We start from the raw sequence: 47760 nt of genomic DNA, 5'->3' as shown, positions 1-47760 counted from the left end.
GTCTCATTTTAATAATTTGTTATGCTCTGCGCCGGGTGCTTGGATCAATCTGGTTCAAGCATTGTGCCAATACCAGAAAGAGAAAAGCCCCGGAAAATATACTGTATATTAACCGAGGCGGACTCAAAAACACACAGTTTGATTCTGCCTCCATTTTTATCGGAACGCAAGAGGAAATGAAAAAGTCGACTTTTATTTTAGCCAATATATTAGTTAGAAACAAATTAAAAGGAATAGGTATTAAATTACCAATTATTAATATAAAGAGCTAATTATTTAACGTCATTTTTAATACTTCACTACCCGCTAATAAGTATGCTCCAGCGCCATAATCCATATTATGCTCAAACTTTACCTCTCGCGGATTAAATGCCGGAAGTTGTACCCAACCAATCATGCCATTATCATGAATACAGGATTGTAATGCTGACCACGCTCTATGTAATGCGGGAAAATATTCTTCTTTATTTAATTCACCCTGATTTATTCCCCATGCAAGTCCATAACAAAAAAGCGCGGTAGCTGAACTTTCAGGTGCAGGGAAATTATCAGGATCTAATAAACTGGTGCGCCAAAAACCATCTTCATGTTGGTAATCTAGGATAGAACGCGCTAATTGTTTAAACAGTGTTATATAACGATCGCGCTCATGATAATCATCAGGCATATATTGAAGAATGCGAGGAATAGAAGCTAAAACCCAACCAATACCGCGACTCCAAAATACTTTTTCACCATTAGCTTCACGCATTTCATTTCCCTGACCATCAGGAATATAGCGGTGATCGCGGAAAATAAGTCCAGTTTCAGCATCACGTAAATGTTCAATAGCATCCCAATAAGCGGTATGCATATAATCCAAATAACGTCGTTCGCTAATAATTTCAGCCAAAGCAGCAAAACCAGGAGGTGCCATAAAAAGTGCATCGCACCACCACCAGTCTTCACGCCCTGGTTTTGGATCATTTAGCATGATATCAAACGCTTTAATCGTCGGTTCAAGAATTTCAGATTGTTCAAACAAAGGACTTATCGCCAAATAAGCTTGAGCGCAAACATGATCATCCGCAAAACGTGCATTAGGACCTGTTCTAAATCCAGTATGTAAGGTGTAATTTAACACACCATTAAGGTACTCTTTATCTTGTGTCGCTTGCCATGCCGCACTTACACAGGTCCATAAAACACCGCGTTCCCAATCTGTATCTTTAATAAAACGAGTTTTACCACTACGGCGACGAACACTACGAACTTGATGAGCCGATTGATAACGATAAACCCGTTTCATATTTTGTAACACGAGATCTCTTTGTAAAGCCTCTGTATTAGCGTGTTCCATCCTAGTTCTCCATAAGATTATCGAGCTAACCAACCACCATCAACCGCAATGGTATATCCATTGATATAATCACTAGCTTTAGAGGCTAAAAATATGGCAGGACCTGCGACATCTTCAGGTGTTCCCCAACGCCCCGCAGGAATACGCTCTAAAATAGCAGCATTACGCGCTTCATCAGCACGAAGTGCAGCGGTGTTATCGGTTGCCATATAGCCAGGAGCAATTGCATTTACATTAATATTATATTGTGATAATTCCGTCGCTAATGCTCGTGTTAATCCCATTACCGCGGATTTACTTGCCGTATAAGAAGGAACTCGGATACCGCCTTGATAAGAAAGCATTGACGCGATGTTGATTATCTTGCCACCTTCGCCTTGTTTGACAAACTGGCGAGCCACTTTTTGCGATAAGAAAAACAGTGTCTTTTGGTTAATATTAATCACATCATCCCAATCTTTTTCACTAAATTGCAAAAGATCTTCACGGCGAATAATACCGGCATTATTCACTAAAATATCAATACGTCCCATCACCTTAACAGCCTCATCCACTAAAGCATCTAATCCATCTTGTTGGATTAAATTTTGCGTGATGTAATGAAAACGACGGCCTAACGCTTCGACTTTTTGACGCGTTTCAGGAGCATCTTGAATACCCACACCAACAATATCCGCACCGGCTTGTGCTAAACCTATTGCCATTCCTTGCCCTAAGCCTGTATTACACCCAGTAACAATGGCAACTTTGCCTGTTAAATCAAATAAATTCATGATTAAAACCTCTAGAAGTGTGGCAATAATTGCCACACTTTTTTTGTAGGAATAAAGAATAAAATGTAATTAATTATCTGTTATTTCAGATCTTTCATAGCAACATGATCCATATCGTGGAACACCTGGTTTTCACCCACCATTCCCCAAATAAAGGTATAAGATGCGCTTCCTACGCCAGAATGAATTGACCAACTAGGACTAATGACAGCTTGTTCGTTGCGTACCACTAAATGACGAGTTTCAGTTGGCTCTCCCATATAATGGAAAACCACATTGTCATCTTTCATATCGAAATAAAGATATACTTCCATACGACGTTCATGAGTATGACATGGCATTGTGTTCCACAAGCTACCCGGCTCAAGCACTGTCATCCCCATGGATAATTGACATGTTGGTAACACTGAAGGATGTAAAAACTTATAAATCGTACGAACGTTACAATTTTCTGCATTACCTAACTTTTCAGGTGAGGCCTGCTGTTGAGTAATTTTGCGAGTAGGATAGGTGTGATGTGCTGGTGCACAGTTAATATAAAAACGCGCCGGTGTCTCTACAGAATCACTGGTGAATTCAACAGATTTGGCTCCCATACCAATATAAATGGCTTCACGAGGGCCAATTTCAAATACCTCACCGTCTATAATAACTTTACCCGCACCACCAATATTAATAGCACCTAATTCACGTCTTTCTAAGAAGAAATCAACACCAAGTGCTTTACCCGCCATTAATGCTAAAGGTTGAGTTGTTGGGACAACTCCCCCAACAATAATCCGATCTATATGGCTATAAGTGAGATTCATTTCCCCTTCACAGAATAGGTTCTCAATCAGGAACTCTTTACGAAGTCCTTCTGTATCAAGCCTTTTAGCATGTTCACTATGAATTGGCTGACGAATTTCCATTATAAATACCTCATTTTTACTGATGGGAGCATAACGAAAAGGTTATGCATTATCCCCGGATACAGAGTAAATATGATTTCCTCTGATGAATGTATCGGTAAGATGAAAACACTCATCCACCACGGCAAAGCTGGCTTGTTGACCTGCTTTGATATAACCCAATTTATCCCCTATGCCGAGATACTCAGCGGGGATCGCCGATGCCATTTGAACCGCTTCCCACTCAGGAATATGTGCAAGTTGCACCATGTTTCTTAATGCACTATCAAGACTGCAAGTGCTGCCAGCTAGCGACCCATCGGCAGTTTTTGCCTGTCCATTGGTGACGGTGACCGTTTGAGCACCTAATGTGTAATCACCATCAGCTAAACCTCCCGCCCGCATACAATCTGTAATTAGGGCAATCTGTTGATACCCTTTCATGCGATATGCCAGTTGCATCATTACAGGGTGAACATGGATACCATCAGCAATAAGTTCAGCTAATACGCTGTGATATAACACTGCACCACAACATCCCGGCTCACGGTGATGAAGCCCGGTCATGCCGTTATACAGATGCACACCACAATCAGCACCGTGTGAAAAAGCTCGTGAAGCTTGTTCATAAGTTGCTGCTGTATGTGCCACACTTGGTTTAATTCCTCGGCTGACCAACCAATCAATCGCATTCATCGCACCTTCAGCTTCAGGTGCAACAGCAACACGCAATAGCGATCCCCCAGCACTGTCGAGTAATGTTTCTAATTCACAGATGGTCGGCGCTTTGAGATATTTCACAGGATGTGAACCACGATGGCGTTCTGTAAAATAAGGGCCTTCTAAAAAGCTACCGAGTAACAACGCACCTGTTGCTTGAGGTTTTGATACAAACTCACGGACTTGTAATAGCGCATGACGGATATCCTCCATCGGTGCTGTGACAGTCGTTGCAACCCAAGCCACAACCCCTGTTTTAACCAGCGCATCGGCTATAGTTTGTAGTCCTTGTTGCGTTGCATCCATCACATCAGCCCCTTCACGACCATGAATATGGATATCCACAAAACCGGGTAATAATGATTTTCCTTTTAAGCGAATAACTGGGCAATCTGTTGGTGCTTGTGTGGTGATTGATTCAATATTTTCACCATTAACATGGACATAGCAGAGATAACGGATACCTTCAGGTGTAAAGGTTCTATCTGCTAAAATGGCATATCGCTGATTCATAAGCCGTCTTCTTCTTCAACATCATGACTATCTATTTGTGCCAATTGCTCTCGAATATCTTGAATGCTGTCTTGACCAATTTCGCGTAGCGTTTGCACCAATTCCGTCGTTGAACACCCTTCCCGTTCAAATGCCGCATTAACAATCATGGGTAAATTAACCCCAGCTAACACCTCAACAGAGGGATTTTGCATCATGATTGCCATTGCGCGATTACAGGGGGTACCACCAGGTAAATCTGTTAAGAAGAGATATTGCTGGCATGACATAGCGTTAATCGCTTCACGCATTTTTTGTTCAAGCTCATCCGGAGAAATTGACTCAATAAAATCAATAAACGCGATATTTTCTTGCTCACCAGCAATCGCCTTTACAGCGGATGCCATACCTGTAGCAAAATTAAGATGTCCTGAGACAATAAGACCTATCATGAGTAACTCCTTGCGAGTAGCAGATAGTTCTACTACCCGTTTGTAGCAAGTTAATAATGTATTTCGATTAACAGTGTCGACAATTAGGGCATCTCTTTTTTATAAGAATCCTAATACATGCCCAATAACGCCAAATGCTAGGGTTGAAAAAATCAATACCGGGGGCTTACCCCAAAAACCGGTACTTTTCACCATTTTGTACATTAAGAAAACTAAGCACAGTGGCAGTAAATTCGGCATAATTTTGTCGAAGAGGGCTGTTTGTAATTCAACGACTTTTCCGCCAAGTTCCAGCGAGGCGGTGGTTTGCACTTTGATAAAGGTCGCCGAGAGCGCACCAATAACAAAGATCCCCATAATATTTGCCGCTTTCGCTAATTTTTCAGTGGCATCGCTCATATTGACCATTGCCGCAGTACCTGCGCGATAGCCCATAAACATCAGTCCGAAATACACTAAAAAATGCACAATTTGATACAAGAAGAAGAAAACGAAAGGTCCTGCAATCGAGCCTTCCATTGCAATAGAAGCACCTAATGCTAAGGTCAAAGGCATTAAGGTCATATGGTCGATAGCATCGCCAATACCCCCAGTCGGCCCCATTCCTGCCACTTTCATCACATTAACAGTCGATGGCTTTTCTTTGTTCTCTTCCATTGCCACCGCCGTTCCTAATAAAAAGGTAAACAGCTTTGGACTGGCATTAAAAAATTGCAGATGGTTTTTCAACGATGTTGCATAATCGCGTTTATTATTGCCGTGAATTTTCTTCAATGCTGGAATAATTGAGAAAGCAAATCCACCACCTTGCATACGTTCAAAGTTGAAGTTACCTTCCATAAATAAGCCACGGAATGCACACTTCCAAAGTATGCCTTTAGTAATAACTTTTCTGACAGCAGTATCTTGATACTCATCAATGCCATCAATCAAAGAACCTGTTTCTGGTTTATCCTGCGTTTTCAATGCGGTGCTGTTATCAGATACCATCTTCGAAATCCTCATTCTGCTGACTTGAATTTTTATTGTTACCACTAAAGAAGAAGTAGAGTGCGGCGGCTGATGCGCCTAAAATAGCGACGGCCATAATTGGGAGTTTGAGATAGGTTGTCATCACGAAACCAATAAAGAACACACCGGCCACTTCTTTTGACCACATAATTTTTAGAAGCATTGCAAAACCAATTGCGGGTACCATTTTCGCCCCAATACCTAATCCTTCTAATAAGACTTTTGGCGTGTTCTCATCAATCCATTGAGCAGCATGTTCACCAAAATAAACAGTAACAAAAGCGACTAAAGCATAAAGGAGTGAACGGACAATAAGTGTAATAATCAGCAAGCGAGAGATCCCCGCACCGTCAGCCTTTTCTGCATATCGATCCGCTTTACCCATGGTAAATGCAGTCATAGCAAAGAAACCAATCACCAACATCTGCATTAAAACAGCAATAGGCATACCTATTCCCATTGCAACTTCCGGTGATTGTTTTGTCATTACCGCAAAAGCAACTGCTGCAATGGTGCCTAATGTCACATCTGGTGGCTGAGCTCCGGCATTAGGTACAAGCCCTAACCATGCAAGTTCTAAGGTAGCACCTGCAATTAATCCTACTTGCATATCTCCCATAATCAGACCGACAACGGGCCCTGTAATTAATGGTCGATGGATATTTAATGCCACGTCGTACTTATCGATACCGCAAAAGAAGGCCCATAAAGCCACTAAAGAAGCTTCAAAAATCATAAATTATCCTCAAACCTGCCTATAGCAGGTTTTCTTGATCAGGAAATAATCAGGCTGATGCGAGTGTTAGTACATCAACAGGAGTTTGATCTGGTGTGTTTTGGACTGTGCAAGTAACCCCTTTTTCGATAAGACGCTTAAAAGCACTAAGATCTTTTTCATCGATAGAGACTGTTTTCGCAATTTGACGTTTACCTTCATGAAAATGCATATTGCCAACATTACAATGAGTAATAGGCACGCCACCTTCAACTAAACGGGCTACATCAGTTGGGTTATTACACAGAACAAAAATTTTCTGACGAGGAGATGCTTTGCTAATAACATCAATAGTTTTTTGAATAGAGAAAAAGCGAACCGCATATTCGCCGCCAGCAGATGCTTTCATTCCCGCCTGCATAAATGCAGCATTGGGACCTTCAGCAGCATCATCATTAGCGACTAAAATTAGGTTTGCTTCCGTATGTTTACCCCATGTAATGCGGATTTGTCCATGAAGTAAACGTTCATCAATGCGGGTCCAGACAATATTAGGTGTGTTCATAACTAGCTCTCTTATTATATTTTATTAATTTAAAGCAGACTGTGTGTCTTCTGTTTTAAGTGAGAACGGATAAATTGTGACGCCTTGTACAACTCGATTGATTTCTCCGGTTGGAGATGGATTATCAGGCGTATTCCCTAGTGCAATAGAACTGTGAAATGCAAATGATTGCGCCAACATCAAATAAGGGAACAATAGCGCCACATCTGAACAGTTCTCTAACGCTGGAATATAAACAAAACTCTCTGGTGAAAAAGTTTTATCATTTCGTGCGGTGATCGCGATCACCTTGCCTGATGCATTATCGTGAATAACCTCTCGTAATAAATCTGTCTCGTATTGACGTGTATAAGGATCATTAGAGAAGAACATCACCACAAGGGTTTCTTTATTTACGATGGATTTAGGCCCGTGTCGAAAGCCTAATGGGGTATCAAAATTGGCTACGACTTTACCCGCCGTCAGCTCTAACATTTTTAATGCGGCTTCTTGTGCTAGCCCTTGTAATCCTCCGCTACCAAGATAAATAACGCGTTTGAATTTTCCTGCGTATTGATGGCGGATAATTTTATTTGCTTTGTCAAATTGCGCTTTGTAATCACTAAAAAACGGCGCAATAGCATCAGTAAATACACTATCGCCTAAAAAGATAGTGACCGCCGCCATCATCATTGAAGAAAAACTTGATGTCATTGCTAATGAGCGATCGTTTGACTCTTCCGGCATTAATAACGCCAATGCCTTATGACTATTTTGGCAATATTGATAAAGCTGGCCCTGAGGGTTACAGGTTAAAACTAAGTGGTAACATTGCGATAAGCACTTCTTTGCAATATCTAACGCAGCCACACTTTCGGGGCTATTCCCTGAACGAGCAAAAGAAATCAGTAATGTAGGGATATCTTCGGCTAAATATTCTTGAGGATCAGCGACTAAATCCGTTGTGGCAATAGCATCAACACGACGTTTTATAGCTCCCGTCAAAATAGGTGCTAACGCTCTACCGGCAAACGCGGATGTTCCAGCTCCCGTAAGAATTATTCTGCTATTTGATGCCTCCAATGCTTTTTCTAAAAAAGACTCAATATCAGCACGTTTTTCTCGAATTGATAGCCATGTTTTTTTCCAGCACTCTGGTTGCTGGTCAATTTCTTTCGCTGTCCAAAATGCGTTTAACTGCTCAAGTTCAGCGGTTTGATAGCTTAAATATTCCATGGTTTCCCTCAATTAATGGACATTGCACGCATCGGCATAAACCGACAACACATCACGAATTTTCGCAATAACAAATGACTCAGGCGTACCCGCAATTTTCCCCTCTCTAAACTGGGTAAATTGATAAGGCAAATATTGGCTAAGTAAGGGAAGTGGAATAGGCTTAACAGATAAATTATCCATTAATGTGTCAATAGCAGTATTAATCTCGGCATCAGGCCAATAATAACGAATACGATCACTAAAACTATAAACACGAGCAAAGGCGAGTTGACGTTCATCACCGTGATAATATTTTTGCCAAAAATTAGGCTCACGGCACATCAATTGTTCCATTTTTTCACGTAATCGAGAGCACTTTTCAAGAGGAAATAATGTTTCTTCAATGGCGCAAAGAGCATATAAACCTTCACGCATAGCAAATGTTAGCGCCGGCCCAACTTTTAAAATAGCAAAGTGATCATGGACGAGTTGCTGATAAGCTTGATTGGTTTGATAATCTGTAGAGTGAGCTTCAAAAACCAGATGAGAATAGTCATTTACTACTTGGCTTAACGCTTGTGCTTTTTCAGATTGATAATCAATAATACCGGTATGATCAAATTCAACCCCAGGCTGTACAACTAAACCTATAACACGAGTCCAACACTCTCCCACACCAGCGTCATAAAATGCTTGGCGATGGCACGCTAATGTTTTACGGGCAGCATCAGGTGAAGTCACCTCAACGGTATCAAGCTCTTCAGCAGCACCACCAGGAACGGGGACTTCTGTGCCAACAACATAAACAATATCACTAAAACCAAATGTCTTTTTGGCGGTATTTTCTGCAATAACAGCAAGACGAGCTGCACGCGATGCCACGATTTCATCTGTTAAAGGAATAGGATCATCTGCACAAGACATACTGCAATCAAGATGGATTTTTTTAAATCCCGCGGCAACATAATGTGCAATAAGTACATCCGCATTTGCCATCGCTTCTTCAGCATTAAGATGCTGCCAGCGATTAGGCCCTAAATGGTCACCACCAAGGATAAGCTTTTCGACAGGAAAACCGACATTTTCCGCTTTCTCAATAACATATTGGTAGAAATCAGCGGGAGTCATACCTGTATAACCACCAAACTGATCAACCTGATTAGAGGTGGCTTCAATCAGCAGAAAGGAATCATCGTCCAGCGCTTGTAATAAAGCAGCTTCTATTACTAAAGGGTGGGCAGAACAAACAGAATAAATACCATTCTGTTTGCCTGATTTATGTTGCTGAACAATCTTTTCTAAAGGATGCATGTAAATACTAACTCCATAATCAACACCGGCGGTGTTGCTAATGGAGTTAGCAAATTACGCTGTCTTATCGTCCACGATGATAACGTCGATTTTATGATCTTTCAGTTCCTGAACATACTCATCAGGAATACCTGAATCCGTCACTAACACATCAATATCACCAAACTCTCTGATCATATGACAGCTGCGTTTACCGAATTTCGTAGAATCTGCAACCGCAATAATCGTTTCTGAGATATCACACATTAAACGGTTAAGACTGGCTTCCTGTTCATTGTGAGTAGTGATACCAACACGTAAATCAAATCCGTCAACACCAAGAAAAACCTTATCGAAACGGTAATTTCTTAGACTATTTTCAGCTTGTGAGCCAGAAAAAGACAATGCACTTTTTCGCAATACACCACCTGTCATTAAAACCTCAACACCTGTGGTATTTGCTAACTCCATTGCGACATCCAGACCGTTAGTCATGACGACTACATTTTCGCGCGACTTTAAATGTGTCGCGATTTCGCGTGTAGTTGTCCCCGAGTCAAGAATGACGGTGTCTCCATCCTTTATCAGCGTTGCGGCAGCTTTCCCGATTAATGTTTTAATGCCCGCATTTTGTCCACGTTTTTCATGGATACTCAGTTCAGCAATAAAGCCTGTATTAGGAATTGCTGCGCCATGAGAGCGAACGATATAGCCATTTTTCTCAAGAAAACTTAGATCGCTGCGGATAGTGACACTTGAGACTTTAAATAATTCAGCGAGATCTTCGACTCTGGTTTTGCCCTGTTGGTTAACCATATCGAGGATTTCCATACGCCTCTCAACTGCCGCTTTCACTTTCGTATCCTTACGAAATCAAAAGATTTACTTTCGATTGATTTCGAATGTAGTTTACTACGCCAAATTTAACCGACAACGCAAAAAAACAAAACTTTTGATCTCTTTCACAAAGTTTCGATTTCACTGTCGATTGCTTACGATTATTTTCGTGTCATGTCAATGATAGCCTTGAGGGCATCAGTTTCCAATAAATAAAATGATATAAGGTAATGTCACTCTTATGATTACACCATATATAGCTATATAAAATGCCATGAAATAGAGTTAATAGCGAAATATTTCACAAAAATCAGATTAAAAATTCAAAATGATTATTTATTTTCGAAAAATAAAAGAGTCATATCGCTCAAATAATCAAAAGAACACGAAATTATCGCCATGAGAACATCGTTAAATTGAAAATTATTGTGTTATATACTTATTAATAAACTTTCATTTACTTTCGATATTCTATATTTGTGATTTTAATCTCTTTTGTTTTGTAAAAATTTACGTAATGTAACAGGATAAAAAATAAACTCAGGAAATAAATAATGGCATTAAATCAACCTGCTTTATTTCATATGATGGCAAAGCCGACAAGCTACCACTGTAATATTAAATGTGAATATTGCTTTTATCTGGAAAAAGAAAATATTTTTCAAGATGAGACAAAAGAAACAGGCCATACAGTGATGCCTGATGGTGTACTTCGTCGTTACATTAAAGACTATATTCAGTCACACAGTGGCGATCAGGTTGATTTTGCTTGGCAAGGTGGTGAACCAACGCTTGCAGGATTAGCTTTCTTTGAGAAAGTGGTCAAATACCAAAAGCAATTTGCTAACGGCAAGACAATTACCAATAGTGTACAAACCAATGCGATTGCCATTAATCGCCAATGGGCACAATTCTTTGCTGATAACCACTTTCTATTAGGCGTTTCAATTGATGGCATTGAAGCCGTTCACGATAAATATCGTATTTCAGTCAATGGTAGCCCAACATTTGAACGCGTAAAACGCGCCATCAATTTACTAAATGAGTATGGTGTTGAATTTAATACATTAACCGTTGTAAATGATCAAAACTGGAATAAAGGAAAAGAGACTTATCAAGCTTTAAAAAATTTAGGTTCAACTTTTTTTCAATTTATTCCCATAGTCGAAGTGGATAGACGTTTCCCACACACTCATGGCGGACATTATGCTCCCGGTCCTAACGCACAATTAGCGGCTTTCTCTGTTCCCGCTGAAGGTTACGGAAAATTTATGACCGATATATTCAATGAATGGATACGCCAAGGTGATGTAGGAAAAATATACATTCGCTTATTTGATAGCTTATTAGGGACATGGATGGGATATCCTGCATCAACATGTATTCAATCTAAAACTTGTGGTCAAGCATTAATTATTGAAGCCAATGGTGATGTTTACTCTTGTGATCACTATGTTTATCCCGCTAATAATTTAGGCAACATACAACTAACAAGTCTTGCACAGCTCGCAACATCAAAAACACAGCAACGCTTTGGCCAAAATAAATACGATAAACAAACCAACCTTTGCAAACAGTGTGAAGTGCAAAGCTTATGTTATGGCGGTTGTCCTAAACATCGCATTATTGCGATAGAAGGCGAAAAATATCGCCACAATTATCTATGTCACTCTTATAAAAAAATATTTCATCACACGGCAATCGGCATGCAATTAATGCGTCAAGCGATAGCTCGTGGAGGCCTTGCCAGTGATGCACTTGGGGCGATGCAAAAAAACTATCTCAAGTGACTCTTATTTTATTTCATTTTATTTATTTTGGAGACAATCTGTGACCTTACCTTTTGTTAAAAAAAGCATACTCGCGGGGATCATTGCCACGTCATGTTTAAGCCTTCCAATATCAGCCCATGCTGGTGGCACACCTGAAAAACCGAATGTACTGTTAATCGTAATGGATGATTTAGGCACAGGACAACTTGATTTTGTACTGGATACCTTAGATGTAGATGCGTTAGCTCAGCGACCAACACCTCCTCGTTATAAAGGTGATATCAATAAAATGATAGAAGCCGCACGTATTGCGATGCCTAATGTCAGTGATATGGCAGAAAACGGTGCAAAAATGACTAATGCATTTGTAGCTCATCCCGTTTGTGGCCCTTCTCGTGCAGGTATCTTTACAGGACGCTCACCCGCCAGTTTTGGTACTTACAGCAATGATGATGCCATTTTAGGTATACCCCAAGATATCAAATTGTTACCTTCACTTTTCCAAGAAAATGGCTATGCCACTGCCAGCATTGGTAAATGGCATAATGCAAAAGTTATCCGTAAACCGAAAATAAATGAAAATAAACAAACCCGTGATTATCACGACAATATGATCTCAACCCCTGAAGCGGGTTATGCTCCTCATGAGCGGGGCTTTGATTACGCCTTTAGTTATTATGCATCAGGTGTTGCCTTATGGAATTCGCCTGCATTTTGGCGTAATGGTGTCAATGTTCCTGCTCCGGGTTACACCACCCATCTATTAACGGATGAAACACTAAAATTTATTGATGAACATAAAGATAAACCTTTTTTTATCAATCTTTCTTATAGCGTTCCACACATACCGTTAGAGCAAGCATCTCCTGCTAAGTATATGGATAAATTTGATACAGGGAATGTGGAGGCAGATAAATATTTTGCCGCCTTAAATGCAGCAGATGAAGGTATTGGACAAATCATTGCGAAATTAAAAGAAAATGGTGAGCTAGAAAATACATTAATTTTTTTCTTATCTGATAATGGTGCAGTTAATGAATCCCCCATGCCCATGAATGCCATGGATAGAGGCTTTAAGGGCCAGATGTTTAATGGTGGAGTTAGAGTACCTTTTATTGCTTATCAACCCGGAACTATTCCCGCGGGAACAAAAAGCGATGCGATGATCTCCGCACTTGATATTTTGCCAACCGCGTTACAAGTCGCTGATATTCAAATTCCTGATAGCCTGCAAGTAGAAGGTAAAAACATTATGCCATTGCTTAAAGGTGAAACAACGCGTTCGCCTCATGCTTATCTGTATTGGGCTGGCCCCGGCACTAAGCATTATAGTGAAGAAAACCAAGAGTTTTGGCATGGTTATCACCAATGGATCACCTATCAACGTCAAACGCCTCCAGTAAACCCTAACTTAGAGAAACTGTCTAAAGGTGCTTGGGCAGTGCGTGATGGTGAATGGGCGCTCTATTTTTATGATGATGGTAAAAATCAACCACAGCTTTTTAACGATAACACCGATCCTGGCGAATCAATCGATTTGGCAAAACAAAATCCACAAAAAGTGGCTGAACTAAAAAATGCGTATTACCAGTGGATCAAAGATAAACCTAAACCTGTTATTTGGGGGCAAGATCACTATCAAATACTAGTAGATTCAGCCAAACCTTAAACTCAACTTCCGTTTTGTTTCGCAAGGATGCGTCTTTTTTCTGAGATACGAAAATGGTTATTGAAATTGCATCTAAACCACGGCCTAAACTGCCTTATGAGCACCCTGATGTAAAAATTTATCAACGCTTATTTAAAGAAAACATAATCCGGCGATTAGTCAGAAAATCGGCTTATCACCGTCATGATAATGCTATTGCTGATTTTTTTAAAGATGAAACACACTCTCTTTTTTCGCTCTGTGAAAGACTTACTCAGTATATTACAGAAGCTTTTCATCACTATCAGGTTTGGGGTTATTCCCATGCCTATTACCCCGGTAGTCCTGGCCAACAAACCGTCAGAACCGATGCGCTAGAAGGGGTTAGTCGAGTACTTCCTTTACTTGCCGCATGGACAGTAAATAGCAAAAAAAGCACATTACTAGGTTTAAACCAGCAAATTTACCATTTACCCTCAATGATAAAACAAAGCTTTATTCATGGAACAGATCCTCTTCATAAAGGCTATTGGGGAAAACTTGAAAATTACGATCAACGAATTTGTGAGGCATCTGATCTCGCTCTTACTCTTTGGATCAGCCGTGAATGGGTTTGGGATACGTTATCTTCGGAGATCAAACAGCAAATAATTAACTGGTTTGAACAAGTTAATCACTGCGAAATTGTTGATAATAACTGGCATTTTTTCCCACTAACCGTCCAATTTGTTATTAAAGCACTGACAGGTAAAGATACCATTGCCCATTGGCGTTATGAAAGATTAAAAGAATTTTATGTCGGTGATGGATGGTTTCGTGATGGGGCAAAAGGTAATTATGATTACTACAATGCGTGGGGATTTTATTATTCTCTTTATTGGCTAGCGCAAATTGATCCACAATTTGATCATGATTTTATTACTCAATCCCTGAATAATTTTAATCAACACTACCTTTATTTTATCACCCCAAAAGGTATTCCTTTTTTTGGTCGTAGTGCTTGTTATCGTCTTGCTGTTTCTGCGCCATTACTCGCAGGCGTTGATTTACAATGCCCTTTTGTCAAAGTTGGAGAGGCTAAACGGGCTTTTGAAAGTAGCTTACGTTATTTTATTTCTCAAGGTGCACTCAAAAATGGCGCTCCCACTCAAGGGCTATTTAATCATGATGCTCGTTTAGTTGATAATTACAGTGGTCCAGCAAGCTCTTTTTGGTCATTACGGGCTGTCATTATCGCTCTTTATTGTGCTGATCGTATTAATTTATGGCAAACACCATCACTTCCTTTACCTATCGAAAAAAATGACTTTCGTTTCGAAATACCCGCTATCCAAGCATCAATTATCGGGGTGAAAGCAACACAAGAAGTCAGTGTTATTTTTCGAGAAGATTATACACAACAACAATCACCTTTAACTCGCCGTTTAGAAAAACAAACGCGAGTACAAAAAATCACAGAAACTGTAATTGGACAATCAAGACGCCCTAAAAACAACCTATTACGCAAAGGAGTCACCAGTTACAGTTCTAAAATGACACATTTCTTCTGACTTACTTTCATTTGCTTTCGGTGCGAAGGGAATAAAAATGTGATTTAGATCTTTTACCTTTCCATTTCTTTCGTTTATTATTAATCGTAATTAAACGAAAGATGAGAGGCAAACATGTATCTGGTTTCTACTCGTAATATGCTCAATAAAGCACAGCATGAAAACTATGCTGTGCCCGCTTTTAACATTCATAACTTGGAAACTATCCAAGTGGTAATGGAAACTGCGGCTGAAATGGCATCACCTGTGATCTTAGCAGGCACACCTAGCACGTTTGCTTATGCTGGTAGTGATTATTTAATTTCGATTTGCCAGCAAGCGGCTGAGCAATATCGCATCCCAGTAGCACTACATTTAGATCATCATGAAAATATTCCTGATATTTGCAATAAGGTGATTTCGGGGGTGCGATCAGCCATGATCGATGCTTCTCATTTTCCTTTTGAAGAAAATATTCGCCTGGTTAAAGAGGTCGTCAATTTCTGCCATTATTGGGATTGCACCGTAGAAGCTGAATTAGGTCGTCTTGGTGGGCAAGAAGATGATTTAATCGTTGATGCGAAAGATGCGCTATTTACCGATCCTGATTCAGCAGTACAATTTATCAAAGCCACGGGAATTGACTCATTAGCGGTGGCGATTGGTACAGCACATGGTATGTATAAACATGAACCACATCTTGATTTTGATCGTCTACATGCCATCCGCCAAAAAACAGAGATCCCTTTAGTACTACATGGCGCGTCAGGTATTCCTGATACTGATGTACGTCATTGTATCGACTTAGGTATTTGCAAAGTTAACGTAGCAACCGAACTTAAAATTGCTTTCTCTAACGCAATTAAGCAGTACTTTTTAGATAATCCTGATGCCAGTGATCCTCGCCATTATCTAGTGCCAGGTAAAGCGGCGATGAAAGCGGTGGTTGCAGATAAAATTCGCGTCTGTAAAAGTGATGGGAAACTGTGAAAATAAATAGAACTGTCGCCATTATTGGCGAATGTATGATAGAGCTAAGTGGCCAACCTTTTTTGCCACAACAACAGCGTTTTGGGGGCGATACATTAAATACAGCACTGTATTTAGCGCGCCTCATTCCTACATTACATCCGCAATATATAACAGGTTTAGGCACTGATAATTACAGTGCCTTAATGCAAAAAGCATGGGAAAAAGAGGGGATCAACTGCCAGTCAGTGATCACCATTCCCGAAAAACTTCCCGGTTTATATGCCATTGAAATTGATACTTGTGGTGAGCGTAGCTTCCATTATTGGCGTAGTGATGCCGCTGCACGTTATATTGCAACGGACAACCGTTTTGCAACACATCTAGATACCTTGCCCGACGATAGTGTTATCTATCTTAGTGGTATTTCACTGGCCATTTTAACGCCGAAAGGAAAAGAAGCGTTAATCACGCAATTAATCCGCCTTAAACAGCGAGGGCTCACCTTAATTGTCGATTCAAACTTTCGGCCTCGTTTATGGGATCTAATACCTCATGCGCAAGAGTGGTTCGAAAAACTATATCGACTCAGTGATATCGCTTTAGTCACCGGAGATGATGAACAAGCTCTCTGGCAACAACCCAGCCTTACTGAGCAAAAAATTGTCGAACGCCTTCATCAATGGGGCAATAAAAACGTCATTGTTAAACTAGGAGCAAAAGGGGCTTTCTGGTCTGATGGTGAAAATACCGGTTATATCTGCCCCAAACCGATACAGCATGTCATAGACACTACAGCAGCCGGGGATTCTTTTAATGCTGGTTTTATTGCTGCATGGCTACAAAACTACCCTTTGCCTACATGTTGTTTATGGGGAAATACATTAGCAGGATTAGTTATCCAACATCATGGCGCCATTATTCCCCATAACATCACTGATTCATTCTATTCACTCATCAAGGATAACCATGAGACAGTCAATTGTTGATACACTTTCAGTACTGAAAGTGATCCCCGTGATCCAAATTAATCGCGCCGAAGATGCAATTTGGCTGGGTGAAATACTAACCCAAAATCAATTACCTATTGCTGAAATTACCTTTCGTACTCCAGCAGCCGCCAAAGCAATAAAGCTGATGAGAGAACACTTTCCTGAGCTTATTCTTTGTGCGGGTACCGTATTAACAGCGCAACAAGCTGATATAGCAAAAGAAGCGGGTGCAAGCTTTGTTATTTCTCCCGGTTATAATCCAAAAACCGTCGATTATTGCCTTCATAATGGCATTGATATTGTGCCTGGAATAAATAACCCAAGCCAAATTGAAGTTGCTCTTGAGCGGGGTTTAACCTTGCTAAAATTTTTCCCAGCAGAAGCTTCTGGTGGAGTAAAAATGCTAAAAGCAATGGCGGCACCTTACTCTCAAGTTCAATTTATGCCTACTGGAGGAATTAGTCTAAACAATGTTAGTGATTACCTCGCTATCGGGCAAGTTATCGCATGTGGTGGCAGTTGGATTGCTACTACTGAGGCAATTGATAATCAAGACAAACAGACTATTGCTCGCAATATTCAAAATATCCATTCATTACTTAAGAATAAAGGATAAACAAAATGAAACAGGTTGCCGTTTTATTGGCTGATGGTTTTGAAGAAGGTGAAGCGGTTGTTTTTATTGATATCATGCGTCGCCTTGATATTCATGTAGATGTACTTTCTTGCATGGATACACTGGTGTTAAACACCTATTTTAACACTAAGATCAGTGCTGATTACCTATTAACCGAAAAATTCACACACAGTTATGACGCAGTAATGATGCCGGGTGGTCCTAAAGGTACAGATCGTCTATGTGCAAATTCACTCGTGATTGATTTTATTAAACGCCATATTGCACAAGACAAATACATTTGTGCTCTATGCTCTTCCGGTGCAAAAGTATTAGCAGCACATCATCTTCTTGAAGGTCGTTATTACAGCACTGGTGATAAACTTGCTGATAAATATGATGATGGTCATTATCTTGACCAAGATGTTGTTGTTGATGGGAAATTTATCAGTGCCAAAGGATTAGGTGTTAGCTTTGAATTTGCCTTTACGGTAGCTAAATATTTGCTCAGTGACAATGTAGAAAAAGTAGATTGGCAAGCTAATCACATTTACTTTAAACATTGGCCGTTGTCTTACCTTGACTAAATATTAAATAACTAAGCCCTCTTTTTAAACCGCCGTTAATAACAGAGCGGTTTATTAGAGGGCTTTCATTTCTTATCAAAAAAAAGAGTTAGAAACGATACAGACTAAATGGTTTGGCATCTAATACAGGTTTTTTGCCTAATAATAAATCTGCTGTAATTTCTGCTGATACAGGGCTTTCTGTCATTCCCCAACCTGTTGCAGTATTAATAACTAGACCTGGATACTCTTTAACATCAGAGATAATTGGGTTTTCATCTGGTGCAATCGCCATCGCACCACTCCACTGATCAATTAACGTTGATTCTTTAAATGCTGGGAACTCTTTTTTCAGTTTTTCCAGTGAGGCATTTAATTCTGGCAGATCAGGCAGAGCGGTCATATCACGATATTTTTCAAATGGCGACTCTTCATTAAGATCCCAATGTGTTGATTGCATAAAGGAATTAATCAACTGCTCATTTAACGAAATATGTACTGGGAAATCAGGTAAAGCCAGCAGAGGTAAATATTTATAGCCGTAAGTAAATGATTCTTTTACTACCGGAGCAACAATGACACGAGGAGAAGTTGCATACGTTCCATCCGCTTGCTCACGGAAGAAAATTCCGCCGGGTAAAGCAACGTTTCCACCTGGCGCATTTGGTGCTGCGCTAATTAATTGCTGTGATTGATAAGCAGGTAATGTTGGTACATCAACATTTAGGTTCTGCATAAATAAACGTGACCAAACACCACCGGCGACAACAACACGAGAGGTTTTAATTGGTCCTTTTTCTGTTACAACATCAGAAATAACACCAGCTTGCGTTTCTAAACCACGGGCTGCACAGTTTGTGAAAATTTTGATACCCATTTTTTTGGCATATTCTGCCATCACAAAAGTCGCAACTTCAGGATCGAAGCTTCCTGAGTCTTCTTCGAAACCAGCAATTTTCCAATCAGTGGTAGCGCCACGTAAACGCTGTTTTAACTCAGCGCCTTCAATCATTTTTGTTCTAAATGGAATGTCTGAGCCAACATCTTTGCTTTTAGCATCAATCCATTTTCTTACGTTTTCTAAATCTTCTTCATCTAAAGGAACTTCTACACGACCTTGTGTACGATAAGTGGTATCAATACCAACTTTAGCGTTCATTTCACGCCAGCGGTGCTTCCCGAGGTGATGTAATAAGAAGGTTTCATCTGGCATTTTATAGCTAATAGCTTGACCATAGAATCGAGATGATTGTTCGCCGGCAATATTTCCTTTTTCAACGATTGTGACAGATAAGCCACGCTCAGCAAGGTTAATCGCGGTCATGATACCTAAAATACCCGCACCAATTACAACAACATCATCTTGTTTCGGTAATGGACCGCCAGTTCCCTCAACAAAACCATGTCTCGGCGTACCAGGTACAAAACGCCCTTCTCGCGTTAACATAGGTGTTAAAATCCCAGCGCCTGCAGCAACAGCAACCACTGTGCCACCAAGAATAAATTTTCTTCTACTTATTGCCATTTCGAAACAATTCCTTTCATGCAGTGAATAATTATCATTATATAATCACGGCATTTTATTCTATTTGTAACGCAATAGTAAACCAGTTGTGATTATTTTTTTGGTGAATAGTATATGAATGAGCTAATATATTCAAAATGTAAGCAATTGATTCAAGATATTAATATTTAAGGCATTATTGGATTAAAATAATTTTTTTAATAAAAAATTTAATATTTTCATTAGGTTTATATAAATCAAGTTCATAATAACTGATAGAAAAATAACCATTGATACAAAATTTTTCACTAAAAAAGCTATTATCATGGCGTTTTTTATCATAGCGGTGTTAATATAATTTCATCTATTAACGCACTTTTTGATCAAAGAATATTCAGGCAGATAAATAACGTTGGAATAATGTTAATCTTTTCCTCTATTTTAGAGATGCGTATTGATGCTTATTTCAATAGTGTGTTGTTCTTTCAGACTAGATATTTATATAATTCAAATTGCTTAAAAAATAACGCCCTACCCATCATCAAAATTAATTATCTATTAAGTACTGCTATCCCATTATTTAATAACTATAAATCAATCGGTTAGCCTCAAACACGGTGAGTAAATGCAAAATCAAGTCGCACAATCAATGAAAAACAGTATCAAGGTATACTTGGTAAACTCATTTACTCGTGATCATTGCGGTGGCAACCCTGCCGGAGTCGTCCTCAATCCTCCCAAGCTAACGACAGAACAAAAAATCGCCATTGCTCAACAAGTTGGATTTTCTGAAACGGCATTTGTCTATTCGGGTGATGACACTGATTTTAAAGTAGATTTTTTTACTGCTGAAGGAGAAGTTGATTTTTGTGGGCATGCAACATTAGCGGTTTTTTTCACTCTGTCATCGCTTAAGTTACTCAAACCTGGCGATTATAGCCAAAAAACCAAGGCAGGAATTTTAACCGTTACCATTAATCACGATAATATTGTGATGGAACAAACGCTTCCTATTACCCGTAAGGGGCCTTGTGTTAACGATGTCGCAAAGGCGCTGGGCATTCTACCTGAAGTGATAGAAAAGACAGATTTACCAATAGAGATTGTCTCAACAGGATTAAACGATATTTTTGTTCCCGTACAATTTGGCTATTTAGATGCTTTACAGCCTGACTATCAAGCTATCGCTGCTTTAAGCCATAAATTTGATACTATCGGCTTTCATGTCTTTGAACTTAGTCATGATCAAAATATTACTGCCCACTGCCGAAACTTTGCACCACGCTATGGCATTAACGAAGAATCAGCCACAGGTAGCTCGAGCGGTGCTTTAGGGTGTTATCTTGTTCATCACCTTTTGCCAAACAAAAGGCAATTTTTGTTCGAACAAGGTAGAGCAATGCAATGCTCTTCTTTAATTGACGTATTTATTGATTCGACAGCAAAAAACGTCACTCGCGTTCAAGTTGGTGGAAAAGCGACATTGATTGGTACAAAAATAATTGAGATCTAAAAATACTATATTTAATAAGTGGCGTTGAACCGATGATTATTTATCATTTGGCAACGCCACTATTACGAATCAAAACAAGTTGATAGAGCAAAACGTCACAATTTAACAGGTGATAGTCACTGTGTTGCTCTTAATTAAACAGTGAAAGCCGAAGCACTAAAGCAACGAGTGTAACAATGAGCACAGGGATAGTCATGATGATCCCTGTTTTGAAATAATATCCCCATGTGATCGTCATATTTTTTTGTGATAAAACATGTAGCCACAATAATGTTGCCAAGCTACCTATTGGTGTAATTTTTGGCCCCAAATCAGCACCAATCACATTGGCATAAATCATCGCTTGTTGAATTACCCCTGTCGCGTCACTTCCTTCAATGGATAGAGCACCAATTAATACCGTTGGCATATTATTCATTATTGATGATAAAAAGGCGGTAATAAATCCCGTACCAATTGTTGCTATCCATAACCCTTTATCAGCAAGGTAATTAAGTATTTCAGAAAGATAATTAGTTAATCCTGCATTTCTTAAACCATAAACCACCAAGTACATACCTAAAGAGAAAATGACGATTTGCCACGGTGCGCTACGCAACACTTTTTTAGTATTAATCGTACGGCCTTTGGCTGCAATTACCCAAAGAATTAAAGCGCCAATTGCCGCTATTGCACTAACAGGAATGCCTAATGGCTCTAAAATAAAAAAACCAATGAGCAATAACAACAATACAAGCCAACCTGCTTTAAACGTAGTCATATCCTTAATAGCTAAAGCTGGCTCACTCAGCTTTTTAACATCATATTGGTTAGGAATATCTTTACGGAAAAACCAATGTAGCATCACAAGCGTTGCAACAATTCCCGCAATATCGACTGGCACCATAATTGATGCATATTCAGTAAATCCAATATTAAAGAAGTCCGCAGAAACGATATTCACGAGGTTCGAAACAATCAGCGGCAAGCTCGCTGTGTCTGCGATAAACCCAGCTGCCATAACAAAGGCTAATGTCGTACCTTTGTTGAAACCAAGTGCAAGTAACATCGCAATCACAATAGGTGTTAGTATCAATGCTGCACCATCATTAGCAAATAAAGCAGCAACCATTGCACCAAGTAGCACGATATAACTGAATAGTAATCTTCCTTTCCCACCACCCCACTTGGCAACATGTAATGCCGCCCATTCAAAAAAGCCACTTTCATCTAAAAGTAGGCTAATAATAATTACTGCAACAAATGTCGCTGTGGCATTCCACACAATGTTCCAAACAGTCGGAATATCTTGAAAACTGATCACACCAAAAAGGAGTGCCAATATAGCGCCGGCCGTTGCACTCCAACCAATACCCAACCCTTTCGGCTGCCAGATAACCAAGGTGATCGTTAAAACAAAAATTAATGCAGCAACAAACATAACAACCTCGTTTAAAAGGTGCATTCACACACACCTAATCATATATGTTTTTTCGAATATATTTAGTTAAATTTTTTACACAGAACAACGATGACCAGACTCTTTTTTCTCTAGGATCTTGAGTAAATCTGCAACTCTATTTTTCTCTGTGGTATAAGTTATATCAATGATACTTTTCACCCACGGCAGTAATACAGGAGATAATCGATAATGAACCCATTTGCCTTGCTTCGAATCGAGTAAAAGACCCGACTCTCTCAGCATAGCTAAGTGTCGAGATGTCTTGGGTTGCGATAAATTTAAGGCAGTATAGATATCACAAACACATAGCTCACCAGATGCTTTTAAAAGCAATACGATATCTAGTCTGGTTTGATCACCTAAAATTTTAAACAGTTGTAATGGTTTCATGTATCCCCCTTTACGATCTTTAGCTTAAAAATACCTCCATCAAACACATACGTCAAATCATATATGAGTTATACATTATTGTGGCATAATGTCGCTATCTATTATGCCTATAATAAATACTTATTATCGAGTTCTATTTAAATGAATTATTAATTTAATTAAATATTGATAGGAAGATCATAGGGTTAAAATAAGAAAATCAAAATAAGATACATTATTTATCATAATTTCACTGCCACATCCAACCTATTAAAAATAAAAAGTCAAACTTAAATTATTTAAATGAAATCTACTATTAAAATAACATCAAATTAAGAAAGTCTTAATTAGAGAAATTAGAAATATATACTTACTAATTATTAACTAAATAAATAAAAGGTGTATCATATGTATATTAGTTTGTTGTCTACTTTATAAAAAGGAATAATTATATGAAAAAAACATTACTCAGTCTTGTTATGCTGACTGTAATATCAACGCCAGTATTGGCTAAAACGCCTATCGCTAATTTGAAAATCAATGGTGATATCAAACCACCAACTTGTACTATTAATGGCGCAACACAAAGTGATGTTATTTTTAATTTAGGTAAAATTAGTCCATCGTTGATCCCTAAATCATCAAATTATATATATCCTAATAATACAACCTCGACTAACGTCACTATTGAATGCGATGCAAACACTTATCTTACATTTAAAGCCACTGATACTTATGTAAACAGTCAGCTTGATCTTGATCAAACCAGTAAAACTAAAGCTAGTGGGATATTTCACCTGGTTAATAAAGACCAGGTAGACACTTCCGTGGGGGGAATACTATTCGTTTGGTACAATGTGACTGTAGATGGAAAACCCGCATTTATTAGCCGGGCAAATGATGCAACGGTAGGTTTTTCAGATAATAAAACTGTTATAGTTAAAGAAGTCACTAATGGTTGGACGACAAAACAACAAGAAAATGTAGATAAAAATAGTTTAGATTTAATGCCAGGTCAGATTTTTTCTACCAGCATTTCAGCAGGGAAAGTATCTTCTGCATTTATTTTATCTAAAGATTCATTAAATAAAAAAGGCATAGATATTTCTAACGGATTAGATTTTATCGGCGAGGCTGTTCTCACTTTTAACTTTGGTGTCTAAACCTAAAAAACAATTGATAATCACAATATAATGAAATTAATTTTTGTATTGTGATTATCTTTTTATGTCAATATTAATAAACTATCGATTTACAGCTCTTAGGTAAAAGTGATAATAGTAACATCATTACCTAACATGTTAATTTTGATATTTTATGGGATTAGATATTGTCATGTTTAAAGATCAATTTACACCACAACAAAAAATGGATATTTGCACTTTTGAAGAAGGTGATCCGACGGAAAACCCTTGGGTTAAAGGGAAACCTGCCCAAATACACATTGAAATTGTCCCCCATAATCCTAATTGGCTTATACAATTTAATGAACAAAAATCGTTAATTCAGAATGCATTGTCAGATATAGCATTATCAATTGAGCACATAGGATCTACTGCGGTTGCAGGATTGGCTGCTAAACCAATAATCGATATCGATTTAATTATAGAAAATCCTAAAGATGAATCATCTTATATTCCTCAATTAGAAGCATTGGGCTATGAACTCATTATTCGTGAGCCTTCATGGTATCAGCACCGTATGCTTAAACTGAGTAATCCGATGGTTAACTTACATGTATTTGGAAAAAATTGTCCCGAACATTGGCGCCACCTATTATTCAAGCAATGGTTAACAACACATCCTGATGATTTAGCCAATTATGCGGCGATTAAACAGCTTGCTAAGCATAATGTAAAGACGACTCAAGATTATAACCTGAAAAAACAGAGCCTTGTACGTGCAATTTATCAGAAGATTTTTACCTCATTGATTGGCGACTAATAACCCGTTATCAGTGCACAGTGCGTTATTGATGTTCTGTATATCAATTTTTTAGACCGTCTTTATGGGTTTTCTAAGGTGTCCAAAAACTATTTTAATTCCAATGCCAACTTGTCAATGACTAACTATTTACTCATCATAATTAAGCCCCAACTCACCGTTAAAGGGCTTTAATATGATGATATATCTGTTACTTATATAGTGTGAAATATTCAGGAGTTACTAAGAATGGAACCATACCGTATTGCATTAATTGGTTTACTGACACATCTGATAATTTAAAAGTCAGTGGTTTATTGCCAAATTTAATTCTGCTTATTAATACTGGATCATTTTTAGATGTATCTCCTGTAAATGTCACGCCTAACGCAACTACCTTATCCATTTTCACGTTACCGGGCATAAGAATAATGCTGATACTAAAATCCATCTTTTGATGTGAATTTTTTTCTGCTTGCTTGATCCTTTTAATTACCCCTTCTGAAGCATAAACCCCCGCCAATATCTCTTTGTAAGAGAAGACCATTAGATCCGTATCAACAGTGTTTTGGCCGTCTTCAACCTTGCCAACACCAACAGGTATTGAGAAATGGGCGAATGAATTAAGTTTTTGCTTATAACATTCAACATATTCCGCATCTCTGAAAATCTCAGGAACTTTATTTTTTAATTCTATCAATGACTTAGACTCTTTCCTTGAGTCTTCAAAATCATTACATGAAGAGACTTCGAAATTAATATCTCCTTTAACAATATTTTGCTCACTAGACAATAAGTTATCTGTATTTATTTTCGTTTCTAAATCAACCTTACAGCCAACTAATAAGGAAGATATAACGGCAACCATAAATATTTTTTTCATCAAAAAGCCCTTATGATAATTAAACAAAAATTTACAATTCTATTTAACCATCACAAGGGCTTATAGCAAGCAAAAAATAAAGAAGAGGATTTTATTAAAGATAAGTGTTCTAAATTTTGTTAATTTAATTATATTTATATGGCAATATAAAACCATCAAAATAAGAGTATCTAATTACACGTCTTATTTAATCAATATAAAACCCACTCTTACCACATCTAAGTTAATATTCTATTTTTAATTCTTTCTTTTAAAGAATATCGGATAGTAAAATAAATTCACTTTAAGAAAGTCTTAATTAGACATATTAAAAATACATATTCTTTTAACATTAAATAAATAAACAGAAGGTGTATTATATAATATTGCTTTGTTATTTATCCTCTAAAAAGGAATAGATTTATCTAATGGTTTAGATTTTATCGGGGAGGCTGTTCTCACTTTTAACTTTGGTGTCTAATTTTTAGAATAATTGATAATCACAATATAAAGATTTATTATATTGTGATTATCTTTTTATATTAATATGAATGAATGTTATTTATGCTATCTTAGCTTTCTTCCTCTTCTTTCTGACTGCATTTTTTCCGCTTTCTGTGCTTCTTCTATCTCACGCATTTTCACGAGAATAGAACCGTCCTCTATAACTGCAGAGTCGTTCCAAATAAGTGACTGTTTATTAACGTCGAGTGGCGTTTCAATACTGTTATCAACACAGCCCAATTTAGTTGACAGAGAAAAGTAAAACTACGTTATGGAGAATGTATGCAAAGAGAAAGGAGTTTCCAAAACCACAAAAAACGAAAGGCGGTACATTTTTAGGTTGGCCTGAACATGTCTATGAAGAGTGGGTTAAAAGCGAAAAATGGTAATGCTAATTTGACCCGTTACTTGACCCGCATATCTCGCAGGTTTCTTTTAAAAATCGCATAAGGTGTTGATTTTAAATGGTACGCCCTACAGGATTCGAACCTGTGACCTACGGCTTAGAAGGCCGTTGCTCTATCCAACTGAGCTAAGGGCGCCTAGAGGGGAAATAGACGTTAGCATTTATGCTGATAACGGGTGTGAATTATACTTTCAACATTCTGAGAGTCAACGATTTTTCCACAAAATCAAACTAGATGGTTAAAATATGGTAAGTAATCAACTGACAGATTGCTTATGATCTGACAAAATAGAGCAATACCATAATTGAATAATTTGGATGTATAGATGTCAGCAAGAATTATAGATGGGAAAACGATTGCGCAGACCATCAGAAGTGAAGTGGCAGAAAAAGTAAAACAACGTATTAAGATAGGAAAACGTGCACCGGGTTTAGCGGTTATTTTAGTCGGTGATAACCCTGCATCGCAAATCTATGTTGCCAGTAAACGTAAAGCTTGTGATGAGGTAGGATTTATCTCTCGCTCTTACGATCTACCGGATACTACAAGTGAAGCAGAATTACTCAATCTCATTGATACTCTAAATGAAGATAAGACTATTGATGGTATTTTAGTGCAGCTCCCTTTACCTGCGGGAATTGATAACGTCAAAGTATTAGAACGTATTCATCCTGATAAAGATGTTGATGGCTTCCATCCTTACAATATTGGTCGATTATGCCAACGCGCACCTAAGCTACGTCCTTGCACCCCTCGTGGTATTGTCACACTCTTAGAGCGTTGCAATATTCCAATGAATGGCTTAAATGCGGTAATTATTGGTGCTTCAAATATTGTTGGTCGCCCAATGAGTTTAGAGCTACTGCTTGCAGGTTGTACAACGACTGTCACTCATCGTTTTACTAAAGACTTACGTTTTCATGTTGAACATGCTGATTTGGTGGTTGTGGCAGTTGGTAAACCTAACTTTATTCCTGGTGAATGGATAAAACCTGGCGCTATTGTCATTGATGTCGGTATTAATCGCCTTGAAAACGGTAAAGTGGTTGGTGATGTTGATTTCGCACAAGCCTCTCAACGCGCGGGGTGGATCTCCCCTGTTCCGGGTGGTGTAGGTCCAATGACTGTAGCGACTTTGATTCAAAATACGTTGCAAGCCTGCGAAGAATATCACGATCCTGATATAGGAAATAATTAATCAATGGAAACATTTCAATTAGATGGTCACCCCTATGTAGAACTGTGTGATCTATTAAAACTCCAAGGCTGGACAGAAAGCGGAGCCGCTGCAAAAAATATTATTGCTGAAGGCCTCGTTTGCGTTGATGGTGAAGTAGAAACACGTAAACGCTGTAAAATTACTGCCGGTAAAGTCGTCACACTCGGTGAGTTTGCTGTCACTGTCAGCAACTAGTTCAGCTAATCATACTCGTTACTCAAGCGTTACTCTTTAGTAACGCTTTTTTTATCTTTCTACCCTTTTTTTACTAAACACGCTATTTTTCGAGCTTTTATTTAAGCCTGTAAAATTAGTGGACTAATCCATTGATTTTAAATTGATTTAATTGCATCAATTTAAGATAATAATAGTAGGTTATTATTTTTGCTATTCATATCAGTGATAATACTTTATCTCGTTTCAGCACATTAACGCTTTGATAAAGAATAAGTTAAATATTGATTACATAACCTATTATTTTTTATATAAATAATGCTTAGTTGGCTTGTAGTAAGAATTTCAGCAACCTTTTCCGTTGGATGATTTTTACGTATTAATAATCGCTTTAATATGCTAAAACGTGATTTAGATCTAACTTTTCCTTTGTTTTATTAGGCAAAAGAACATTGTTTATACTAAATTAGACATTATAGTTTGAAACGATTCAGCCTAATAATAAAGTATGAAGCGTTATTTTTAATTTTTATGTTGTATTTGATCCTTAATCTAATAGGAGTTCTTATGTTTAACCTACCAATCCAAGGTGTCTCTCTGCTTTTCTTGCAACAGAAAAGTGATACCTATGATTTTACTACAGGTAAGGTACAAGCATGAGACGTCGAGTCGCTACCATTACATTAAATCCTGCTTATGATCTTGTGGGATTAAGTACCCCTATTGAATTGGGTGAAGTTAACCGAGTGACAACAGCGGGATTTCATGCTGCCGGTAAAGGTATCAATGTAGCCAAAGTATTAAAAAGCCTTGGTATTGATGTCACTGTTGGCGGTTTTTTAGGTAAAGAGAATCAAGATGGCTTTCAAAAAGAGTTTAGTGAAGCCGGGATTGCTAATCGCTTCCAAATGGTTGAAGGTCGCACACGTATCAATGTCAAACTCACTGAACCCAGCGGTAAAGTAACTGATTTTAACTTTTCAGGGTTTGAAATCACTAAACAAGATTGGACTCGTTTTGTAAATGACACACTCAGCTGGGCGGGTCAATTTGATATGATTTGTGTCAGTGGAAGTGTACCACCAAGTATTGATTTAAATGATTTTACTGCTTGGATGAAGCGACTACGTAGCGAATGTATGTGCCTTATTTTTGATAGTAGCAGAGAAGCATTTGTCGCGGGGTTAAAAGCGTTACCTTGGTTAGTAAAACCCAATCATCATGAACTAGAAATTTGGGCAGGTAGACCCTTACCTGAACTCTCTGACGTAGTACAAGCTGCCCATGAATTACGCCAGCAAGGTATTGCTCATGTTGTTATCTCGTTAGGTGAACAAGGCGCTATGTGGGTTAACGCCTCTGGTGCGTGGATGGCAAAACCGCCTAAATGTGATGTGGTCAGCACGGTAGGTGCCGGTGACTCTATGGTAGGTGGGTTGATTTATGGTTTGATGATGAGGCAAACCAGTGAACATACCTTACGTCTTGCTACAGCAATTTCAGCTCTTGCCGTCAGTCAAACTAATGTTGGAATAACTGATCGAGAACAATTGGCAAGAATGATGACCGAAGTTGAATTAACGCCACTAAAAATCTAAAAAAAATATCGGATAATAATTACCCGATATTTTTGACTTTATTGCTTTATCAATAGGTAGCAATATTAGCTATTACGACGCCATGTTGTACCTTGTGGGCCATCTTCTAATACAATCCCCATTGCTGTTAAAGCATCACGAGCGGCATCCGCAGCTGCCCAATCTTTATTCTTACGAGCATCATTACGTTGTTGAATTAACGCTTCAATTTTTTCTACTTCATCAGCATCGTCTGCTTGCGCACCACTTTGTAAGAAGTGTTCTGGTTGTTGCTCTAATAGGCCTAATACTTTGGCCAATTTACGCAACACCGCTGCTAAACCATTAGCCGCCTCCATATTGACGGTTTTTAAGCGATTCACTTCGCGGGCTAAATCAAATAACACAGAATAGGCTTCTGGTGTATTGAAATCATCGTTCATTGCTTCAATAAACTGCGCTTCGAACGCTTCACCACCAGCAGGTTGAGCATTTGCATCAGTGCCACGTAAAGAAGTATATAAACGCTCTAATGCGGTACGCGCCTGTTTTAAGTTCTCTTCGGTATAATTTAGTTGGCTACGATAGTGTCCTGATAATAAGAAATAACGTACCGTTTCAGCATCGTAATAGGCAAGAACATCACGAATAGTAAAAAAGTTATTCAGTGATTTAGACATTTTTTCTTTGTCTACCATCACCATACCGGAATGCATCCAATAATTAACATAAGGACCATCATGAGCGCAGGTTGATTGTGCAATTTCATTTTCATGATGCGGGAACATTAAATCTGAACCACCGCCATGAATATCAAAATGATGACCTAATTCTTTACCATTCATGGCTGAACATTCAATATGCCAGCCTGGTCGCCCTTCTCCCCATGGTGATGTCCAACTTGGTTCACCGGGTTTTGACATTTTCCAAAGCACGAAATCCATAGGATTGCGTTTTACGTTAGCGACTTCAACCCGAGCCCCTGCTTGTAGTTGCTCTAAATCTTGACGAGAAAGCAAGCCATAATCCGGATCGGTATCAATGGCAAACATCACATCACCATTTTCTGCTACATAAGCATGACCACGTTTAATTAATGTCTCGGTAAGAGCAATAATTTCTGCAATATGATGTGTGGCTCGTGGCTCTGAATCAGGGCGTAAGATATTCAATGCATCAAAATCTTTATGCATTTCCGCTAACATACGTGTCGTTAATTGTTCGCAAGTTTCATTATTTTCAATCGCACGCTTGATGATTTTATCATCCACATCGGTGACATTGCGCACATAATTCACATCATACCCTAAATAACGTAAATAGCGGGTTATGGCATCAAATGCCACAAATGTACGTCCATGACCAATATGACATAAATCATAAATAGTGATGCCACACACGTACATACCTATTTTTCCTTTATGGATAGGTTTAAATTCTTCTTTTTGTCGAGTAAGAGTATTAAAAATCTTTAGCATCAGAGGACGTTCCCATTTTTAACTGTACGTGTTGATTACGTATTTATGTATATAAAATAACGACTACAGCGATAAAAATAACCACATAACATTACCTTTATAAGGGTTTTAATGCCTAAACTCAAAGGTAATCCAATTAATAGTCTCTTATATTACTCTGCTCTGCGTTTATTTTCACTGTTCAATCGTTAACAGTAAGGCGCCAAATTGAGTTTATTGGTGAAATAATTGGCGAAAAATGTTTTCTATTACTATTTTCGCGCTTTTTAGCCTGAAAGTCGCCATGAACAAAAGATGAATACTGACTAAATAAGGTAACTGTGGTATAAAAAAACGGTCTATTGTTTCAGCCCACATCTGGGTAAAACTAAAATTATACTAGGATCTGAATATGGTTACTTTTCATACCAATTACGGCGATATCGTGATTAAAACATTTGCAGATAAAGCACCTGCAACCGTAGAAAATTTTTTAGATTACTGTAAAGAAGGGTTCTACGATAACACTATCTTCCACCGTGTTATTAATGGTTTTATGATCCAAGGTGGTGGTTTTGAACCTGGTATGAAGCAAAAAGAAACTAAAGCCCCGGTAAGAAACGAAGCAAACAACGGTCTTGCCAATAATCGTGGTACATTAGCGATGGCTCGTACCAACGATCCACATTCTGCAACAGCACAATTCTTTATCAACGTAGCAGATAACGACTTCTTAAACTTCCGTGCAGAAAATGCCAATGGTTGGGGATATTGTGTATTTGCTGAAGTTGTTGAAGGCATGGATGTTGTAGACAAAATCAAAGCCGTTTCTACTGGTCGCAGTGGTTTCCACCAAGATGTTCCTCGTGAAGATATTATCATTAACAGTGTTACTGTTAGCGAATAAGTAGCGCTTTTTATGTGCACCCTGTTTATTGCAGATCTGCATTTAAGTGAGCACGAACCGGCAATTACTGCCGGTTTTCTTCGCTTTTTACAAGAGCAAGCGATCCACGCAAATGCACTTTATATTTTGGGTGATTTTTTTGATTTTTGGATTGGTGATGATGATCCTAATCCACTACATCAGCGCATAGCCCAAGCATTAATGGCATTAAAAAATGCGGGAGTGCCCTGCTATTTTATTCATGGTAACCGCGATTTCTTAATCGGCTCTCGCTTTGCAAAAGAGAGCGGAATGACACTGCTACCACAAGAAAAAGTGCTTGAGATAGAGCAACATCGCATTTTAATCTTACATGGTGATACACTTTGCACCGATGATGAAGCCTATCAACGCTATCGTAAAAAAGTCCACAATAAGTTTATTCAACGCTTATTCCTACTCCTTCCTCTGACCATTCGATTACGTATTGCTAAAAAAATGCGCTCTCGTAGTCAAAGTAGCAACCAATACAAATCTGAAGCGATAATGGACGTTAATGCTCAAGCCGTTATCAATACCTTTAAACAATTTAATACCCAGTGGATGATCCACGGTCATACTCATCGACCGGCGATCCACACTGCCGACATTGATGGGAAACCACATTATCGAGGGGTATTAGGTGCTTGGCATACGGAAGGCTCAATGTTTAAAGTCACCTCAGATAAAATCGAACTGATCCAATTTCCATTTTAAATAGATGATACTTTTTCGGCTATTGTAGCATATTTTTCTTTACGCAAACGTTTTCCTTGACGTGTTAGCGTGATACTATCATGCTCAGTTTCTCTGGCTATATCCGTTTATGCTTACAGGAGCAGTTAAGTAATGTCTTCTCAAGTTGGTCTCAATACCTCATCCCCTCGTATCGCCATTGTGATGGGTTCGAAAAGTGACTGGGCGACAATGTGTCATGCCGCAGAAGTCCTAGACACGTTACAACTTCCTTACCATGTTGAAATTGTTTCCGCACACCGAACACCGGATAAATTATTTCGTTTCGCAGAACAGGCCAAAGAGAATGGTTTTGACGTGATTATTGCGGGTGCTGGCGGTGCTGCACATTTACCGGGGATGTTGGCAGCCAAAACCTTAGTTCCTGTATTAGGGGTTCCTGTACAAAGTGCTGCATTAAGTGGTATTGATAGCCTTTATTCTATTGTACAAATGCCGAAAGGTATTCCCGTTGGCACACTGGCTATTGGTAAAGCGGGGGCTGCTAATGCCGCGCTACTTGCCGCACAAATTTTAGCATTACACTCTGCTGATATTTTTAATGCATTAACACAATGGCGAGCAACACAAACACAAGAAGTCCTTAATCACCCTGATCCAAGGGAGGCGCTATGAAGCCGGTTTGTGTTCTTGGTAATGGACAGTTAGGTCGAATGTTACGTCAAGCGGGTGAGCCATTAGGTATTGCGGTATATCCCGTAGGGCTTGATGCTGAACCCGAAGCGGTACCTTATCAAAAGAGTATTATTACCGCAGAAATTGAACGTTGGCCGGAAACCGCATTAACCAATGAGTTAGAGCACCATGCTAACTTTATTAACCGAGATATTTTTCCATTACTCGCAGATCGCTTACCACAAAAACAACTCCTTGATGAGCTTCATTTAGCGACGGCACCTTGGCAACCATTAACTTCGGCTGAGCAATGGCCTGAGCTATTCAATCAGCTAGGGGAGTTTATTATCGTTAAACGCCGTGTTGGTGGTTACGACGGACGAGGTCAATGGCGGATACACCCAGGTGACGAACAACAATTACCAGCCGAAATATATGGTGAATGTATTGTCGAACAAGGTATTCCTTTCTCTGGAGAAGTCTCTTTAGTTGGTGCAAGAAATCGTCAGGGGGATTGTGTTTTTTATCCACTCACTCACAATCTTCATCAAGATGGCATTTTACGCATGAGTGTTGCGCTACCAAATCCTCCTGAGGCATTACAACAATTAGCAGAGGATATGCTTAGCAAGATCCTCAATAAACTAAATTATATCGGTGTAATGGCCATGGAATGCTTTATTGTCGGTGATAAATTACTGATTAATGAACTCGCACCTCGCGTCCACAACAGTGGTCACTGGACACAAAATGGTGCTTCTATTAGCCAGTTTGAACTTCACTTACGTGCTATTCTTGATTTACCGATGCCCAAACCTAATGTTTGCCAATCGGCGGTAATGGTTAATCTTATTGGAACGGAGATCGACACCAAATGGCTATCATTACCTTTAGTTCATCTACATTGGTATGAAAAAGAAGTGCGTCCAGCCCGCAAAGTAGGGCATCTCAACTTAGTACATAATCACCATCAAGCTCTGCAAAAGAGCTTAAGTGCATTAAGTCCCCTGCTCGATGAAGCCTACCAATATCCGATTAAATGGGCGCTAGAAAAATTAAGCTAGCAGTCCGACTCAGAAAGTTAGAGAATAATAGCCTTTAAATGTACTGGCCTGTGAATACAAGGCCAGTTATTCGCTATTTTTTCCTGAACATTCAGGATACTGCACCCGTTCTATGGAGTCAGGATGCCAGTCACGCAACAAAATTTTGGTCCTATCTATCAGTGGAGCATACTGATACTGCTAGGTTTAGTGTACTTTCTCGCTACCGCAACAACATTTACCTCTTTAGGTGTGGTTCTACCTAGTATGATAGCTGAACTAGAGTGGAACTGGACACAAGCTGGCCTTGGTTTTACTTTATTGGGCTTAACCTGTGGACTTGCGAGCTTTTTACCCACTTTACTTATCCGTAAATTAAACGTCCGCTTCACACTCCTCATTGGACTGATTATTTTTGTCAGTGGATTCTATTTTCTATATGAAACCAATACCATCACACGCTACTTTCTTGGTACCGCCTTACTTGGGGTAGGTTTTACGCTATTAGCAACCGTACCGGGCACTTACGTGCTATCGCGTCTATTTGAAAAACAGTCTTTTGCTTTTGGTGTCTATTTTACTATTGGTGGATTGGGAGGAGTTGCAGGCCCTTGGATCTATTTTTTAGCCACACATCTTTGGCACACATGGCGTATGCATTGGCTTATTTCAGCTATTATTCTATCAATTATTACCCTGCTGACTATTTTAGTATTACGAGAAGGCTCAGCAGAAAAAGCGCATGCGAAAAAAATCAGTCAATTACAAAGTAGTAAACGTATTTATCAAACCAAAGCGATATGGACCGCACGTCATGCTTTACGAACATGGCAATTTTATGTCATTGCTGCTACTTACACCGCTTTTCTATGGTGCGGGATCACAGTAAATAGTTTTGCAGTTGCACATATTATTGAAAATGGTTTTAGTGAAACTATTGCTGCAACGCTACTGAGCACCATGGCTTTTATCAATGCATTCTCACGATTAGCCGGTGGGGCGATTGGTGAATGGTTAGAGCCCAAAAAATTACTGATTGCCAGCTTAACGATTATTATTATCGGTCTATTAGCACTGAGTATGGCTAATAGTTGGATCTACCTAATGCTATTTACCCTTTGTGTGGGGATCGGTTATGGTATGACCTTCTTAGCCTCAAGTGTATTACTGGCTAACTATTTTGGTCGCGCACCTTATTTAGAACTATTTTCGGTGATGAACCTGATCTCAACATTGGCTTGTTTAGCCCCCTTCTTTGCTGGGGCTATTAAGGATATTTCAGGCAGCTTCACACCTGCATTTTTAATTCTCACTATCCCTGTTTTAGTTATTTTGGTGATCACACTATTTATGCGCCCACCAATTTATCCTAACTTCCAACATGCCAGTGAAAAACATAATGCGCCAAGATAAAAATAAAACCGCAAATCTAGTTTAGAAATCCAATCAATATTATAGAGAAGCGGTTTTAGCGAGGAGAGATCGAGCAGATGAATGAAGAATTAATCATGAAATACTCAATTGGTATCGGCATAGCTTTGGCGTGTTTTATCGCCTTTCTTGCCATATCTTTTTTACATGATAAACAAAAAAAACGTCGTAGAAACATAATTATTCACATCATCCAAGCTATTTTACTTTGTAGTTTAGTGGCTATTGTAAGCCAATACTGTGAAATGGCGGTGGTAGATTTTAAACTACACTTTATCTCTTTTCAGATGATTAATTTCTTTAGCTATCTTGCTATCGCATTAATCCTGATGAGAAAATTTTTCTTACTCATTAATTTATTAGAAAAATCACAAATTAAAAAAGGCAGTGATCCTACCTCAGCCCGTATTATTTCGCGTATATTTAAAATCACTCTTCTTGTCATCATGATCTTACTGTTCGGTGAGCATTTTGGCATGAGCTTATCGGGCTTAATGACATTTGGTGGCTTAGGCGGTATTGCCATTGGTATGGCAAGTAAAGACGTTATGAGTAACCTTTTTTCAGGTGTTATGCTCTATTTTGATCGCCCTTTTAACATTGGTGATTGGGTACGTTCACCCGATCGCAATATCGAAGGAACTGTTGTTGAGATTGGCTGGCGTATCACAAAGATAATGACCTTTGATCATCGCCCGTTATATATTCCAAACTCAGTATTTTCCTCCATTAGTGTTGAAAACCCCGGCAGAATGACCAATCGACGTATTGAAACAGAATTAGGGTTACGCTATGAAGATTCGGACAAAGTTGGGGTTATTGTCGAAGATATCCGCACAATGCTACAACAAAACGACAAAATCGACACCAAACAAACTTTATTGGTCTATTTTAATCAATTCGCCGATTCATCATTAAATATTATGGTGTACTGTTTTACCAAAACCACAGTATGGGCAGAATGGTTAGATGCGCAGCAAGAAGTTTATTTAAAAATGATTGATATTGTGCATCAACATGGCGCTGACTTCGCCTTCCCATCACAAACTGTATATATTGAAAAATCATCGCCTGTATCACCATAAGCATCCGATAAAAAAATGCTGATATCCGTTCAATATCAGCATTTTTAATTCAATATCACGTATTACTTCATTTAATGATAACTAGATAACTAATGGCGACTATTCCCCTTGAATACGACGATATTGGCCTTTATCTTGTAATAGCCTAACCCCTAAAATACTACCACAAAGTGAAAGTAATACGGCGGCAAGAGCGGGAACAACTATCCACATCATCCATTGTGGTTGCCATGGGAAATTAAATACCGATTTTTGCAACAACCCTAATGCAACTTCAGCCCCTATCGCTGCAGCTAAACCGGCCATTAACCCTAATAAGGCAAACTCCGCCCAAAGCGTGCGTCTTAATAGTGACTTACTCGCGCCTAATGTTCGATAAACCACCAACTCGATACGACGTTGTGTCATACCGACTTGAATTTGTGCCACTAATAGCAATGCCCCACACAGCATAACTAATCCAACCATAATTTCTAATGCTCGGCTGACTTGCTGTAAGATCTGCTGAACTTGCTGAATTAATGCACCCGTATCTAGCACACTGACCGTAGGAAATTGTCGATTTAATGCGGTGATCAAACTTCCATCACCATTGTAATAAAAACTGCTCATCCATTTTTCAGGCTGATTGCTTAGCCCTTCTTCTGCGAAAATAAAGAAGAAATTTGGTCGCATATTTTCCCAATCAACATGGCGAATGCTGGTGACAACAGATTTAAACTCGCGAGTATCACCAACAAAAGTTAGCTCATCCCCCAGCTTTATTTCTAACTTTTGTGCAACCCCCTGATCGATTGAAACGCCATTACCGACGGGAGGCCATGAGCCTTCGACAATAACATTATCTTTAGGAAGTTCACTGTGCCACGTTAAATTAAGCTCTCTTCGTACGGTATTATTCCCCGCATCCCGTGCATCTGCCCACACTTTCGCATTGTGATCATTAATCGCTGTTAAACGTGCTAACACAACCGGATAAGCATCTGTCGGTGCCACATGATAAGTGGCTAATAATGTATTAATCTGCTGTACCTGAGGCTTTGACATATTAATCAAAAAATAGTTAGGACTATCTTCAGGTAACTGCTGTTGCCATTTTTCCAATAAATCCCCTTGCAGCAAAACCAATAGCGTCAATAGCATAAAGGATAATGAAAAAGCGGCTAATTGCGTCATGGTTTGGAAAGGCTGGCGTAATAAACGTGTCACCGCTAAACGGGCACTCAATTGCTTAAATTTAAATTGCTTTAAAAGCCATAATCCAAGCCAACCAATCACGCCAAGCAAGAAAGCAATGACGACGATACCTAATAAAATAGACCACAATAAAACACCCGTTCCGGCAAACAGAGTTAAAGCGCCAACAACAATCAATGCAACGATGGGTAAATAATAACGTAGTGGCCAACTAGGTGCCGTAGTACCACTTCTCAACACGCGGGAAGGTTGCGTTGACATTAATTGATGATAAGGGCGTAACCCCGTCAATAACGCGATGAGTAGTAAAGAGCCAACCGACCATAGCCATGGCATAAAGCTCGCATCAGGTAAACTTTTTGGTAATACCGGTGCTAAAATCTGCAACAATACTAATTCAAAGCCCCAACCGACCAGTGAGCCGACCACGATAGCCGCAACAATAATCACACCCCACTGCCCTATAATCCATTTACGTAATGCATGATTATCGGCACCTAAGGTTTTTAATACCGCAATTAGCGTATGTCGACTACGGCAATAATGTGTCATTGAAACCGCGACGGCAGAAATCGCCAATAATAGTGTTAATAATGCAGATAATAGTAAAAAGTTTTTTGCTCTCTCCATTGATTGAGATAGCGCACCATTATCTTGTTTTAAGCTATTCCAACGCTGGTCAGGTTTTAATAAGGGATCAAAGCGTTGTTGGTATTCATCAATTAATGCTTCATTACCCGCAAACATATAACGGTAAGTTAAGCGGCTTCCCGGCTGAACGGCACCAGTCGCTTCAACATCAGCAAGATTAATTAAAATACGCGGTGCAATTTGAAAAGGATTAAAACCACTGTCAGGCTCTTGAACTAATACACCGCTAATTGTAAAAGTGGCATCACCGACATCAATATTATCACCAACCTTGATACCCAAAAGCGCCAGCAACCTTGCATCTACTAACGCCGTGCCTTTCTCCGCTTTTAGCCCTGCGGGCTGAGTTTCTAGCTCACCATAGAGTGGATATAAGTTATCCGCGGCTTTTACCAACGCCAATTGAGGAGTATCACCTTCTGGGGCATAAGACATGGTGGTAAATTGCATTTGACGACTAAGTGTTAGCCCCATTCTTTTAGCTTCAGCTAGCCAATTTTCATCAACAGGATACGAGGCGCGTAGCACTAAATCACCGGCGATAAGATCACGACTTTGAGCATAAATACTTTTATCAATGCGATCACCAATACGCCCTAACGCCAGCACACAAGCCACCGCCAGCGCTAAAGAGAGCCAAACAATTAATAAAGCCGGCGAGCGCCACTCACGCCAAAACCAACGCCAGATCATGACTCCTCCTTAAGTTGCCCATCAACAAGACGTAATCTTCGCTGACAACGAGCGGCAAGCTCATTATCGTGGGTGACCAAAATTAATGTTGTGGCATAATCACGATTAAGGGAAAACAGTAAATCGGCAATTTTATCTCCCGTTTTTCGATCAAGATTACCTGTTGGCTCATCAGCAAACAGGATCGCCGGTTGGGTACAAAAAGCTCTTGCTAATGCAACACGTTGTTGCTCACCACCGGAAAGTTGTGCGGGCATATGATACAAGCGCTCACCCAAACCCAATTGTTTAAGTAAATCAACGGCTCGCGTATGGCTCTGTTTTTCTGACTCACCTTTTAATAACGCAGGAAGTTGCACATTCTCTAAGGCATTTAACGTTGGAATTAGCATAAAAGATTGAAAAACAAATCCGACATGTTGTGCACGTAATTTTGCCCGCTCTTCTTCATTCATTTCGGTCAGATCGTGTCCCATTAATTGCACACGACCAGCACCTCCATCATCTAATCCGGCAATAATACCTAAAAGTGTAGATTTGCCCGATCCTGACTCACCAATTAAAGCAATTGTCTGTGCAGACTCGACAACTAACTCAACACCCTGCAATATAGAGATCTGACTATCACCTTCTCCTACTTGTTTGGTTAACTGATGAACTTCAAGAACCTTTTCCGTCGACATACTTGTTTCCTTATCGTCATGATGATGTTTAGCTTTAAGTCTATCGCTGCTGATACCTTTTTGATCTTTGGTGACAGCCTAAGTGCCGGATATCGCCTTCCTATTGAAAGCGCATGGGCGCAACGCCTCGCGGATAAGTGGAAATTAACTTATCCTGAAATAAATGTCGTAAATGCAAGCATCAGTGGCGAAACCGCATTTCAAGGTCAAAATAGGCTCCCTGATTTATTAAAACAGCACCAACCTCGTTGGGTTTTGATTGAACTGGGTGCAAATGATGGCTTACAAGGCTACCCTATAGCCCAAACGAAAGAAGCGTTGCAAAACATCATTACCCAAGTAAAAGAAGCGGGAGCAACGCCACTCTTTATGCAAATTATGATTTCGCCTAATTATGGTAAACGCTATACGCAATCTTTTTCTGCGATTTACCCACAATTGGCGAAAGACAATGCTCTTGAGCTTATCCCATTTTATATGGAGCAAATAGCAGATAAACCTGAGTGGATGCAAAACGACAGCATTCACCCAAATGAAGCGGCTCAGCCTTTTATTGCTCAATGGATGGATAAAACCCTATCCCCTTACCTAACACGTTAAACTATTGTGACAGTAGTTAACCTAGATTAAATGAGATTAATTGTAAAATTATGCAAAAAACGGTATTGATTACAGGAAGTTCTAGTGGGATTGGACTATGTGCGGCAAAAACACTCAAGCAAAAAGGATATCGAGTACTGGCTGCTTGTCGCAAAGAAGATGATCTTAACCATATGGAAACATTGGGGTTTGAGCCTATTTTTCTTGATCTCGATGACGCAGAAAGTATCAAAAAAGCCATATTAGAAGTCATTCGCCTTACTAATGGGCGTTTATATGGATTATTTAATAATGGTGGTTTTGGGGTTTATGGTCCATTAAATGCGATTAGTCGCCAGCAAATGGAAAAACAATTTTCCACTAATTTCTTTGGCTTACATCAGCTTACTATGGGGTTACTGCCGGCGATGTTACCTCATGGCGAAGGACGTATTATTCAGACGAGCTCGGTAATGGGATTAATATCCACTCCCGGCCGAGGTGCTTATGCGGCGAGTAAATATGCCGTTGAAGCTTGGTCTGATGCATTAAGAATGGAACTTGCCTCTACGGGGATAAAAGTCAGTTTAATTGAGCCGGGTCCAATAAAAACACGCTTTACTGAAAATGTTAATCAAGCCCAACAAGATAAACCGGTAAAAAATCCGGGGATTGCGAGTCGTTTCACATTAACACCTGATGATGTAGTGAAAAAACTAATCCATGCTTTAGAAAGTCCAAGACCTAAGTTACGTTATCCTGTGACCTTACTCACTTATGCCGTCAAAGTGTTAAAACGACTCCTCCCTGATAGACTTATGGATAGGATCTTAAACGGCCAAAGTAACAAGGCTTGATTTTTGCAAAATTCATCCTTATTTATTAATGAAATAGCGTAATAAACAGCATTTATATTTAAAACTCTCAAAAAGGGATAAGTTAATGTTAGCAACTGCACATATTGTTGATGTAAATGAATCGAATATTCAGCAAGTTATAGAACAATCGATGACAAAACCGGTCATGATGTACTTCTATTCAGAGCGTAGTCCTCATTGTGCAGAGCTTGGGGCAACGTTGGATAAACTAGCGGCTGAATTTGCTGATCAGTTTGTATTAGCTAAATTAGATTGTGATGTTGAACAGATGATTGCCTCGCAATTTGGTCTACGTGCGATCCCAACTGTTTATATATTGCAAGAAGGTCGTCCTGTCGATGGGTTCCAAGGCCCACAACCTGAAGAAGCTATTCGCCAAATCCTTGCCAATATCTTACCTAAACCAGAAGAATTAAAAGCAGCGCAAGCTTCAGCACTATTAGCAGAAGGTAAAGCAGACGAAGCATTACCACTGTTAAAAGAAGCACACCAAATTGATCCTAAAAACAGTGAAATTACCTTAGCCCTCGCAGGTGCTTTAATTTCATTAAATAAACATAATGAAGCAGAAGAATTATTAGCCGCAATTCCATTGCAAGATCAAGATAGCTACTATCACAGTTTATTAGCTCAAATTGAACTGCAAAAACAAGCTGCCGACACACCTGAAATTCAGCAATTACAAGATAATTTTAATCAGCAACCTGACAATACTGAACTCGCTATTCAACTGGCGTTAAAACTGCATGAAGTGGCACGTAATGATGAAGCCCTTGAATTGCTATTTAATTTTCTGAAAAAAGATCTTAATGCCGGTGAAGGACAAGTTAAGAAAACCCTGATGGATATTTTATCTGCTTTAGGGACTAATGATAATCTAGCATCTAAATATCGCCGAATGGTGTATTCTTTACTTTATTAATATTCATTTTATTTATTAAAGCAGGCTAAGGACAGATACATGGAAATAGTTATTGGTATTATTATCTTATTCGCCATTATTTTAGTTTTAAGTGGTGTAAAAACCGTTCCACAAGGTTATCAGTGGACTGTCGAGCGTTTTGGACGTTATACACGTACCCTTGCTCCAGGCCTTCAACTCCTTATTCCATTTATTGACCGTATTGGTCGTCGTATTAATATGATGGAACAAGTATTAGATATCCCTTCTCAGGAAGTGATTTCTCGTGATAATGCCAATGTCAGTATTGATGCGGTCTGCTTTATTCAAGTTATCGATCCAGTAAAAGCTGCTTATGAGGTGAATAACCTAGAGCTTGCAATCATCAATCTAACGCTAACCAATATCCGTACTGTGTTAGGCTCTATGGAACTGGATGAAATTCTTTCACAACGTGATCAGATCAATAGCCGTTTATTACTGATTGTTGATGATGCAACTAACCCATGGGGTATTAAAATTACCCGTATTGAAATTCGTGATGTGCGCCCACCACAAGAGCTAATTTCAGCCATGAATGCGCAGATGAAAGCTGAGCGTACTAAGCGTGCTGATATTCTAGAAGCAGAAGGTATCCGTCAAGCGGCAATCTTAAAAGCGGAAGGTGAAAAACAAGGGCAAATCTTAAAAGCAGAAGGTGAACGTCAGTCTGCTTTCTTACAAGCCGAAGCCCGTGAGCGTGCAGCAGAAGCGGAAGCAAAAGCGACGCAAATGGTATCAGAAGCTATCGCTAAAGGGGATATGCAAGCCATTAACTACTTTATTGCACAAAAGTATACCGATGCCCTGTCACAAATTGGTTCTGCCGATAACAGCAAAGTTGTAATGATGCCATTAGAAGCCAGTAACTTAATGGGTGCAATTGGTGGTATTTCAGAATTATTAAATACCAAAAAAAGTGACTCAGGTAACAAGAGCAATTAATTATGATTGAATGGATTAGTGCTCAGCCAGCACTTTTCTGGCTTTGTCTTGGTGTCTTACTATTAATCGCCGAAATGCTGGGCACTGCAGGCTACTTACTATGGTCTGGTATGGCCGCATTATGTGTTGCATTAATCGCATGGATCTTACCTATTGGTTGGCCCATTCAAGGTATTCTATTTGCATTACTCACCGTTATTAGTGCAATCCTTTGGCGTATCTGGCTTAAACGCAAAAAGTTATCCAAAGAAGCAGAAAACCTAAACCAAAAAAGCCACCAACTTATTGGTATAAAAGCAGTTTTGTTATCGGATACTGAAAATGGTTTTAGTCGCATAAAGCTTGCTGATGGGAGTTGGCGAGTCTATTCTGACACGCCATTAAAAGCAGGTGATACAGTCAAAGTGATTGCTATTGATGGTATCACCTTGCACGTCACCTCATTTTCTCCCACCACTCGCTCGGCATCATCAACACAGCATGCTGCTGTTATTGATGATGACAACAACCAGAAAGATGATTGATGATTGGGCATTCCGCCCCATCATCGCCAGGGCATTCATTTGCTAATAAGAGAAGCCGTTGACGAATGGCATTTAATTCGTTAATGGTTTTCTCTATCTCAGCCACTTTCTTTAAGGTTGCCTCTTTCACATCAGCACTGTGACGTGAGGGATTACGTAATAACATCAGCAATGAACGACACTCTTCTAAACTAAACCCGACTTCACGAGCTTGCTTTAACAGTGTTAATTCTTCGATATGTTGTGGTAAATAGTATCGATAGCCATTTTCACCCCGATGAGGTGGGGTTATCAGATCTTTTTCCTCATAAAAACGGATTGCTTTTGTCGTCAAACCGGTTTTGGTTGCGATTTCACTAATATTCAAAATTCCCCCTTGACCTTCCCCTTGCGGAAAGGTTTAGCCTTTATCTCAGATAAGAAAAAACCTTTTCAAGAAAGCAAGTTATCCCATATTACGCCATAATAGAGGTAATCGCTTTTTATTTGGAGATATTGACCATGGCAAAAACTACGCTACTCGCACTACAAGGGCTTTCATGCTCCCACTGTGTTAACAGTGTAAAAAAATCACTTGATGCCCGCAATGATATAGAACAGTCCACGGTGACTATTCAATACGCTAAAATTGACAGCGACGCAACTGTTGAAAGCTTAATCAAAACCATTGAAGAAGCCGGATATGAAGCTCATCTAGCCACTCAAGCTGATGTAAAACTAAATTTGAGTGGACTTAACTGTATGAAATGCGTTGGTAAAACAGAAAATGCGTTATTAGCCGTTGACGGTGTTGTTGCGGTCAATGTAGACAAAACATCAGCTGAAATTTTTGGTACAGCAAACGCAAAAGATTTAATTGCCGCCGTTGTTGCTGAAGGTTTTGAAGCCTCATTAGCAAACGAAGAAGAAAATAAACCAAAAACGATTGAACTGACTTTATCAGGCTTAAATTGTGGTCATTGTATTAATTCAGTGAAGAAAGCTCTTGAAGGGACTGATGGGGTAGAAAGTGCACAAGTGGAATTAACTCATGCCACAGTAACAGGTACGGCAAACACAGAGCGTGTGATCACAGCCATTCAAGATGCTGGTTATGATGCAAAATTAGCAGGAGCCAACCACCCAAAAACTGAGCCGCTGACGCAAACGGATGCACCACTGGAAGCATCGTCAGCGGCGATTTGTGATATTCCAGTAGAAGAAGCCATCCTTGATAATAATAATGCTGATATCAGTATCGATGATGATAGCACTCAGCTATTAATCGACGGTATGACTTGTGCAAGCTGTGTTAGCAAAGTACAAAAAGCCTTACAAAGTGTTTCCGGTGTTGAAAATGCACGTGTTAATTTGGCTGAACGTAGCGCACTTGTAACCGGTCATGTTAATCATGATGACCTGATTAATGCGGTCGAAAAAGCAGGCTATGGGGCAGAAATTATTCAAGATGATGTAAAACGTAGAGAGCGTCAACAAGAAGTCGCTGTTGCTAATATGAAGCGTTTTCGCTGGCAAGCAGCCTTAGCCTTAGTCGTTGGTATTCCTGTAATGGTATGGGGAATGATCGGCGATAATATGATGTTAACGGAAGCTAATCATAATATCTGGTTAACTATCGGTATTATTACACTTGTTGTGATGATAGCTGCAGGTGGGCACTTTTATCGTAATGCGTGGCAAAGCCTAAAAAACGGCAGTGCCACCATGGACACGCTCGTTGCGTTAGGTACAGGGGCGGCTTGGCTCTATTCAATTAGTGTTAACTTATGGCCAGAGGTGTTTCCTGCCCAAGCAAGACATCTCTATTACGAGGCCAGTGCGATGATCATTGGTTTGATAAACCTTGGTCATATGCTTGAACAAAGAGCCCGTCAGCGCTCCTCTAAAGCATTAGAGCGTCTATTAGACTTAACACCACCAACAGCAAGAGTAGTAACGGATAATGGCGAAGTTGAATGCCCATTAGCGGATGTGAAACAAGGTATGATCTTGCGTTTAGCAACCGGTGATAAAGTTCCCGTTGATGGTGAAATCACCCAAGGTGAAGTGTGGATGGATGAGGCAATGTTAACTGGTGAGCCAATTCCACAACAAAAAAGCCTTGGTGATACTATTCATGCAGGTACTACCGTGCAAGATGGCTCAGTGCTGTTTAAAGCTGCAGCAGTAGGCAGTCAAACTACCCTTGCCAGAATTATCAAACTGGTACGTCAAGCACAAAGCAGTAAACCCGAAATAGGTCAATTAGCAGATAAAATTTCCAGTGTATTTGTTCCTATCGTCGTCGTTATTGCGTTAATTGCAGGGGCTATTTGGTACTTTTTTGGTCCTTCACCACAGATTACTTATGCACTCGTCATTATCACAACGGTATTAATTATCGCTTGTCCTTGTGCTCTAGGATTAGCGACCCCCATGTCGATCATTTCAGGTGTGGGACGTGCCGCAGAATATGGCGTATTAGTGCGTGATGCGGATGCATTACAACAAGCAAGCCAATTAGATACCTTAGTTTTTGATAAAACAGGTACCTTAACTGAAGGCATGCCACAAGTAACTGAGATCCACACATTCAATCAGATAAGTGAAACTCAAGCGCTAGCATTAGCAGGCGCACTAGAAAGTGGCTCTAATCATCCATTAGCAAAAGCGATTTTAACCAAAGCTGAAGGCATTAAATTACCGCAAATAAACCAATTTCGAACCCTTGCTGGTATGGGATTAAGTGGTGAAATTGACGGCAATATTGTGCTGTTAGGTAATCCTAAACTAATGAAAGAATCTGGCATTGATATAAGTGAGATAACCCCCCTAATAGAAAACCAATCAGCGAAAGGGGTAACCCCCGTCTTATTGGCGCAAAATGGGAAAATAGCGGCCCTACTTTCTATTCGTGATCCACTACGAGAAGATACCGTCAGTGCATTACAGCGTCTACATCATCAAGGTTATCGTTTGGTCATGTTAACTGGAGATAACCCTATTACAGCCAATGCGATAGCTAAAGAAGCAGGTATTGATCAAGTGATTGCAGGCGTTATGCCAGAAGGTAAAGCGCAAGCGATTAGTCAACTACAGGCAGAAGGTCGTCGCGTAGCAATGATTGGGGATGGTATTAACGATGCCCCAGCACTGGCTAAAGCAGACGTTGGTATTGCGATGGGTGGTGGCAGTGATATCGCCATTGAAACTGCGGCCATTACCTTAATGCGCCATAGCTTACATGGTGTTGCTGATGCGGTTGAGATCTCAAAAGGCACACTGCGCAATATGAAACAAAACTTGTTTGGTGCATTTATATATAACAGTTTAGGCATTCCTATCGCTGCCGGTATCTTATATCCTTTTACCGGTACATTATTAAACCCTGTGGTTGCAGGGGCTGCCATGGCCTTATCATCAATCACTGTCGTCAGTAATGCCAACCGATTATTACGTTTTAAACCGAAAAAATAGTCGCAATTAATCAGTCAAATACAGCCTCTTCTATCT

Annotated in this window: 47 protein-coding genes, 1 tRNA gene and 1 pseudogene; 28 read left to right on the top strand and 21 right to left on the bottom strand. The window is 39.4% G+C overall.

Annotated features, from left to right (window positions below; translation table 11 throughout):
• Nucleotides 1-272, top strand: a 272-nt coding sequence (locus AACU95_RS16600) for a hypothetical protein (RefSeq protein WP_237612015.1), incomplete at its 5' end; no start/stop codon positions are given.
• On the opposite strand, the gene AACU95_RS16595 is transcribed toward AACU95_RS16600, so the two are convergent.
• The 11 genes from AACU95_RS16595 to agaR all read right to left on the bottom strand — a co-directional run bounded on the left by AACU95_RS16595 (nucleotide 269) and on the right by agaR (nucleotide 10299).
• Entirely contained in the window at nucleotides 269-1339 is a 1071-nt protein-coding gene (locus tag AACU95_RS16595; protein WP_004244200.1) for a glycoside hydrolase family 88/105 protein, read from the bottom strand. The genes AACU95_RS16600 and AACU95_RS16595 overlap by 4 nt on opposite strands.
• A 17-nt stretch (nucleotides 1340-1356) precedes the next feature.
• The gene (gene kduD / locus AACU95_RS16590) at nucleotides 1357-2112 is read right to left on the bottom strand and encodes a 2-dehydro-3-deoxy-D-gluconate 5-dehydrogenase KduD (RefSeq protein ID WP_004248613.1); all 756 of its coding nucleotides are present in this window, start codon (nucleotides 2110-2112) and stop codon (nucleotides 1357-1359) included.
• Between the two features lie 80 nt (nucleotides 2113-2192).
• A complete protein-coding gene (gene kduI / locus AACU95_RS16585) occupies nucleotides 2193-3023 on the bottom strand; it encodes a 5-dehydro-4-deoxy-D-glucuronate isomerase (protein ID WP_004244203.1) in 831 nt (276 codons plus the stop codon).
• A gap of 42 nt (nucleotides 3024-3065) precedes the next feature.
• Nucleotides 3066-4235, bottom strand: a complete 1170-nt coding sequence (gene nagA, locus AACU95_RS16580; RefSeq protein WP_004248614.1) for an N-acetylglucosamine-6-phosphate deacetylase — start codon at nucleotides 4233-4235, stop codon at nucleotides 3066-3068.
• Nucleotides 4232-4666, bottom strand: coding sequence for a PTS galactosamine/N-acetylgalactosamine transporter subunit IIA (gene agaF, locus AACU95_RS16575; RefSeq protein WP_004244205.1), 435 nt, complete (start codon nucleotides 4664-4666; stop codon nucleotides 4232-4234). The genes nagA and agaF overlap by 4 nt, the downstream gene beginning before the upstream one ends.
• Before the next feature lie 99 nt (nucleotides 4667-4765).
• Complete coding sequence (locus AACU95_RS16570; RefSeq protein WP_004244207.1) at nucleotides 4766-5656, bottom strand: PTS system mannose/fructose/sorbose family transporter subunit IID; 891 nt, start codon at nucleotides 5654-5656, stop codon at nucleotides 4766-4768.
• Nucleotides 5646-6413: a PTS N-acetylgalactosamine transporter subunit IIC gene (gene agaW, locus AACU95_RS16565; RefSeq protein ID WP_004244210.1), complete on the bottom strand. Its 768-nt coding sequence runs from the start codon at nucleotides 6411-6413 to the stop codon at nucleotides 5646-5648. The genes AACU95_RS16570 and agaW overlap by 11 nt, the downstream gene beginning before the upstream one ends.
• A gap of 49 nt (nucleotides 6414-6462) precedes the next feature.
• Entirely contained in the window at nucleotides 6463-6957 is a 495-nt protein-coding gene (gene agaV / locus AACU95_RS16560) for a PTS N-acetylgalactosamine transporter subunit IIB (RefSeq protein ID WP_004244211.1), read from the bottom strand.
• A gap of 24 nt (nucleotides 6958-6981) precedes the next feature.
• A complete protein-coding gene (locus AACU95_RS16555) occupies nucleotides 6982-8172 on the bottom strand; it encodes an SIS domain-containing protein (RefSeq protein WP_004244212.1) in 1191 nt (396 codons plus the stop codon).
• Between the two features lie 12 nt (nucleotides 8173-8184).
• Entirely contained in the window at nucleotides 8185-9465 is a 1281-nt protein-coding gene (gene kbaZ, locus AACU95_RS16550; RefSeq protein WP_004248615.1) for a tagatose-bisphosphate aldolase subunit KbaZ, read from the bottom strand.
• Between the two features lie 54 nt (nucleotides 9466-9519).
• Complete coding sequence (gene agaR, locus AACU95_RS16545) at nucleotides 9520-10299, bottom strand: transcriptional repressor AgaR (RefSeq protein ID WP_004244214.1); 780 nt, start codon at nucleotides 10297-10299, stop codon at nucleotides 9520-9522.
• Between the two features lie 536 nt (nucleotides 10300-10835).
• Between agaR and AACU95_RS16540 the strand changes: the two genes are divergently transcribed.
• The 7 genes from AACU95_RS16540 to AACU95_RS16510 all read left to right on the top strand — a co-directional run bounded on the left by AACU95_RS16540 (nucleotide 10836) and on the right by AACU95_RS16510 (nucleotide 18394).
• Complete coding sequence (locus AACU95_RS16540; RefSeq protein WP_141192009.1) at nucleotides 10836-12071, top strand: anaerobic sulfatase maturase; 1236 nt, start codon at nucleotides 10836-10838, stop codon at nucleotides 12069-12071.
• A 40-nt stretch (nucleotides 12072-12111) separates the two neighbouring features.
• On the top strand, nucleotides 12112-13722 hold the full coding sequence (locus AACU95_RS16535; protein WP_004244216.1) for a sulfatase family protein: 1611 nt from the start codon (nucleotides 12112-12114) through the stop codon (nucleotides 13720-13722).
• 53 nt (nucleotides 13723-13775) lie between these two features.
• A complete protein-coding gene (locus AACU95_RS16530) occupies nucleotides 13776-15251 on the top strand; it encodes a DUF2264 domain-containing protein (RefSeq protein ID WP_020946052.1) in 1476 nt (491 codons plus the stop codon).
• A gap of 114 nt (nucleotides 15252-15365) precedes the next feature.
• Entirely contained in the window at nucleotides 15366-16220 is an 855-nt protein-coding gene (locus tag AACU95_RS16525) for a tagatose bisphosphate family class II aldolase (RefSeq protein ID WP_004248618.1), read from the top strand.
• The gene (locus AACU95_RS16520) at nucleotides 16217-17188 is read left to right on the top strand and encodes a sugar kinase (protein ID WP_004248619.1); all 972 of its coding nucleotides are present in this window, start codon (nucleotides 16217-16219) and stop codon (nucleotides 17186-17188) included. Before AACU95_RS16525 ends, AACU95_RS16520 begins: the two co-directional genes overlap by 4 nt.
• Nucleotides 17169-17807 (top strand): bifunctional 4-hydroxy-2-oxoglutarate aldolase/2-dehydro-3-deoxy-phosphogluconate aldolase, encoded by a 639-nt coding sequence (locus AACU95_RS16515; protein WP_004244222.1) that lies wholly within the window; start codon nucleotides 17169-17171, stop codon nucleotides 17805-17807. The genes AACU95_RS16520 and AACU95_RS16515 overlap by 20 nt, the downstream gene beginning before the upstream one ends.
• Before the next feature lie 5 nt (nucleotides 17808-17812).
• Complete coding sequence (locus tag AACU95_RS16510) at nucleotides 17813-18394, top strand: DJ-1/PfpI family protein (protein WP_004244223.1); 582 nt, start codon at nucleotides 17813-17815, stop codon at nucleotides 18392-18394.
• An 88-nt stretch (nucleotides 18395-18482) separates the two neighbouring features.
• Here AACU95_RS16510 and AACU95_RS16505 read toward each other — a convergent pair whose 3' ends face one another.
• Nucleotides 18483-19898 carry an NAD(P)/FAD-dependent oxidoreductase gene (locus AACU95_RS16505; RefSeq protein ID WP_004248621.1) on the bottom strand — a complete coding sequence of 472 codons (1416 nt, stop codon included), beginning with the start codon at nucleotides 19896-19898 and terminating at the stop codon, nucleotides 18483-18485.
• A 604-nt stretch (nucleotides 19899-20502) separates the two neighbouring features.
• On the opposite strand from AACU95_RS16505, the gene AACU95_RS16500 reads away from it, so the two are divergent.
• Entirely contained in the window at nucleotides 20503-21390 is an 888-nt protein-coding gene (locus AACU95_RS16500; RefSeq protein ID WP_004248622.1) for a PhzF family phenazine biosynthesis protein, read from the top strand.
• A gap of 130 nt (nucleotides 21391-21520) precedes the next feature.
• Here AACU95_RS16500 and AACU95_RS16495 read toward each other — a convergent pair whose 3' ends face one another.
• Both AACU95_RS16495 and AACU95_RS16490 read right to left on the bottom strand, forming a co-directional pair.
• Nucleotides 21521-22810, bottom strand: a complete 1290-nt coding sequence (locus tag AACU95_RS16495) for an arsenic transporter (protein ID WP_026090403.1) — start codon at nucleotides 22808-22810, stop codon at nucleotides 21521-21523.
• A gap of 75 nt (nucleotides 22811-22885) precedes the next feature.
• Entirely contained in the window at nucleotides 22886-23221 is a 336-nt protein-coding gene (locus tag AACU95_RS16490; protein WP_004244232.1) for a metalloregulator ArsR/SmtB family transcription factor, read from the bottom strand.
• 431 nt (nucleotides 23222-23652) lie between these two features.
• On the opposite strand from AACU95_RS16490, the gene AACU95_RS16485 reads away from it, so the two are divergent.
• Both AACU95_RS16485 and AACU95_RS16480 read left to right on the top strand, forming a co-directional pair.
• Nucleotides 23653-24363 (top strand): fimbrial protein, encoded by a 711-nt coding sequence (locus AACU95_RS16485; RefSeq protein WP_020946056.1) that lies wholly within the window; start codon nucleotides 23653-23655, stop codon nucleotides 24361-24363.
• A gap of 154 nt (nucleotides 24364-24517) precedes the next feature.
• Nucleotides 24518-25144, top strand: coding sequence for a GrpB family protein (locus AACU95_RS16480; protein ID WP_049201132.1), 627 nt, complete (start codon nucleotides 24518-24520; stop codon nucleotides 25142-25144).
• 190 nt (nucleotides 25145-25334) lie between these two features.
• Here AACU95_RS16480 and AACU95_RS16475 read toward each other — a convergent pair whose 3' ends face one another.
• Nucleotides 25335-26006 carry a DUF7424 family protein gene (locus tag AACU95_RS16475; protein ID WP_004244239.1) on the bottom strand — a complete coding sequence of 224 codons (672 nt, stop codon included), beginning with the start codon at nucleotides 26004-26006 and terminating at the stop codon, nucleotides 25335-25337.
• 388 nt (nucleotides 26007-26394) lie between these two features.
• On the opposite strand from AACU95_RS16475, the pseudogene AACU95_RS17960 reads away from it, so the two are divergent.
• Nucleotides 26395-26466, top strand: a pseudogene (locus tag AACU95_RS17960) (fimbrial protein); the annotation flags it as partial.
• A gap of 86 nt (nucleotides 26467-26552) precedes the next feature.
• On the opposite strand, the gene AACU95_RS17955 reads toward AACU95_RS17960, so the two are convergent.
• The gene (locus AACU95_RS17955; protein WP_442956595.1) at nucleotides 26553-26729 is read right to left on the bottom strand and encodes a phage tail fiber protein; all 177 of its coding nucleotides are present in this window, start codon (nucleotides 26727-26729) and stop codon (nucleotides 26553-26555) included.
• Between the two features lie 5 nt (nucleotides 26730-26734).
• On the opposite strand from AACU95_RS17955, the gene AACU95_RS16470 reads away from it, so the two are divergent.
• On the top strand, nucleotides 26735-26878 hold the full coding sequence (locus AACU95_RS16470) for a helix-turn-helix transcriptional regulator (RefSeq protein WP_071593066.1): 144 nt from the start codon (nucleotides 26735-26737) through the stop codon (nucleotides 26876-26878).
• A gap of 76 nt (nucleotides 26879-26954) precedes the next feature.
• Here AACU95_RS16470 and AACU95_RS16465 read toward each other — a convergent pair.
• Nucleotides 26955-27031: transfer RNA gene (locus AACU95_RS16465), tRNA-Arg, on the bottom strand.
• A gap of 190 nt (nucleotides 27032-27221) precedes the next feature.
• On the opposite strand from AACU95_RS16465, the gene folD reads away from it, so the two are divergent.
• The 3 genes from folD (at nucleotide 27222) to fruK (ending at nucleotide 29887) form a co-directional block, all read left to right on the top strand.
• A complete protein-coding gene (gene folD, locus AACU95_RS16460; RefSeq protein ID WP_017827221.1) occupies nucleotides 27222-28094 on the top strand; it encodes a bifunctional methylenetetrahydrofolate dehydrogenase/methenyltetrahydrofolate cyclohydrolase FolD in 873 nt (290 codons plus the stop codon).
• Between the two features lie 3 nt (nucleotides 28095-28097).
• Nucleotides 28098-28310 (top strand): ribosome-associated protein YbcJ, encoded by a 213-nt coding sequence (ybcJ, locus tag AACU95_RS16455; protein ID WP_004244244.1) that lies wholly within the window; start codon nucleotides 28098-28100, stop codon nucleotides 28308-28310.
• Between the two features lie 635 nt (nucleotides 28311-28945).
• Complete coding sequence (gene fruK / locus AACU95_RS16450; protein WP_004244246.1) at nucleotides 28946-29887, top strand: 1-phosphofructokinase; 942 nt, start codon at nucleotides 28946-28948, stop codon at nucleotides 29885-29887.
• Between the two features lie 65 nt (nucleotides 29888-29952).
• Here fruK and cysS read toward each other — a convergent pair whose 3' ends face one another.
• Entirely contained in the window at nucleotides 29953-31344 is a 1392-nt protein-coding gene (gene cysS, locus AACU95_RS16445) for a cysteine--tRNA ligase (RefSeq protein WP_004244247.1), read from the bottom strand.
• Between the two features lie 391 nt (nucleotides 31345-31735).
• Here cysS and ppiB point away from each other — a divergent pair, with 391 nt between their 5' ends.
• From ppiB to AACU95_RS16415, 6 genes are all read left to right on the top strand, one after another.
• Nucleotides 31736-32230 carry a peptidylprolyl isomerase B gene (gene ppiB / locus AACU95_RS16440; RefSeq protein WP_004244249.1) on the top strand — a complete coding sequence of 165 codons (495 nt, stop codon included), beginning with the start codon at nucleotides 31736-31738 and terminating at the stop codon, nucleotides 32228-32230.
• A gap of 12 nt (nucleotides 32231-32242) precedes the next feature.
• Nucleotides 32243-32965 (top strand): UDP-2,3-diacylglucosamine diphosphatase, encoded by a 723-nt coding sequence (locus AACU95_RS16435; RefSeq protein WP_161737120.1) that lies wholly within the window; start codon nucleotides 32243-32245, stop codon nucleotides 32963-32965.
• Between the two features lie 132 nt (nucleotides 32966-33097).
• Nucleotides 33098-33619: a 5-(carboxyamino)imidazole ribonucleotide mutase gene (gene purE / locus AACU95_RS16430; RefSeq protein WP_004248640.1), complete on the top strand. Its 522-nt coding sequence runs from the start codon at nucleotides 33098-33100 to the stop codon at nucleotides 33617-33619.
• Nucleotides 33616-34683, top strand: coding sequence for a 5-(carboxyamino)imidazole ribonucleotide synthase (gene purK, locus AACU95_RS16425; protein WP_017627897.1), 1068 nt, complete (start codon nucleotides 33616-33618; stop codon nucleotides 34681-34683). Before purE ends, purK begins: the two co-directional genes overlap by 4 nt.
• 123 nt (nucleotides 34684-34806) lie before the next feature.
• Nucleotides 34807-36075, top strand: a complete 1269-nt coding sequence (locus AACU95_RS16420) for an MFS transporter (protein WP_004244255.1) — start codon at nucleotides 34807-34809, stop codon at nucleotides 36073-36075.
• A 77-nt stretch (nucleotides 36076-36152) separates the two neighbouring features.
• Nucleotides 36153-37178, top strand: a complete 1026-nt coding sequence (locus tag AACU95_RS16415; protein WP_004244256.1) for a mechanosensitive ion channel family protein — start codon at nucleotides 36153-36155, stop codon at nucleotides 37176-37178.
• Between the two features lie 99 nt (nucleotides 37179-37277).
• On the opposite strand, the gene ybbP is transcribed toward AACU95_RS16415, so the two are convergent.
• Both ybbP and ybbA read right to left on the bottom strand, forming a co-directional pair.
• Nucleotides 37278-39719, bottom strand: a complete 2442-nt coding sequence (gene ybbP, locus AACU95_RS16410; protein ID WP_004250298.1) for a putative ABC transporter permease subunit YbbP — start codon at nucleotides 39717-39719, stop codon at nucleotides 37278-37280.
• Nucleotides 39716-40402, bottom strand: a complete 687-nt coding sequence (gene ybbA / locus AACU95_RS16405; protein ID WP_004244258.1) for a putative ABC transporter ATP-binding protein YbbA — start codon at nucleotides 40400-40402, stop codon at nucleotides 39716-39718. The genes ybbP and ybbA overlap by 4 nt, the downstream gene beginning before the upstream one ends.
• Between ybbA and tesA the strand changes: the two genes are divergently transcribed.
• The 5 genes from tesA to AACU95_RS16380 all read left to right on the top strand — a co-directional run bounded on the left by tesA (nucleotide 40373) and on the right by AACU95_RS16380 (nucleotide 44268).
• Nucleotides 40373-41002 (top strand): multifunctional acyl-CoA thioesterase I/protease I/lysophospholipase L1, encoded by a 630-nt coding sequence (gene tesA, locus AACU95_RS16400; protein ID WP_036907491.1) that lies wholly within the window; start codon nucleotides 40373-40375, stop codon nucleotides 41000-41002. The genes ybbA and tesA overlap by 30 nt on opposite strands.
• A 50-nt stretch (nucleotides 41003-41052) precedes the next feature.
• Nucleotides 41053-41838 (top strand): SDR family oxidoreductase, encoded by a 786-nt coding sequence (locus AACU95_RS16395; RefSeq protein ID WP_115286951.1) that lies wholly within the window; start codon nucleotides 41053-41055, stop codon nucleotides 41836-41838.
• An 85-nt stretch (nucleotides 41839-41923) separates the two neighbouring features.
• A complete protein-coding gene (locus AACU95_RS16390) occupies nucleotides 41924-42781 on the top strand; it encodes a co-chaperone YbbN (RefSeq protein WP_004244262.1) in 858 nt (285 codons plus the stop codon).
• Between the two features lie 39 nt (nucleotides 42782-42820).
• Nucleotides 42821-43744: an SPFH domain-containing protein gene (locus AACU95_RS16385; protein WP_004244263.1), complete on the top strand. Its 924-nt coding sequence runs from the start codon at nucleotides 42821-42823 to the stop codon at nucleotides 43742-43744.
• A 2-nt stretch (nucleotides 43745-43746) separates the two neighbouring features.
• Nucleotides 43747-44268: an NfeD family protein gene (locus AACU95_RS16380; protein WP_004250295.1), complete on the top strand. Its 522-nt coding sequence runs from the start codon at nucleotides 43747-43749 to the stop codon at nucleotides 44266-44268.
• Here the strand turns inward: AACU95_RS16380 and cueR are convergent.
• The gene (cueR, locus tag AACU95_RS16375; RefSeq protein WP_004244266.1) at nucleotides 44234-44635 is read right to left on the bottom strand and encodes a Cu(I)-responsive transcriptional regulator; all 402 of its coding nucleotides are present in this window, start codon (nucleotides 44633-44635) and stop codon (nucleotides 44234-44236) included. The genes AACU95_RS16380 and cueR overlap by 35 nt on opposite strands.
• A 134-nt stretch (nucleotides 44636-44769) precedes the next feature.
• Between cueR and copA the strand changes: the two genes are divergently transcribed.
• Nucleotides 44770-47724, top strand: coding sequence for a copper-exporting P-type ATPase CopA (gene copA, locus AACU95_RS16370; RefSeq protein ID WP_115286953.1), 2955 nt, complete (start codon nucleotides 44770-44772; stop codon nucleotides 47722-47724).
• The last annotated feature ends 36 nt before the right edge of the window (nucleotides 47725-47760 follow it).

Source organism: Proteus sp. G4415, assembly GCF_963896075.1.
Taxonomy (GTDB): Bacteria; Pseudomonadota; Gammaproteobacteria; order Enterobacterales; family Enterobacteriaceae; genus Proteus; species Proteus mirabilis.
The sequence above is the reverse complement of the archived record's forward strand: the minus strand, read 5'-3'. Positions and strand labels throughout refer to the sequence as shown.

What these genes read in the sequence shown, in the direction of transcription:
- ybbP (WP_004250298.1), bottom strand. Translation starts at nt 39,719, where the DNA reads ATGATCTGGCGTTGGTTTTGGCGTGAGTGGCGCTCGCCGGCTTTATTA.
- AACU95_RS16490 (WP_004244232.1), bottom strand. Translation starts at nt 23,221, where the DNA reads ATGAAACCATTACAACTGTTTAAAATTTTAGGTGATCAAACCAGACTA.
- AACU95_RS16555 (WP_004244212.1), bottom strand. Translation starts at nt 8,172, where the DNA reads ATGGAATATTTAAGCTATCAAACCGCTGAACTTGAGCAGTTAAACGCA.
- agaW (WP_004244210.1), bottom strand. Translation starts at nt 6,413, where the DNA reads ATGATTTTTGAAGCTTCTTTAGTGGCTTTATGGGCCTTCTTTTGCGGT.
- AACU95_RS16415 (WP_004244256.1), top strand. Translation starts at nt 36,153, where the DNA reads ATGAATGAAGAATTAATCATGAAATACTCAATTGGTATCGGCATAGCT.
- purE (WP_004248640.1), top strand. Translation starts at nt 33,098, where the DNA reads ATGTCTTCTCAAGTTGGTCTCAATACCTCATCCCCTCGTATCGCCATT.
- AACU95_RS16480 (WP_049201132.1), top strand. Translation starts at nt 24,518, where the DNA reads ATGGGATTAGATATTGTCATGTTTAAAGATCAATTTACACCACAACAA.
- AACU95_RS16380 (WP_004250295.1), top strand. Translation starts at nt 43,747, where the DNA reads ATGATTGAATGGATTAGTGCTCAGCCAGCACTTTTCTGGCTTTGTCTT.
- AACU95_RS16385 (WP_004244263.1), top strand. Translation starts at nt 42,821, where the DNA reads ATGGAAATAGTTATTGGTATTATTATCTTATTCGCCATTATTTTAGTT.
- AACU95_RS16530 (WP_020946052.1), top strand. Translation starts at nt 13,776, where the DNA reads ATGGTTATTGAAATTGCATCTAAACCACGGCCTAAACTGCCTTATGAG.
- agaF (WP_004244205.1), bottom strand. Translation starts at nt 4,666, where the DNA reads ATGATAGGTCTTATTGTCTCAGGACATCTTAATTTTGCTACAGGTATG.
- AACU95_RS16525 (WP_004248618.1), top strand. Translation starts at nt 15,366, where the DNA reads ATGTATCTGGTTTCTACTCGTAATATGCTCAATAAAGCACAGCATGAA.
- copA (WP_115286953.1), top strand. Translation starts at nt 44,770, where the DNA reads ATGGCAAAAACTACGCTACTCGCACTACAAGGGCTTTCATGCTCCCAC.
- AACU95_RS16390 (WP_004244262.1), top strand. Translation starts at nt 41,924, where the DNA reads ATGTTAGCAACTGCACATATTGTTGATGTAAATGAATCGAATATTCAG.
- kbaZ (WP_004248615.1), bottom strand. Translation starts at nt 9,465, where the DNA reads ATGCATCCTTTAGAAAAGATTGTTCAGCAACATAAATCAGGCAAACAG.
- folD (WP_017827221.1), top strand. Translation starts at nt 27,222, where the DNA reads ATGTCAGCAAGAATTATAGATGGGAAAACGATTGCGCAGACCATCAGA.
- AACU95_RS16505 (WP_004248621.1), bottom strand. Translation starts at nt 19,898, where the DNA reads ATGGCAATAAGTAGAAGAAAATTTATTCTTGGTGGCACAGTGGTTGCT.
- purK (WP_017627897.1), top strand. Translation starts at nt 33,616, where the DNA reads ATGAAGCCGGTTTGTGTTCTTGGTAATGGACAGTTAGGTCGAATGTTA.
- AACU95_RS16395 (WP_115286951.1), top strand. Translation starts at nt 41,053, where the DNA reads ATGCAAAAAACGGTATTGATTACAGGAAGTTCTAGTGGGATTGGACTA.
- kduD (WP_004248613.1), bottom strand. Translation starts at nt 2,112, where the DNA reads ATGAATTTATTTGATTTAACAGGCAAAGTTGCCATTGTTACTGGGTGT.
- AACU95_RS16540 (WP_141192009.1), top strand. Translation starts at nt 10,836, where the DNA reads ATGGCATTAAATCAACCTGCTTTATTTCATATGATGGCAAAGCCGACA.
- AACU95_RS16485 (WP_020946056.1), top strand. Translation starts at nt 23,653, where the DNA reads ATGAAAAAAACATTACTCAGTCTTGTTATGCTGACTGTAATATCAACG.
- AACU95_RS16475 (WP_004244239.1), bottom strand. Translation starts at nt 26,006, where the DNA reads ATGAAAAAAATATTTATGGTTGCCGTTATATCTTCCTTATTAGTTGGC.
- kduI (WP_004244203.1), bottom strand. Translation starts at nt 3,023, where the DNA reads ATGGAAATTCGTCAGCCAATTCATAGTGAACATGCTAAAAGGCTTGAT.
- AACU95_RS16495 (WP_026090403.1), bottom strand. Translation starts at nt 22,810, where the DNA reads ATGTTTGTTGCTGCATTAATTTTTGTTTTAACGATCACCTTGGTTATC.
- AACU95_RS16500 (WP_004248622.1), top strand. Translation starts at nt 20,503, where the DNA reads ATGCAAAATCAAGTCGCACAATCAATGAAAAACAGTATCAAGGTATAC.
- AACU95_RS16595 (WP_004244200.1), bottom strand. Translation starts at nt 1,339, where the DNA reads ATGGAACACGCTAATACAGAGGCTTTACAAAGAGATCTCGTGTTACAA.
- cysS (WP_004244247.1), bottom strand. Translation starts at nt 31,344, where the DNA reads ATGCTAAAGATTTTTAATACTCTTACTCGACAAAAAGAAGAATTTAAA.
- agaV (WP_004244211.1), bottom strand. Translation starts at nt 6,957, where the DNA reads ATGAACACACCTAATATTGTCTGGACCCGCATTGATGAACGTTTACTT.
- AACU95_RS16570 (WP_004244207.1), bottom strand. Translation starts at nt 5,656, where the DNA reads ATGGTATCTGATAACAGCACCGCATTGAAAACGCAGGATAAACCAGAA.
- tesA (WP_036907491.1), top strand. Translation starts at nt 40,373, where the DNA reads ATGAACTTCAAGAACCTTTTCCGTCGACATACTTGTTTCCTTATCGTC.
- AACU95_RS16515 (WP_004244222.1), top strand. Translation starts at nt 17,169, where the DNA reads ATGAGACAGTCAATTGTTGATACACTTTCAGTACTGAAAGTGATCCCC.
- ppiB (WP_004244249.1), top strand. Translation starts at nt 31,736, where the DNA reads ATGGTTACTTTTCATACCAATTACGGCGATATCGTGATTAAAACATTT.
- ybbA (WP_004244258.1), bottom strand. Translation starts at nt 40,402, where the DNA reads ATGTCGACGGAAAAGGTTCTTGAAGTTCATCAGTTAACCAAACAAGTA.
- fruK (WP_004244246.1), top strand. Translation starts at nt 28,946, where the DNA reads ATGAGACGTCGAGTCGCTACCATTACATTAAATCCTGCTTATGATCTT.
- AACU95_RS16420 (WP_004244255.1), top strand. Translation starts at nt 34,807, where the DNA reads ATGCCAGTCACGCAACAAAATTTTGGTCCTATCTATCAGTGGAGCATA.
- AACU95_RS16435 (WP_161737120.1), top strand. Translation starts at nt 32,243, where the DNA reads ATGTGCACCCTGTTTATTGCAGATCTGCATTTAAGTGAGCACGAACCG.
- ybcJ (WP_004244244.1), top strand. Translation starts at nt 28,098, where the DNA reads ATGGAAACATTTCAATTAGATGGTCACCCCTATGTAGAACTGTGTGAT.
- AACU95_RS16510 (WP_004244223.1), top strand. Translation starts at nt 17,813, where the DNA reads ATGAAACAGGTTGCCGTTTTATTGGCTGATGGTTTTGAAGAAGGTGAA.
- nagA (WP_004248614.1), bottom strand. Translation starts at nt 4,235, where the DNA reads ATGAATCAGCGATATGCCATTTTAGCAGATAGAACCTTTACACCTGAA.